We start from the raw sequence: 50140 nt of genomic DNA on the forward strand, positions 1-50140 counted from the left end.
AAGAGGACCGATAGAGTCACTAAACTGTTCGAATACGCCGAGGTCGGCATCGAGCACTACTGGTTGATCGACCTCGATGACCCGGTCAGCCTTACGGCATATCGATTGATCGACGGGGACTACGAACTGGTCGGTGAGAAGTCCGGGTGTGCCGTGCTCGACCTTGCCGGTGCATCGATCACGTTGGATCTTGCGGCACTGGTAAGTGGCAGGGCGTAGATCGCTGAGTCAATGGTGGATCGGGCCGTCCGTTCGCGCCAGCGGCTGCGCTGATGCACCGCCGCGTTCGGCGAGGATCTGGGCGGCGATGGATATCGCGGTCTCGTCGGGCGTATGGGCGTTGAGATCGAGGCCGAGGGGGCTTTTCAGGCGTGCCAGCTGATCGTCGCTAATTCCCGCGGCGCGCAGGCGTTCGGTGCGTTCGGTATGCGTGCGCCGGGACCCCAGTGCTCCGACGAAACCGATTTCGTCGATGCTCAATGCCGCCATCAGCATCGGCACATCGAATTTCGTTTCGTGGGTGAGGACGCAGACCACGGTGCGCGCATCGATGCGTCCGGCGGCGTGCTCGGCGGTCAGATAGCGGTGCGGCCAGTCGACGACTACCTCGTGGGCGGAAGGGAATCGCGCTGGGGTGGTGAAGGTTTCGCGGGCGTCCACGACAGTGACGCGGTAGCCGAGTTGGCGGCCGGTGCGGGCGAGGGCGCGCACGAAATCATTGGCGCCCGCCAGGATCATGCGGGCCGGTGCGGCGAAGGTCTGGACGAAGACGCGCGGGCGCGGGGCCTGCACCGTTTCGCATTCGTCCGAGCCGACCAGACCGCTGTGCCCGGCGTCGAGCAGCGCCCGCGCGTCGCGGTCCACGCCGCGCCATGGCTCGGAATCGCCGGGACGCAAGAGTTTCCAGTCCGGGGCGGCGTCCAGGGTGGTGGCCAGCGCCACCGGCTCACCCGCCGCGATCGCCGCGCGCAATGCGGACAGTACCGGCAGCCGGGTCTGATCGACACGTTCGACGAAGACCTCGATCTCACCCCCGCAGGTCAGCCCGACCGCGAAACCGTCGGCCTCGGCATATCCGAACCGATCCGATACCGCATGCCCGCTGCCCAGCACTTCCCGCGCCGACTCGACCACCGTGGCCTCGACGCATCCGCCCGATAACGAGCCGAGCACCGCACCGTCCGCGGTAACCACCATCGCCGCACCCAGTTCGCGCGGCCCGGGCCCGGTCGCATCCACAATGCGCGCCAACGCCACCGGCTCCCGACCGGCCAGCTGCACTAACTGTTCGAGCATCGCGCGCACGGCCACCGATCCTTCCCGAGGTGCCATCAAGCCTAGTGCCGCATCCAAAGGGTTCCGTCGAACGTAGTCCTGTGGTGGTCGCCCAACACCGCATCGACCGCAAAAATCACCATGCTCGGCGAGCCGCCGGAGCGGTAGCTATGCGCTACGGCCGAGTTCCCGGGGTTCGCCGCCGTTCGGATGCAATCGCTCGGCCTCCTCGGCCAGCCGCGCCTGCAGATCGGCGACGGTCAGGTGAGTGTGGTTGGGCCGTGGCCGCACCAGCACGGTGACCACTGCGGCGATCACGGCGACAACAAGTACGACACTCACAATCACGATGACATTCATGCTCGTCCCCTCCAGACATTGCGCATCAATCGAGAACCTCACGAAGTTGGAAGCCCCCCGGGATATCCCCGGTGTGGAAGTAGGTCGCGAATACCTCGGCCGCATGTTCGGCGTCGAAGATCTCGTCGGGGTACACGCGCAGCAGTTCGGTCCCATACGGCACTTCGACGCCCGGGTAGCCGACGCGCTCGCCGGGCAGGCCGAGCGCGTACCGGCGCGGCGTCCCGTCGGCATCGGTGCACAGCTCGATGACCAGCAGTTCGGCCGACCCGATGCACTCCACGTAGTTCCTGCCCGGCGCGGCGCTCAGCGTCGCGGTGATCTCGGACGCGGGCATCGGATGTGGCAGCCGCGTGAGATTCACCGAGTAGGAATCGAATCCATCCAGTCTGCGCAGCGGGCGTAGGAAGTTGATCACGGAATCGTCCGGACCGATGAAGACCTTCAGTCGATTGCTGTAGGTGAGCCGATGGGTGGTGGTCATCGGTTCCGCTGTCGGACGGCCGTGTTCGAGCTCGAACCCCGACCCGAGTGCGGTGTCCGCTCTCATCGGATGTGGAACATTCATCGGAAACCCACCTGCCACCATAGTTATCGACTAGCTAACTCAGCATTGCGCTTGTCGCGCCGAGATGGAAGGTATTGGTGATGTCTGACACATCACGGATTTATTGCGAGCTACTGTGAGCTACCTGGGTTCTGCTTGCGCGAGCGAATATCGCGCGACTCCGCTGAACCTCGCTGCCGCGCGACCGTCGCGGTCTCCACTTGATTGCCGAAAGGTTTCCACCAGTCGAACAATTCAGCGTCGAAGGCCGGAGATTGATCGGGGCTCGGCGTCGTGCCGATACACCGGTGTGAGCAGATCGGCATCGACCGGTTCGCCGGTGGAACGGTCATAGCGGACGGCGACCAGCACCGAAAACAGATGTGTCGCAGCGCGTTCGTGCAGCGTCGCCAATCTGGTTGCGAGCAAACGGATCGCACCGAGCGAGCCGGGTGGATGCAGACCGTCGATGATCAAGGCGGTGCCGCGTCCATCGGGACGCGGCAGCCGTGCGACATAGGCGATGTCGTGTGGCTCCGGACCGCCCGGCCGGTATATCCGCCTGGCCGCGCGATCCTCGATGCCACGGCGGGCATCCCCGGCCCGCGCCACCGCACGCCGCAGTCGCGGATCGGCCGCGATGAGCTGACGAATGCTCGGCGAGAGTTCGGGGCCGCCCAGCACGATCAACCCGTCGCGATTCAGGTCCACGGGGCGGCCCGGCAGGAAGTGTTCGACCGTTGCGGTGAAGCCGAGTTCGCGCAGTAGCTCCACCAGACGTTGCGCCGCACTCGGATCCGGTGCGCCCAGCACCCGGCCGCCGCGCACCTCCGGTGCGATCACGGTGAGCGATCCGTGCCCGAAAAACAGACCTTCCGGTGCGGGACCCTGGGTACTCACCTGATGGATCCGCGCGCGGGAAAGTCCCGCCGCCGCACCGATTCTGGCGAAGGTCCAGCCCTCGGCATGCAGTTCCCTGATCACCGCCCTGCGGATACGGGTTAGTTCGTTGATGGTCTGCTGGGCCGCCGCCACCCCATCGGTGGCCGCCTTGAGTCGCTCGACTTTATCTTCGATCGCGAAAACGCGCGCCACGTCATCGGCCGACATGTGCGAAGTCTAGACATCTCGACACCATGATGCGTCTAGTCTTCTTGACTTAGTTGAGCTTTCCGGGGCCGGTGACCGCGACGGAGCGAGTCTTGCGAGCGAACAGGCACGGCAAATCGGACACAGTTACGTCGCGTCCTCGTCGATCGGCGGACGTTCGTTGCGCTCCAACGGCTTTTCGAGCTTGGGCATCGGGTAGTCCGGCATGCCGCTGTTGGCGCCGAGCAGGTCCTGCTTATCGGGCATCGCCTTATCGAACTCCCGGAAAACCGAATCGTCGCCATTCAGAAGGTGTTTGGTGACCATCTGGCGCGGCGACATCTGGCGCAGCTCGTTCAGATCGGCCAGCGGTTTACGCAGGTCCTCGAATTCGGGCCCGAGCTCCTGCTGCAACTGCTGGGTCGCACCGCTGGCGTAGTCGCGAACCTTGCGCAGGCTCTGCGTGGTCCAGCGAATCGCCCCGGGCAGTCGCTCCGGGCCGAGGATCACGAGGGCGGCGACGAGGAGGATGACCATCTCGCCCCAGCTGATGTTGCTGAACACGAGTCCAGGCTACCTGGGCCGATGTTGCCGAGCCGCGCCGGATTCCATCCGCGGCTCAGTCCGATTCCAGCGTGACCGGCACGTCCACCTGCCTGCCATCACGGATCAACTGCACGTTCACCGTCTCGCCGATCTTGCGCTGTTGCACGGCGACCACCAGCTCGTCCGGGCCGGTCACCTCGCGATCGCCGATCTTCACGATGACGTCGTTCTCGACGATTCCGGCCTTGGCCGCGGGTCCGCCGGGTTCTACGTCGGCGACGGCGGCACCGCTCATCACATCGTTTGCGACCTGCTTGCTGCGCGCGCTGAGACCGATCTTCGGATGGTGCACCTGACCGTCGTGGATCAGCGCCTGCGCGATATTGGTCACCATATCCACCGGAATCGCGAAGCCGAGGCCGACCGAACCGCCGGTCTCACTGCGGATCGCGGAATTTATGCCGATGACCCGGCCCTCCATGTCGACCAGTGCGCCACCGGAGTTACCCGGGTTGATCGAAGCGTCGGTCTGCACCGCGTCGATGACGGCCTTGGTATCGCTGCCCTCACCGGAGAGCGCGACCGGGCGGTGCAGGGCACTGACGATGCCGGAGGTGACGGTCTTGCTCAAGCCGAGCGGCGAACCGATCGCCAGCACGTCGTCACCCACCTGGACGTCCTTGGACTTGCCCAAGTTGGCGACAGTGAGATTCTTCACATCGACCTTCAGCACCGCGAGATCGGTCTTCGGATCGCGTCCGACGATATTCGCGGGCACCCGGCTGCCGTCGGAGAAGGTCACCTGAATGGCGGCCCGGTTCGATTTGTCCTGTGCCGCCATCGAAATCACGTGATTGTTGGTCGCGATGTAGCCCCCACCGTCGATGACGACACCGGAACCGGTCGCGCCGTTGTCGCCGACCGTGACCCGGATCGATACCACCGAGGGCAGCACCGCGTTGGCCACCTTGGCGATCAGGCCGTGCGGGCGCTCGATCTCGCCGGACTGCTCCAGGGTGACCTTGCGCGAGGTCAACGGGGAGGTCGCCTCGGCGGTCAACCGGCCGACCAGTCCGCCGAGCACCCCGATGGCCAGCGCGACGGCCGCGAGCAGGGCCAGCGCCTTGGGCGCCACCCGGGAGCCGAAGAGCACCTCCCTGGCCGAGAGCTTGCGCGCCTGCGGCAGCGGCGCGGGTCGCGGGGTCGCGACGGCCGGTGCGCCGAGGCGTGCGGCGGCGTCGGGATCGCGCCACGGATCGGCCGGACCAGCCACCGGTGCGCCGGTGTCGGCGGCGTCGGGATCACGCTGCAGGAGTTCGGTGGAGCCCGCAGGACGTCCGAAGGCCTCGGCGAGTACCGCGTCGGGCGGGCTGTTGTGCAGTTCCGGGCCGACCTGCGGGACGCCCGAACCGGTCGACCTGGGCTGCTCGCCGAATGAACCGGCCTGGCCGGTGGGGCGGCGGAAAGTGCTCGCCGTGTGATTGTCCACGTGGGGGCGATAGACCGGGCGCGGTCCGAGTATCGGCGCGTCCGACGGCCTTAAATTCCCCCGGGCTGCCGAATCGGTGGTGTCGCCTGCGGAGGGCCGCGATTCCGACGGCCCGGAATTCGTCGATTCGGTGGTCACTCGGCAAACTCTACTTGCGCCACCAGGTTGTCCACCGGGTCGCGGTGAATGAATCGGTCAGAAATCCGAAAACCGCCTCGTTGCGGGGGCTTCCGGCGGTCGACCCGGCCGCCGCGCTCGTCGCGCCGCCGGGTAGTTCGGCGAGCGGAATGCGGGTGAGACTGTCGTGCAGATCGGTCGGAATCGACACCTGACCGGCCCGGCGCAGTGCGATCCGCGCCTGCTGCTGCGCATCGACCTCCGCCGCGCATTCGGGGCAGACGGAAAGATGTTGGGCGGCACGCAGATAGGCATTCATCCGCAGTTCGCCGTCCACATAGGCCGCGATCGCCTCGCTGGCCAGATGCTCGGTGGGACGGAAACGGGGACGACCTGACGTGCTGGCGTCGCCACTCATTCAGTGCTCACCCTTCCAACCGACTCATCCACTTCTGCGCTCGACCGAACGGATGTCCGGCCGCCGGGTGCGGTTCGGCTCGCGCCGGATCACCCCAGGTTCGCGTCAGCGGCGAACCGCTGCTCACTTCCATTATGCGCAAGGTAGTCGCGCAGCGCCTGACGGCCGCGGTGGATGCGGCTGCGCACGGTGCCGAGCTTGACACCGAGGGTCGCACCGATCTCTTCGTAGGACAGACCCTCGATATCACAGAGCACGACCGCCGCGCGGAACTCGGGAGCCAGCGAATCCAGGGCGGATTGCAGGTCGGGATCCAGGCGGGCGTCGTGATAGGCCTGCTCCGGGCTCGGGCCATCGGCGGGCACCCGGTCGTAATCCTCGGGCAGCGCCTCCATCCGGATCCGGTTGCGCCTGCGCACCATGTCCAGGAACAGGTTCGTGGTGATGCGGTGCAGCCAGCCCTCGAAGGTGCCCGGCTGGTAGTTCGACAGCGAACGGAATACCCGGATGAAGGTTTCCTGGGTCAGGTCATCGGCGTCCTGAGCGTCGCCGGAGAGACGGTAGGCCAGCCGGTACACCCGGTCGGCATGTTCGCGGACCAACTCGTCCCAGGACGGCATCGCGGAACGGTCGCCCGTCGCGTCGAAGGCCGCGGTACCCGTCAGCTCGACTTCGATGCTGTCCTCGTCGTGCATTTCGGCCTCCGTCGGGAGAACTTGCGCGGCTTCCGTCGGGAGAGCTTGCGCTGGCAGGGTGGCGAACTCGCGCGCCGCATCGACCATGTGGATGGTGATACCTCCTACTCGGGACCGTGGCTGCGGATCTACTGGCGATCCGGGTCTCGGATCGTCACGTACGGTTACAACAGACGATCGGTATGTCGTTGTTCCCGCGCCCCCGTGCCGTACGGTCGGCTGGTCTTGCTTGCCCATACTCTTTCTTGCCTCGATATGCCGCGGGTATGGAGATCCTGAGGGACACCTGAGAATCCGCCCCCGCCCCCGACAAACAATTAATCGCTCGGCCATGGGATAACGCTTCACCGCTGAGCCAAACTTGTGACTTCGTGCCCTAGATTCATAGGCGTGGCATCGAATCTGGAGCGAAATCTCTCCTACGTGGAGGAATCCGTCGTGGAAGACGAGGTCCTCGTCAGCGCGCGTGAGCGGGCCACTGAACTCGGTGCGTTACCCGTACCACCCTCGGTCGGCGCCCTGCTGAGCATGTATGCCCAGCTGCTCGGCGCGCGTGCGGTGGTCGAGGTGGGAACGGGCGCGGGGATCAGCGGGCTGTGGCTACTGGATGGCATGCGCGAGGACGGGACCCTGACCACCATCGATTCCGAACCCGAGCATCAGCGCGCGGCCAAGGAGGCATTCCGCACCGCCGAGATCCTGCCCGCCCGGACCCGATTGATCAACGGCCGAGCCCTCGATGTGCTGCCCCGACTCGCCGACGGTGCCTATGACCTGGTGTTCATCGATGCGGCCCCGCTCGAGCATCCGCAATACGTCACCCAGGCGGTGCGATTGCTGCGGGCGGGCGGCGCGATCCTGCTGCACAATGCGCTGCTCGGCGGCCGAGTTCCGGACCAGACCCAGCGCGATCCCGCGACCCAGGCGGTGCGCGCCGCGACCAGGGCGATCGCCGAGGATCCCGAACTCACCAGTGTGTTGATTCCGGTCGGCGACGGTCTGCTCTGCGCATCGCGCGGATAGCAATCATTCGGCTATCCATAACTGCTGGGAGAGCAGGCATTTCGTTCGACATATGCTGATTTCGCTACCGCCGGACGGGTATTCGAGCTGATGACAGGTTCGACGACGGCAAGGTATGCCCATGGTGTGGGAGCACGGATCCCGGATCCTAGAAATCGGCCACATCGGCCACTTGGCCAATGAAGGACGAACACGCGTCGGCGGTTGTCTACTGCCCGCACTCGGCTTTCTGATTTTCATCATGATGCTGGCCGTGGTGGTGCTGGTGTGGGTCAGCAATACCGATTTCGACACCGAGCGGACAAAAGTCCCGCTGACTCCCGGTCCCTGCGAACCGTTCTGCACCGGCGCGCCACCGCAACCCGGCTCGCGATAACCGGCGAAATATTTCGCGCGAAACCGCCACCGACCGGGTATCAAGAAGTAGAGGATGTCCCGGGGTGGTGATCGGGGAGAGGTTCGGCGTGTTTCGCGATGACGATGATCGAGACCCGATCAACTGGGGCCGGTCCGCAATCATTCTTGTGCTGGTGCTCGGTCTCGCCGTTGTGCTGATGCTATTGGTCGTCACCGCCGATTTCGGCGATAAGTCACCGACCACGACCGTGCCGAAAACACCGGGTGCCTGCGCGCCGTTCTGTCCGTCGAACTCGCAGTAGCGATTTCGGCTAAACCCAGACGCCCTTGCCGACGGTCACCACACCGCCGTTGCTGACCGCGAAGCGATCCCGATCCCGGTCCAGATCCACGCCGATGATCTCGCCCTCGCCGACGACCACGTTTTTGTCCAGAATCGCGCGCCGCACCACCGCGCCGCGCCCGATCCGGACACCCGGCATCAGCACACTGCCCTCGACGGTCGCGCCATCGTCGACCATGACATTGGAGCTGAGCACCGAATTGCGTACGGTCGCGGCCGAGAGAATGCAACCGGCGCCGATCACGCACTCCTGGGCGAGCCCGCCCTGCGCGAACTTGGCGGGCGGCAGATTCTCCGCCGCGCCGCGAATGGGCCAGTGCTTGTTGTAGAGGTTGAAGACCGGATGCACCGAGACGAGATCCATATGGGCCTCGTAGAAGGCATCGATGGTGCCGACATCGCGCCAGTAGCCGCGGTCGCGTTCGGTGGCGCCGGGCACCTCATTGTCGGCGAAGTCGTAGACCGAGGCCTCACCCGCGGCGACCAGCGCCGGGATGATGTCGCCACCCATATCGTGATCGGAATCGGAGTCCTCGGAGTCGGCGCGAATCGAATCGACCAGCACCTTGGTGGTGAAGACGTAATTGCCCATCGAGGCGAAGGTGACGTTCGGATCGTCCGGTGTGCCCGGCGGATGCGCGGGCTTCTCCAGGAATTGGGTGATCCGCCCGGACTCGTCGGAGTCGATGCAGCCGAACGCACTCGCCTCACTGCGCGGCACCCTGATCCCCGCGACCGTGACGCCCGCACCGGAATCGATGTGGTGCTGGACCATCTGTTCCGGATCCATCCGGTACACGTGATCCGCGCCGAAGACCACGATGTAGTCCGGATCCTCGTCATAGATCAGATTGAGCGACTGCATGATCGCATCGGCACTGCCGGTGTACCAGCGCGGACCCAGCCGCTGCTGCGCGGGCACCGGCGTGATGTATTCACCGGCGAAACCGGAAAGCCGCCAGGTCTGCGAGATGTGCCGGTCCAGTGAATGCGATTTGTACTGGGTGAGCACACACAGGCGCAGAAAGCCCGCGTTGACGAGATTGCTGAGTACGAAGTCGATCAATCGATAGGCACCACCGAAGGGGACAGCTGGTTTGGCCCGATCCGCGGTGAGGGGGAACAGGCGCTTACCCTCGCCACCGGCGAGCACGATCCCGAGTACGTGCGGCTGGCTCCTCACATCTGCCAAACTACCGCGCTCGGCGGGTACAGGTGGCCCATGCCAAAGTGAACGTCTAGTTTGAAGCCGTGAGTTTCGGCACGGGCGGCGGGGGTGCGGGGGCGGGAGCCGGTGATCACGACCGGCTTCGCGTTGCTATGTTGACGCGCGAATATCCCCCCGAGGTGTACGGCGGGGCAGGTGTCCATGTCACGCAGTTGGCTGCGCAGTTGCGGCAGTTGTGTGAGGTGACCGTGCATTGCATGGGTGTGGAACGCACGGATGCCGTGGTGCACCAACCGGATCCGATGCTCTACGCCGCCAATGCCGCGATGCAGATGATGTCGGCCCAGCTGCGGATGGCCGATGCCGCGGGCGAGGTGCACGTGGTGCATTCGCATACCTGGTACACCGGACTCGCCGGACACCTCGCCGCGACCCTCTACGGCATCCCACACGTGTTGACCGCGCATTCGCTGGAGCCGCGGCGGCCGTGGAAGGCCGAACAGCTCGGCGGTGGCTACCGGCTGTCGTCCTGGTCGGAGCGTAATGCCGTGGAATACGCCGACGCGATCATCGCGGTGAGCGAAGGTATGCGCCACGATGTGCTCGATGCCTATCCGACGATCGATCCGGACCGGGTTCACGTGGTGCACAACGGCATCGACGCGACCGTCTGGCATCCGGGACCGCCCGCCGGACCATCGCGCACGATCCTGGACGAATTGGGCGTGCGGACCGACCAGCCGATGGTGGCGTTCGTCGGTCGCATCACCCGGCAGAAGGGTGTCGGGCATCTGCTCGCCGCCGCCCGCGAATTCGATCCGCAGATCCAGTTGGTGCTGTGCGCGGGCGCGCCGGACACCCGCGAACTGGAAACCGAAGTGGCCGCGGCCGTCGCGGAGCTCAGCAAGGCGCGCGGCAATGTGTTCTGGGTGCGCGAGATGCTGCCCACCGAGCAGATCCGCCAGATTCTGGCCGCGGCCACGATGTTCGTCTGCCCATCGGTCTACGAACCGCTCGGGATCGTGAATCTCGAGGCCATGGCATGTGCGACCGCGGTGGTCGCCTCCGATGTCGGCGGCATCCCGGAGGTGGTCGTGGACGGACAGACGGGTCGCCTCGTGCATTACGACGCGAATGCGCCCGAGCAGTACGAACACGATCTGGCCGAGTCGGTCAACGAGGTCGCCGGTGATCCGGTGCTCGCCGCCGAATTCGGCGCCGCCGGACGGCACCGTGCCATCGCAGAATTCGACTGGCTGCAGATCGCCACCCAAACCGTCGCGATCTACGACCAGGTCCGCAAATTCTGACGTCGGTAGGTCGAGACCCGCACCGAGGCGGTCACTTCCAGCGTGTCCGGTAGGCCATCCAGGTGGTTGGTCGCATGATGCGCGGACGGTCCCATCGCCACCACGTTGCGGATATCGGTGCGGGTCAGCTTCATCGGATATTCCACGACGGTACGGTCCAGCTCGTCGAAGTGGCCGGACATCGTGTCGGTGAGACGGCGCTCCTTGTCCGGATCGACCGTCACCATGCCGAGTGGGCCGACGAGTTCGGCCAAGTGCCGTGGGGTAGGTGTGGCGACGACGAAGCGGCCGTCGTCGGTGAGGACCCTGGCGACCTCGCTCGGATTACGTGGTGCGAATACCGAGACCACTCGATGCAGCGCACCGTCTCGAACCGGCAGTCCGCGCCAGGCGTCGGCCAATACCGAGGCGGCACGCGGATGGGCGCGGGCGCAGCGTCGAGCCGCGGGTTTGGCCACATCCAAGGCGATCCCGACCGCCGCAACGGTATCGAGCACCGCGGCCAGGTAGTAGCCGGTTCCGGCACCGACCTCGAGCACGGCGGCCCCGTCGAGCACCGGATCGTCGGCCGCGACGGCGGTGGCCACCGCATCGGCGATCGGCGCGAAGTGTCCCCCGACCTGGAACGCGGCACGCGCGTCCAGCATCGCCGAGGTATCGCCGGTCATTTTCGTCGACGCACCGGTCAACAGACTGACATAACCCTGTTTGGCGATGTCGAAACTGTGCCCGTGTCCGCAGCGCAGCGCCCGATCTTGCGACCGCATTTCCGAGCCGCATTCCGGACAGGCCAGCAGACCGGCCACATCAGCGAGTGTGGGATTAGCTGGTGACACTCTTCAGTTCGTCACCGAGCGCTGCCGCTTCATCCGGCGTGAGCTCAACGACCAAACGCCCGCCACCCTCGAGTGGAACCCGCATCACGATTCCACGCCCTTCCTTGGTTGCCTCGAGGGGACCGTCCCCGGTGCGGGGCTTCATGGCCGCCATCCTCTGCTCCCTCCAGATCTGCGCGATATGCTGCGCACTTTCTTGGAACTACAGTTGTCACCAACTAGTGAGCTCGCCGGCATTTGGCGAGCTACACCCGTCCCATTCTTCCCTATCGCCGGAGTGGACGGATACCTGAGTTCGAAATGTGACCGCTCGGCCTGTGTTGGGCCGTCCTCGCTAGACCCAGCAATCGGCGAGGTGGTCGTCGACCATTCCGGTCGCCTGCATCAGCGCGTAGGCGGTCGTCGGGCCGACGAAGCGGAACCCGCGCCGCTTCAATTCCTTTGCCAGAGCTACGGATTCGGGAGTGGTCGCGGGCACCTCGGCAATCGCGCGCGGGCGCGGCCGAGCAGCCGGTGCGAAGGACCAGATCAACTCGTCCAGACCGACATCGAGGTCCGCGGCCACCCTGGCGTTGGCGATCGACGCTTCGATTTTGGCCCGGTTGCGGACGATGCTGGGATCGGCCAACAGCCGCGCCACATCGTCATCGCCGAACGCCGCCACCCGCTCGATCGCGAACCCGGCAAATGCGCTTCGGAAGGCCGGACGCTTACGCAGAATGGTGATCCAGGCCAGCCCCGACTGGAATGCCTCGAGACACATCCGCTCGAACATGGCGTCATCGCCATGCAGCGGTTTGCCCCATTCGTTGTCGTGATAATCCCGGTAAAGCTGCGACCCCTCCGACCACGGACACCGGATCTTGCCATCGGATCCGGTCGCCTCCAGCGCGGACACAGTGATTTCGGTGGTCATTTCTGGTCCAGCCCGAACGGCACGTGCTGCTGCGCGCTTGGGAGTTGTTGTACGGCCGGGACCTGATGCACGGTTGGGGCGTGTTGTGCGGTTGGTGTCTGCTGCGCGGTTGGGCCGTGCTGCGTGGCTGGGGTGTGCTGCGCGGTCGGGACTTGCTGGGTGGTCGGGGCATTCTGCATGCCCGGCAAATGCTGTGCGGTTGGACCTTGCGGGGCGACGACGGGGCGCTGCATGGATGGCGACTCGGCGATCGCGGCGTTCTGGGGGACGATCGTGGTCTGCGGTGCGGTCGGCAGCTGGGGCGGGGCGATTGATGGTTGTGCGGTCGGTGTTTGGGTTGGGGCGTTCGGCGGGGCGGCCGTTGGCTGCGGTGGGGTGAACGATGGTTGTGCTGTCGGTGGCTGGGGTGTGCCATCCGGCGACTTCGGCTGGACGAGCGATGGCTTTCCGAACGGTGCATGGGTCGCGGTGCCGTTCGGCGGCACAGTCGGCGCTTGGAGGTGGCCGGTCGGGGTTGGCTGATCAGTTGTGCCGTTCGACTGGCGGGGAGTGGCCTGTCGGGCACTTGGTGGCTGTGGCGGGGCGACCGATGGCTGTGTCATCGGTGTCGGGGTTGTGCCGTTCGGCGGATGCGGTGGGGCCGCCGGTGGCTGGACTGTCGGTGCATGCGCGGTAATCGATCCGTTCCGCGGGACAGTCTGGGGGTGGCCGGTCGGGGTTGGCTGATCGGTCGTGCCGTTCGGTTGGAGTGGTGAAACCTGCCGGGCAGTTGGTGGCTGCGTCGGGACCGATGGCTGTGTCATCGGTGCCTGGGTTGGGCCGGTCGGCGGGGCGGTCGGCGGCTGTGGCTCGGAGACCGACGGCTGGGCGATCGGTGCTCGCGGCGAGGTGAACGATGGCTGTGTCGTTGGCGGCTGGGATGTGCCGTTCGGTGGGGTAGTCGGTGGCTGGGGCTGGCCGGTCGGGGTCGGCGGCTGAGCGATCGTGCCGTTCGGTTGCGCTGGCGGGGTCTGGGACTGCTGGTGTGGCGTGTTCGACGAGGGCTGCTTCGGGAACTGGACACTCGGGGTCTGGGTGCCGCGCGCCTCGGCCAGTTGGACTTGCAGCTCGTCGATTCTGGCCGCGAGGCGGGTCAGTGCCCAGTCGACTTCACCGGCCTTATAGCCACGCACCACCTGCTGGAAGCGCAGGGCACGCACATCCGCGCCGCTGATGCCCTCGGCGGGCAGCACGGTCGCCGTTGTTCCCTCGGGTAGCGGTCCGAGTTCCTCGGCTCGGCCGAAGACCGCACTGGCGAGCAAGAACAGCACCGCGGCGACCAAACCGACGATCAGCACGTACAACAGCAGCGTGAGCATGCCCCGAGCTTATTGGCCCACACCGACACCTGACATCCGCCCGCCCGCGAAAATCGGACCTCGAATTCCGACCAGCCATCCCATCGACCGCCCGAGCCGCGCGATCACCCCACCGATCCGAGCCGCCACGCCGCTGCTGCGACCCGACACGCCCTACAACTGCGCAGCCCATACCGTACGCAACGGAGATCCACCCCAGCCCGCCAGTGCGGCTCGCGGTGGCAGGTGCGGCTCGCACTGACGATGTGGTCTGCGATAGCGGGCGGGCCCAACGATGGACTCCAGTGGCAGCAGGGCCTGCGATGACCAGTGCGGTCCGCGTTGACAATGGTGCCCGCGATGACGAATGCGGTCCGCCGTGGTGGTTTTGCCCGCGACAATCAGCGGCTTGGCCCCTCAGCCGCCCGACCTCGGCATACGAGGCCAGGAACCCGAACCCGGACGGTGGGCCGCTGAACGATGTGACGCTGCGGACCAATGCGGCAGCGCTGATGGCTGTGGTCCGTGATTACAGATGTGGCGTGCGGTGACGGTCCGGTCCGCGATGACGCGATTGCGATGTCATCGGCGGCAAGTGTGCGGTCCGCGGTGGCCGCGTGGTCGGAAATGGCAGGCGCGGCCGTGACTACAGGTGCCGCGTCGTATCGATTCCCAGCGACATGCCCGCGAGTCCGCGACGTCGCACCGCGAGTTTGTCGGCGACCTCGAGCAGTGCCTTGGCGGCTGGGTTCTCCGGGTCGCGCAATACGATGGGGGTGCCCTCGTCGCCTGCCTCGCGCAGCTCCTGTTCGATCGGAATCTGGCCCAGCAGTGGCACATTCGCTCCGACGGCGCGGGTGAGGCGCTCGGCGACGGACTGGCCGCCGCCGGAGCCGTAGAGGTCCATTCGGGTGCCGTCGGGCAGGTCGAGCCAGGACATATTCTCGATGACGCCCGCGATCCGCTGACGGGTCTGCAGTGCGATCGCACCGGCGCGTTCGGCGACCTCGGCGGCCGCGGGCTGCGGGGTGGTGACGACCAGGATCTCCGCATTCGGAATCAGCTGCGCGATGGAGATCGCGACATCGCCGGTGCCGGGCGGCAAGTCCAGCAGCAGCACATCGAGATCGCCCCAGAACACATCGGCGAGGAACTGCTGCAGCGCCCGGTGCAGCATCGGACCGCGCCACACCACCGGCGTATTGCCCTGGGTGAACTGGGCGATGGAAATCAGCTTCACATTGTGCGACTGCGGCGGCATGATCATCCGCTCGACCTGAGTCGGGCGCGCGTCGGTGCCGAGCATCCGTGGAATCGAGTGGCCGTAGATATCCGCGTCGAGCACACCGACGGACAGTCCGCGCGCGGCCATCGCGGCGGCGAGATTGACTGTGACACTGGATTTTCCGACGCCGCCCTTACCGGAGGCCACCGCGTACACGCGGGTGAGCGAACCGGGCTGGGCGAACGGGATGACCGGATCGGCGGAGTCGCCGCGCAACTGCTTGCGCAGATTGGTGCGCTGCTCATCGCTCATCACATCGAGGTCCACCGTGACCGCGCCGACGCCCGCCACGTCGGCCACCGCCTTGGTGACCCGCTGGGTGATCTCGGTGCGCAGCGGGCAGCCCGCCGTCGTCAGGTAGACCTCGATATGGACATTGCTGTCGGCACCGATCGCGATGCTCTTCACCATGCCCAGTTCGGTGATCGGTTTGCGGATCTCCGGGTCGTCGACCTTTGCGAGGGCACCCCGCACATCCGCTTCCGTTACCACTGGCATGGCACGAATTTTACGTTGTGTCAGATTCGGGGCAGGTCCCCGGGCTTAGGTGCGATGCCGGAGGCATAGGACCCGGCCCACGCCATCACATTGGCGACATAGGCCATCGAGTTGTTGTAGCGCAGGATCGCCCGGGTCTGCTGGGTGAGATCGCGCATATTCAACCCGCCGTCGCACAGGTACCTGCCCGCGGTCAGTGCCGCGTCGAACAGATTCTGCGGATCGGCGATGCCGTCGCCGTTACCGTCGGCGCCGTAGCGCTTCCAGGTCTCTGGCAGGAACTGCATCGGGCCGATGGCGCGGTCGTATCCGCCGAGTCCGTCCAGCGCGCCGCCGTCCGTATCGCGAATGACATGGTTGCCCGCGAGGCTGCCGTCGAGCACCGGGCCGTAGACTGGTGTCAGCGGATTGCCGTCCGCATCGGCCTTTCCGCCGAAGGCGTGGGTGGATTCGACCCGGCCGATACCGGCGAGCAGGTACCACGGAATTCCGCAGACCGGATTCTCGGCGGCGAGGATGTTTTCGGCGTTCTGATAGGCCGCGACGGCGACGCCGGGAATGCCGAGCGGGCCGGGTGGCAGTGCGGCCGGTTGCCGACCGTCCGGCAGCGCAACGGTTTTCACGATCGGCGGCGCACTCGGCGCCTGCTTTGCCATTGCGTTCGCGACGAATTCGGTCGCCGCCGGTTCCGCGGCGACCGAAAGTTCGGCCACCTGGTCGTCTTGATCGTCTCCCGGAATGTGTTGCAGGACAGACGATGCGGTCGGATCGCCGGTGCCCGCGGACGCGGCGACAGCCACCAGTCCAGCGGGTACCAATCCGGTCAATGCGATAACGGAGCTGCGCTTGATCGTCGCAGGCGACTGTTTTCGGTGACGCCCCACTGTGCGGTGACCCTCCCATTGACTCGATAACGAGCCCTTCGTGATGGACGAAGTAGAGGGTACCGCATCCGAGACCTTTTTGTTACTGCTTCGTTATCAGGTCTCGGTGTGGCGTGATCGCCTCGATATCGGTCCTGGTCTCAGCCCTGCGGGGCCGGTGCGGGCGCGGGCAGCGGGATCACGATGCCGAACGGCAGCGTGATGCCAGGGGCGGGCGGCGGGGTGGCCGCCTCGGTCTGCGTCGGCTCCGGCGCATCGGCCACGCCGGGCTCCGGTGTCTTCTCCGGCTGCGGCGCTTCGCCCGGCGACTGCGCCGGATTCTGTGCATTCGGTGCGGGCGCGGGCTGGGCCGGATCCGGTTGGGCCGGAATGCAATTGGCGGGTCGCTGCGGCGGCTGCTGATCCGGGTGCTGCTGGTCCTGCTGCTGAGGATCCTTCGGCTCCCCGTTTTCCGCGGCACCGTAGTTCTGTGCGGGTGCGATCGGCGACTGTGCCGGATCGCCGGGTGCGGGCAGCTGCGCGGGCGCCACCTGCTGCGGATCACACGGCGGCTTGGGTACCGGCCGCGGGCAGAAGATGCCGCACGGGATCGGCGGCAGACCGGGAATGTTGATCATCACCTCGGTCGGCGTAGGGATGGTCACCGTATTCGGTGGCAGCTGGGGCCTGGTGGTGGTCGTGGGTGCCGTCGACGACGCGGCCAGCATGTCGGGGCCCGCTGTGATCGGCGCGGTGCCCGGCGGGATGAGATCGGGGGAGATGTTCACCTGACTCGGGGTGCCGCCGGTGCGATAGGCCGCCGACCAGCTCAGCACATTGGCGGCGTAGGCGAGGGAGTTGTTGTAGCGCAGCACCGCACGCAGTTCCTGCTGCGGATCGCGCAGGTTCAGCCCGCCCGAGCACAGGTACTTGCCCGCGGCGAGCGAGGCGTCGAAGACATTGTGCGGATCGGCGACACCGTCACCGTTGCCGTCGGCGGCGTACAGGCCCCAGGTGCCGGGCAGGAACTGCATCGGCCCGATGGCGCGCACCGCACTGCCGTCGGCGGCCTTGATCACCTCGTTGCCCGGTAACGAGCCGTCCAGCGCGGGCCCGAAGATCGGGGTCACGGTGGTGCCCCCGGCATCGGTGCGTCCACCGCCCGCGTGCAGCGATTCGATCCGCCCGATCCCGGCCAGCAGGCTCCACGACAGACCGCAGCCGGGCATCGAGGATTCCAGCGCGAGTTCGGCATTGCGATATGCCGCGAGCACGATTTCCGGGATGCCGAGCGCCCCGCCGGTGACGGGCAGCGCGATGTCGTGCAACGGCACCGAGCCCGCGAACAGTGGCGTGCCATCGGCAAGCGGCGTCATTGCCCGAAGTTTGCGGGGAGCCTCCGGCGTTACCGGAAGGAGACCAACTGTCCGGGACAATCCGGCTTCACTGGTGTTGCCGGATGTTCCGTCGGCCGCGGCCGGACCGGTCGACGCCGCGAGCAATGCCTCCGGCGCGGTATCCGGAGTGCTGGATCGGGTGGCATTGGTGCCCGAGCCGGTGGCCACAAGACCAGCGACGACCAGGGCCGAGACCGTTATCGGAGCAGAGATTCGCATTCGGCCACACCAATCCTCTACGTCGTGAGAGCGCCTGTCCGGGACATCCCCCGCCCGTCCGCTCGGGACAACGTCGTCCAGGTTACCCGTGGGTCACAACCTTGTTGAGCATTTCCTGTCAATCGTCAGCAACTGGCGGTGAAACCTGAACTGTGCCCGGCTTTCTGCCGGAGCTTTTCTTGCGATTGGCCTTCGGCGGTTTATCGGCGCTCGACTCGGAATCCGGCGCCTGCGCGGCCTCGATCCGGTCCAGCACCTCGCGCATTTCCTCCAATTCCCTGCGCATGTAGTCGCGGGTAGCAACCTCGCCGACCGCGATCCGCAGCGCTGCGAGCTCGCGGGCGAGGAATTCGGTATCGGCCTTGGTCTGGGCGGCCCGAGTTCGGTCCTCCTCCAACGACACTCGGTCGCGGTTGTCTTGTCTGTTCTGCGCCAACAGGATCAGCGGCGCGGCATATGCGGCCTGGGTGGAGAACGCGAGGTTGAGCAGGATGAACGGATACGGGTCCCAGCGCAGCGCGATCACGAAGACGTTCAGCAGGATCCAGACGATCACCACAATCGTCTGGAGCGCCAAATAGCGTCCGGTGCCGAGGAATCGGGCGACCCGCTCGCTGGAACGGGCCAGCGCCTCGGCATCGTAGTCGAAGCGGAACCGCGATTCCAGCGGTGTTTCCAGCCGCTGGCGCGCCGGATTCTTCTCACTCGGCATCGGCTACCCCTTCGTGGCGCACGACCGCGTCGTGGCCGGTATCTTCCTGCTCGCGCCAATCCTCAGGTAGTAGATGGTCGAGCACGTCGTCCACGCTGACGGCACCGAGCAAATGGTTCTCCTCGTCCACCACCGCACCGCAGACCAGGTTGTAGGTCGCGAAGTAGCGGGTCACCGCACCGAGCGGGGCATCGGGGCGCAGCGGGGACAGATCGGTATCGAGAATGCCGCCGACCAGGTGTGCCGGAGGTTCGCGCAGCAGTCGCTGCAGGTGCACCGAGCCGAGGAAGCGGCCGGTCGGCGTCGCGGTCGGCGGCCGCACCACGAACACCATGGTGGCCAGCGCGGGTGTCAGATCAGGATTGCGCACCCGGGCAAGCGCTTCGGCGACGGTGGTGGCCGGGGTCAGGACCACCGGTTTCGGCGTCATCAGACCACCCGCGGTATCGGGTGAATGCTCGAGCAGCCTGCGGACCGGTTCGGACTCCTCCGGATCCATCAGTGCCAGCAGCGATTCGCGCTCGCCGGTCGGCAGCTCGCCGAGCAGGTCGGCGGCGTCGTCGGGATCCATCGCCTCGAGCACGTCGGCGGCGCGGCGCACCTCGAGGTGGCCGAGCAGATCGACCTGGTCGTCGTCGGGAAGTTCCTGCACGACATCGGCGAGTCGCTCGTCGTCGAGCGCGATCGCGACCTCGATGCGCCGCTTCTCCGGGAGTTCGCGCAGCATATGCGCGACATCGGCGGCGCGAAGGCCCTCGAACTGCTCCAGCAGTTGGGTGACGTCCTGTCCCGGCCTGCCGATCTCGTACGGCGTCAGCCCGCTGACCTGTATCCAGTCCACGACATGCACCGTCCGGCGGCGGCCGAGCCTGCGATGTCCGCGCACCGCGACCCTGGTCACCCGCCAGTCCCGGGTCCGGCTCTGTTCGATACCCAGATCGACGACGAGCACATCGACATCGGCGAGATCCGACAGATCCGGATCGTGAACGCGCACCGAAGAATCCACGATCTGCGCGAGTGCGAGCATCTCACCCGGACGCTGGGTGAAGCGTCGCAGACTCACCGTGCCGGTATTGAGCGCGACGACACCCGGTTCGATCGTGGTCACCCGCAGCATCGGCACGAAAATCCGCCGCCGGGACGGCAATTCGACGACCAGACCGTGCACCCTCGGTTGCTGGCGGTCGTAGCGGATGGCCACGACGACGTCGCGGATGCGGCCGATAGACTCGCCGTCCGGTCCGAGTACCACCAGTCCGGCCAGCCTGGCGACGTACACCCTGGTTGCTGCCATGGTTGTCAGGTTAGAGGGTGCGCGGACCGGTACTCGCACCATGCCACGATCGACGGGAGTGATCATGAAGCCGCGCCGCTCGGTGCTCGCCTGCCCCGGTAGCAGCAAGAAGATGATCGATAAGGCCAAGGGTTTGCCGGTCGACGAGGTATTTCTCGATCTCGAGGATGCGGTCGCGCCCGCCGCCAAGGCCGAGGCCCGCGCGAATATCGTGGCAGCGCTGAACGACACCGGTTGGGGTGACCAACTGCGGGTGGTGCGGGTCAACGATTGGACCACCCAGTGGACCTACGCCGATGTGATCACCGTGGTGGAGGGCGCGGGCGCGGCGCTGGACGCGATTCTGCTGCCGAAGGTGACCGATGCCGGTCAGGTCCGGGCACTTGATCTGCTGCTCACCCAGTTGGAGAAGGCCAGCGGGCTCGAGGTCGGTCGGATCGGTATCGAACCGCAGATCGAGAACGCCATGGGGTTGCGCAATATCGATGAGATCGCCACCGCGAGCCCGCGGGTGCAGACCCTGGTCTTCGGCCCGGCCGACTTCATGGCGAGTATCAATATGCGCACGCTGGTGGTCGGTGAACAGCCCGAGGGTTATGACACCGGCGATGCCTACCACCACATTCTGATGACCATCCTGCTCGCCGCCCGCGCGCACGGTCTGCAGGCAATCGACGGCCCCTACCTGCAAATTCGGGATATCGATGGATTCCGCAGGGCCGCCGGACGCACCGCGGCACTCGGTTTCGACGGTAAATGGGTGCTGCATCCCGGACAGATCGAGGCCGCGAACGAGATCTTCAGTCCGCGCCAGGCCGATTACGATCGCGCCGAGCTGATTCTGGACGCCTACGCCTTCCACACCTCGGAAAAAGGCGGCGCGCGGGGAGCGGTAATGCTCGGCGACGAAATGATCGATGAGGCCAGCGCGAAGATGGCTCAGGTGATCGCCGATAAGGGTCGAGCCGCGAGGATGACGCGTACCACGCGTTTCACACCCCCGAACTCCGCCCAGGAATAGCAGAATAGAGCTATGACGAATCCCTTGGGGAACTCGAATCGCGCGCGCCAGGGCCTGCCGACGCCGCCATCGGGCTGGCCGGTCGGCTCGTATCCGACCTATGCCGAGGCTCAGAAGGCCGTCGATTTCCTGGCCGACAACCAGTTCCCCGTGCAAGACGTGACCATCGTCGGCGTGGACCTGATGCAGGTCGAGCGCGTGTTGTACCGACTGACCTGGGGCAAGGTGATCGGCGGCGGAGTGGTTTCGGGCGCGTGGCTCGGCCTGTTCCTCGGCCTGCTGCTGAGCTTGTTCACCACCAGCGGCGGTTTCGCGCCGGTGCTTGTCGGCTTGGTCGGCGGCATCATCTTCGGCGTCATCTCCACCTCGATCCCGTACGCGGCGACCAGGGGGCAGCGCGACTTCGCCTCCACCATGCAGTTGGTGGCGGGCCGCTACGACGTGCTGTGCGACCCGAAGTCGGCCGAGCAGGCTCGGGACATGCTGGCGCGGTTGGCGATCTGAGCGCATGGAGGTTGTGGACAAGGTTCGCGCCGAGGTGCTGGATCATTTCGGTGCCGCATCGACGGGTGTCGACTCCGCGTCGGTCACCTTCCTGGGACTGGAGCCCATCGAGATTCTGCGTATCCCGGGCGAGGAGCTGGTGCACTACGTGACCCTCGGCGGATCACGTCATCCCATGGGCGATCCCGGTGACCTGCATGCCGATCCGGTGCGCGGACCGCGGGCCGAATTGGTGCTGACGCTGCGTGCCGGAGTCGGCCCGAGTTCCGGACTGGCCCGCACACTCGGCGTGCTGGCCGCGGCGCCCGCCGTGGAAGGTGTTGTGCTGCAAGCCGATGCGCTGCTCGATCTCGGTGAGCCGATGTGGCGCGACGCGCCGTTCACCGCGGTCTTGTTGGGAGACAGCGACATTCCCGAGATCGCGCTGCCCGAACCCGCCGAGCCGGTGCGGTATTTGGCGGTGGTTCCGGTGACCGCGACCGAGGCGGCCTGGGTGCGGGTGCGCGGTGCGCAGGCACTGCGTGAGGCGTGGGCCGAGGCCGGGATCGATGTACACGATCCGGCGCGAGGCGCTGCGTCGCTGTAGTGCTCAGAGCCAGTTGTTGCGGTGGAAGTTGACGTACAGCCCGGCGCAGATGACCAGGGTGAGCACTATGACCAGCCAAAAGCCCCAGGTGGCCTCCAACCCGGGCATATGCGTGAAATTCATACCGTAGATACCCGCGATCATCGTGGGCACTGCCGCGATGGCGACCCAGGCCGAGATCTTGCGCATATCGGTGTTCTGCTGCACACCGATCTTGGCCAGTGCGGCACTGACCAATTCGCTCAGGGATTCGTCGAAGTCGGTAATGCGCTCGGCGACGGTGATGTGGTGGTCGGCGACATCGCGCAGGTAACGCCGAATCTCCTTGGGCAGTGGTAAATCCGGTTTATGGCCGAGCAACTGCAGCGGGATCTGCAGTGGGTTCACCGCGCGGCGCAATTCGACGACCTCGCGTTTGAGCTGGTAGATGGATTCGATGGTCACCGTGGTGCGCGGGGTGAAGACCTCCTCCTCCATCTCTTCGATGTCGTTCTCGACGGCTTGGGCCACCTCGACATAGGAATCGACCACATGGTCGGCGACCGCGTGCAGCACCGCACCGGGGCCGTACATGAGTTGATCCGGATGGTTTTCCAATTCCCTTCGGACACCGGCCAATCCGGTGTGCTCGCCGTGTCGCACGGTCACCGCGAAATTGGGTCCGGTGAAGACCATGATGTCGCCGGTCTCGACAATCTCACTGACACTGTGTATTTCGTGCGGGACGTAGGTGACGGTGCGCAGCACGAGAAACAGGGTGTCGTCATAGCGCTCGAGTTTCGGCCGTTGATGGGCGTGCACCACGTCCTCGACGGCGAGCGGGTGCAGATCGAAGGTCTCGGCGATATCGGCCATTTGGTACGCGTCGGGCTCGTGCAGCCCGACCCAGACGAACCCGGTTCCGCGATTTTCGACCTCGGCCATCGCATCGGCATGGGTGAACCGGCCGGGCAGCCGCTTACCGTCGACGTAGATCGCGCAATCGACCACCGCGCGGGCGGTCGGCACGGGTATACGCGGCAATTGCCCGGCCCTTCGGGCCTGGCCGCGGAACGACGGTAACGGCGGAATCGATGGCACCGACCGATGCTACGTCGCGTGCGCGTGCGTGCGCGGTGCGAGCGCACGGTATGAAAGAAGGCGTGCGCATCGACCTGCATACCCATTCGACCGCGTCCGACGGCACCGATACCCCGGCCGAACTCGTCCGCAACGCGGCGGCGGCCGGACTGGACGTCGTCGCGATCACCGACCACGACACCACCGCCGGGTGGGTCGAGGCGGTCGACGCGCTACCGAGGGGATTGACGCTGGTGCGGGGCATGGAGATGTCGTGTATCGGGCTCGGTGAGGACGGTTGGCCGGTACCGGTGCATCTGCTCGCCTACCTCTTCGACCCGACCGATCGGTGTTTCGCCGAGGAGCGGGAACGCTTGCGCGCCGAACGTGTCGAGCGACTGCGTGCGATGGCCGAACGCATGCGCGATGACGGACTACCCATCGATCCGGACGCGGTGTTGGCTTCGGCCGGACCGTCGGCGGGGCGCCCGCATCTGGCACGCGCGCTGGTCGCGGCCGGTGTGGTGCCGACCGTGGACGCGGCCTTCATCGAATTGCTGGCACCGCACGGCCGCTACTACGCGGAGAAGGCGGATACGCCGCTGCGCCGGGCCGTCGAGATGATCGCGACCGCGGGCGGGGTCAGCGTGCTCGCGCATACCCGGGCGCGCAAGCGGGGGCGGCTGCTGGCGATCGACGATATTCGGGATCTGGCCGAGCTCGGACTCGGCGGTCTCGAGGTCGATCATCCGGACCATTCCGCGGCAGATCGCGCGCTACTGACGGAATTGTCCGCCGAACTCGGTCTCATTACAACCGGTTCGTCGGACTATCACGGTTCCAACAAAACCATCCGGCTGGGTGAATTCACCACCGATCCCGCACAATTCGAGGAAATCGCGGGCAAAGCGACGGGTGTGCCGGTGATCGCCTCGTGAGAGTGCTGCGCGGACTCAGCGGAATCGTCGCCGGTGGGATGTTCGTGCTGGCCCTAGTCGTTGTCGGTACCGCGGTAATCGCTGCTCGGCGTGGGTTTCCCGGGCCCGGCGGCGAATCGATAACGTGGCATGTCGCCACCTCGGCGGTCGGCCTCGGTGCACAGATTTTTTCGGATCGGCAGCGCGGTGCGGCAGCTTTTTCCGGATCGGTGGTCGTTTTTATCGTCGCCGGGATATTGCTGTGGACGCAGTGGTGGAGCTGACAAATCCTTAATGGTTGCGGCGTCAGGCATGGAATTCTCCAGCGCGGTTGTGCATCGCCGGGACGGACTGCGCGACCACGGTGGCCGGACTCTACGGTGCGGGCGATGTGATGACGCGCGAGCCGATCACCGGGGCGGTCAGCGGCCTCGGCGGTCAGGGCGGAGCATGGGCTATAGCCTCGGGCGTATGGGCCGGAAAGGGTGCCGCGCGATTCACACGCGGTGGTCGGATTGGTGCAGGAGCACACCGATCATCCCGGCGCCGCGGCGATTGGCGGCTGCGGCTGACCTCCGGCGGACTCGAAAACGTATGGGTGCGCTCGCAGACACGCCAGGCATTTGCCGATGTGGTGCCCGCGCCGGAGCTCACCGCGAGCGATCCACATTCGATGCGACAGCTCACCGGATACCGCTGCCGAACTGCGAGTTTCTGCTTACCCACTGGTAATTCCCGCGCCCTACCCTCGAAAGATGACGCTGGACCGGGATACGACACGCCGGTTTGGCAATGGGTCCGCCCGACTGGCAGAATGTTGCGGATTCCCGCCTACGCCACCGCCGGGTTCGGGAACACCGGCGATCACCGCCTCGCGACGCACCGTCGCGACCCGAGGATCCCCCCGCATGTTCTACACGGACACACCCGTCCGGCTCTCGCTCTGCGGATCAGTGCCGCGCCACGTTTCGGTATTTCCGACGCTTCGGATTCGACGCGAAACGTCCCGGTCAGCGCACTCGATGAGCGTGTGAAATACCTAATACCCATTACCCGGCGGTAACCCGTTCCCCGGCTTGTCCGACCCGATCAGGAGTGAAATCGTGTCACCTGTGACTGACGCAGCGAATGCCACCGCAAGCCTTTCAGAAATCACCCAGGAAGAAATTTTCGCGGGCCACCTAGGCGGCAAGCTCTCGGTCGAACTCACCGCACCGCTGGAGACTCAGCGCGACCTTTCCATCGCCTACACCCCCGGTGTGGCGAAGGTCAGTCTGGCCATCGCGGAGGATGAGGCGCTGTGCAAGCGCTACACCTGGACCGACCGGCTCGTCGTCGTGGTCAGTGACGGCACCGCGGTGCTCGGCCTCGGTGACATCGGCCCGCGCGGTTCGCTGCCCGTGATGGAGGGCAAGGCGGCGCTGTTCAAGAAGTTCGCCGGACTGAACTCGATCCCGATCGTCCTGGACACCAAGGACGTCGACGAGATCGTGGAGACCGTCGTCCGGCTGCGTCCGAGCTTCGGCGCGGTGAACCTGGAGGACATCTCGGCGCCGCGCTGCTTCGAGATCGAGCAGCGGCTCATCGAGGCCCTCGACTGCCCGGTCATGCACGACGACCAGCACGGCACCGCCATCGTGGTGCTCGCAGCCCTCAATGGCGCGGCCAAGGTGCAGGGGCGTGCCATCGATGACATGAAGGTCGTGGTGTCGGGCGCCGGTGCCGCCGGTGTGGCGTGCACGAACATCCTGCTTGCCGCTGGTGTCAAGGACGTGATCGTGCTCGATTCGAAGGGCATCGTCAACACCGAGCGCGGCGATCTCAATGCTGTGAAGGCCGAACTGGCGCAGCGCACCAATCCGCGCGGGCTCGCCGGTGGTGCGGCCGAGGCGCTGGACGGCGCCGATGTGTTCCTCGGACTCTCCGCGGGCACCATCGCCGAGGAACTGATCGCCTCGATGGCGCCGGAGTCGATCGTGTTCGCCATGTCGAACCCGAATCCGGAGATCCACCCCGATGTCGCGCACAAGTACGCCGCGATCGTGGCCACCGGGCGCAGCGACTTCCCGAACCAGATCAACAATGTCCTCGCGTTCCCCGGCGTGTTCAAGGGCGCGCTGGACGCGGGCGCGCGCCGCATCACCGAGGGCATGAAGATCGCCGCCGCCGATGCCATCCTCAGCGTGGTCGCCGATGAGATCGCCGCGGACAAGATCGTGCCGAGCCCGCTCGACCCGCGGGTCGCCCCGGCCGTCGCCGAGGCCGTGGCCGCCGCCGCCCGCGCGGAGGGCGTCGCGTAATTCGACCCGAAAATACGGGGCTGCTCATTTGGTGAGCAGCCCCGTATCGCATTCTGCGGGTTGATCAGTGCGGAACGAAGACCGCCGAAACGAATTCCGCGATTTCGGCATCGCTGAGGTTCTTGGCGATATCGGATTCGCAGATCATGCCGACGAGTCGCTTGTTGTCGTCGATCACCGGCAGTCGCTTGATCCGATCCCTTTCCATCATGTCCAGCACCTCACGGACATCGGCATCGGCGGATGCCCAGCGTGGGGTGCCCTCGGCCAGATCTCCGGCCCGTACCTTGCTCGGATCATGGCCCATGGCAATGCATTTCACGACGATGTCGCGATCGGTCAGCATGCCGATGAGCCGGTCGTCGCTACCGATCGGCAATGCGCCGATATCCAGCCTGCGCATCATCTGCGCGGCCCGATCCAGTGTTTCGTCGGCGGGGATCCATTCCGCGTCTTTGTGCATGATGTCGCGTGCCTTCATAGAGCGACTGTTCACGGTACGCCTCCTGGTCTCGGATGAGTGATCCCGCAGAATTCGGCTCCGCGATTGTGCGTCGAGCATCCGCGAAGCTAACTCCTGCGGCCACGTCACATCGTGACCCATGTCACATCATTGGTCAATGCCTCGGCGGTCAGTGCAACCGAGCCGTCATCGGTGCGACGCCGTCGCCCGTGAGCAGATCTATTGCCGCTGTGCGGCCGGTGATCAGTAGTAATAGCGCGGTGATCGGGCCGAGGATCTCGGGTCCGCTGCCGTGGCTCCATTCGACGTCGGAGGCGACCAAACGGATTCCGTCGAGGCGGTGTTTATCCCATACCGGCCATCCGATGGTTACCGCATGGGTCGCGGCGGCGGCCGCGGCGGCTGGCTCGATGTCGATCGTGCGGGCGAGCGGTATCGCGATGTCCTGGCCGTGCACCATGGTGTCGAACAGGATATTGCGATAATTGGTGAGTTTGGGCAGCGTCCGGGAACCGGCGTTCTCGCGGATCGCCGAAACGAGTTCTGCGGCTGGCTGTTTCGCGTAGCGCCTGGTGAGGTCATCGATGAACCGGTTGTAGTTGCCGCGCGCGCGGATCCCGGTGGCGAGCATGACGCCGATCGGCGGCGGCTGCGGGGTCAGTGCGATGTGTGCGGCGACCTCTCGGACTCGCCAGCCCGCGCACAATGACGGCGTTTCCCATTCGTCGGTGGAAAGGTCGGCCAGCAGGTCGGCAATCGACCGGCGCTGCTGTTCGATGGTCTGCCAACAGGTTTCGCGGTCCATTGTGTGCTCCCCGGGTTCGGACCTCGCATAGGATTGGTCAGCTAGACTTATCAATGTAGTAAGCTTATCTGACCAATGTCAAGGAGCGGGATGGCCGACGGCGAAATGAATGTGGGCCTGCTGATGTTCATTGCCTACCGATCGATGGAGGACCGGATCTTCGCCGAGCTCGCCGAGTCCGGATACGACGACATCACCGTCGCCCAGGGACGGCTCGCGGCGCGCATCGGCGCCGATGGCAGTCGCCTGACCGAGTTGGCCGAGCAGGCCCAGGTCACCAAGCAAACCGCCGGATTCCTCGTCGATCAGCTCGAACGCGCCGGATATGTGCGGCGAGTGCCGGATCCGAGTGACGGCAGGGCGCGCTTGGTCGTGCTTTCCGAACGCGGGGTGAAGATGGCGGCGTACGCGAACTCCGTCGCCGACCGGATCGAGGACGAATGGGCCGGGCACCTCGGTGCGCAACGCATGCGGCAGCTGCGCGACATAATGGCCCGGCTCCGCGAGATCACCGACCCCTATGCCTGAGCCCTAGTCTGCGGTCTGCAGGATTGCGGCGGGGGTCACGGGGAGTTGCGAGGTGCGGCGCAGCCGACCGGTACCGGGCGCGCTGGCCCAGACCACGAAGGCCAGCAGGCCGTCCATGACCATGGCGAGGACCGCGACCAGCAGAGCTCCGACCAGGACCCGGTCGTAGCGGTAGACGGCGATGCCGTCGAAGATATAGCGGCCGAGCCCGCCCAGATTGACGAAGGCGGCGATGGTGGCGGTGGCGATGACCTGCAGCGTGGCCCCGCGCAGGCCGGTGAGCAGGATCGGCAGCGCGTTGGGAACCTCGACGCGGAACAGGATCTGGCGCTCGGTCATGCCCATGGCGCGCGAGGCGTCCACCACATCGGGCGCGACATTGGCGATTCCCGCGTAAGCACCGGCGAGCAGCGGCGGAATTCCGACCGTGACGAGCGCGAGCAGCGGCGGAATCAGGCCGAGTCCGAGGCCGAGCACCAGGAAGGTGAGCAGGCCGAGGGTGGGCAGGGCGCGCATGGCATTGGCGAATCCGACCAGTAGCGCGGAACCGCGACGGGTGTGCCCGATCACCAGCCCGAGCGGCACCGCGACCGCCGCGGAGACGACGACGGTCAGAAAGCTGTACCAGAGGTGCTCGGCGATGCGGTGTTGGATGCCCGCCGGGCCGCTCCAGTTCGCGCCGTCGGTGAAGTAGTGCCAGGCGTCGATGAAAAGGTTCATGCCGCAGCGCCTTTCGCGGTCCTGGCATCCGCGCGCGTCCACGGGGTCGCCCAGCGTCCGATGGCGTACACCAGGCGGTCGAAGATCAGGGCCAATGCCAGCGTGACGATGATGCCCGCGATGATCTCGTCCGGATAATCGCGCTGATAGCCCTGGGTGAAGAGTTTGCCGAGTCCGCCGACACCGATCAGCGCGCCGACCGAAACCATGGCGATATTGGTGACCACCACCACGCGCAGACTGGAGACGAAAACCGGTATGGCCAAAGGCATATCGACGGTGACGGTGCGCCGCAGCGAACTGAAGCCCACCGCGTCGGCGGCGTCGATGACGGTGGGCGAGACCGAATCCAGCGCCGTCGGCACCGCGATCACCAGCAGCGCCGTCGAATACACGGTGAGCGCGATGATCACATTCAATGGATCGATGGTCGAAATTCCGGCCAGCGGCGGAATGATCACGAAAAGGGCCAGCGACGGAATGGTGTAGGACAGACTGGCCACCGTCACCGTGACGCGCCGCAGCCAGGAAATCCGGCGCACCAAAGCGCCCACCGGAATCGCGATGATCAGTCCGAGCAGCAGCGGGACCAACGCGAGATACAGGTGGGTTCTGGTGAAACCCATGATCTCGGAGAAGTTGTCGATCAGATACTTCATGCGTTTTCGGTTTCGAAGAAATGCCGATTGCGCTCGTCGTCCTCCAGGGTGCGCTGCCCGGCGAGCTGCTCTAGTACTTCGGGAGCGCGGATACCGCCGCGCGCGGCGCCGGAATCGTCAACGGCAACACCGATTCCCGACGGCGAGGAGATGGCCGCGTCCAGCGCCTGGCGAAGATCGCCGTCCGGTGGGAACAGGGATCCACCGGCGGCGATGCTGTCGTGCAATGCCCGCCCGGCCCGAATGCTCTCCACACCGGTCACATCGATCCATCCGCGCGGAACGCCGGAATCGGTGACCACCAGTACCCATTCGCCCCGGTCCAGCCGCAGTTCGGCGAGGTCGGGTTCGGTCGCGGTGCGAATCTCGTGCAGTGTCAGGGTATTCGCGCTGCGGAACGACAGTGCGCGATAACCGCGATCGCGTCCGACGAAGCCCGCCACGAAATCTGTTGCGGGCGCGGCCAGTACGCGCTGCGGTTCGTCGTACTGCTGCAGTACGCCGCCCGGGCCGAAGACCGCGATCCGGTCGCCGAGTTTCACCGCCTCATCGATGTCATGGGTGACGAAGACGATGGTTTTGCGCAATTCCGCTTGTAGCCGCAGCATTTCGGCCTGCAACTCCTCGCGCACCACCGGATCGACCGCGCTGAACGGTTCGTCCATCAAAAGCACCGGCGGATCGGCGGCCAGTGCCCTGGCCACCCCGACCCGCTGCTGCTGTCCGCCGGAGAGCTGGGCCGGATACCGGTCGGCCAGCGATCGGTCCAGTCCGACCCGGTCCAGCACCTCGAGTGCGGCGGCGCGGGCCGCGCGGCGCCGAACTCCTTGCAGCACAGGAACTGTCGCGACATTGTCGACGACCGTGCGGTGCGGCAGCAGTCCGGCGCTCTGGATCACGTATCCGATACCGAGCCGCAGCCTGACCGGATTCACCGTCGAAATGTCCGCGCCGCCAACGGTGATGGTGCCCGAACTGGGCGTGATCATCCGGTTGATCATGCGCATCGAGGTGGTCTTGCCGCAGCCCGATGGTCCGACGAAGACGGTGAACGAGCCGGATTCGATGCGTAGGTCGAGTTCGGAGACGGCGTGCGTGCCGTCCGGATAGGTCTTGCTGATGCGGCTGAATTCGATATCTGACACGCTGGCTCCTACCCGGTGGGCTTGTTCAGCCCCTGGGCGGTGACCCATTGCTGTGCTGCGGCCTTTGGTTCGGTCTTACTGCTACCGGAGACCGCCTCGTTGAGTTTCAGCAGTTCGTCGGTGGTGAGTTTCGCGGAGACCGCGTTGAGCGCGGCGAGTGCCTTATCGGTCTTCTTGGCGGCGTTGAACAGCGGCACCACATTCTGGGCGGGGAAGTTGTGCTTCGGATCTTCCAGAACCACCAGATTGTTCTGCGCGATCGCGGGGGAGGTGGTGAAGATATTGGCCGCGGTCACCGTGCCCTCGACCAGCGCGCGCACCGTCGCCGGACCGCCGCCGTCGGCGATCGGGACGAAATTGTTCGCGGCGATGTCCAGGTTGTAGTTCTTCTTCAGGCCGGGCAGACCGCCTGCGCGCTCCTGGAATTCGGCGGGCGCACCGAATTTCACCTCGGCCGAATGTGCGGCCAGATCGGCGATGCTGTGCAGATTCCAGCGATCCGCGGTGGCCTTGGTGACCACGACCGCGTCCGAGTCCTGACCCGGAGCCGGGGTGCCGACGGCGAGATCGGCGCCGAGCGCCTTGGTGAGTGCGGCGTCGATATCGGTGGAACTGGTCGCGGTGGCGCTCTTGTCCAGGTACTGCAACAGATTGCCGTTGTACTCCGGAATCACCGAGATCGCGCACTGGCGCAATGCCGGGATATAGGCCTCGCGGCTGCCGATATTCAATTTGGTGTCGACGTTGAATCCGTTGACGCGCAACACTTCCGCGTAGATATTCGCGACCGTCTCCGATTCCGGGAAGTTCGCCGAGCCGACAGTCAGCCCGTCACCCTCGCAATTGCCCTTGGCCGCAAGCGGATCGGAGTTACCACAGGCGGACAGGATCATGGCGGCGGCCAGTGCCGCGGCGGCGACGAGAATGCGGGCGGCACGCAGCGTCAGCCGCAGCGCGAACCTCCCGTGCCGCGCGGCATCGGGGTTGATCGTGGTTTTCACTGGAGTCCTTCCGGCATGACGAGCGATGCGAGCAGCCGTGCGCGCACGGCCACCCGGTACATTCTGGTTGTTCATATTGCCCGCTGCATGCAGTTCCTGTTCACTACCGAAGGTTGGTGTCGCCGGATGGGGTTGGCCGCGTCGAGGCGGATGTTGGCACGGGTCGTGCTCGTCACGGCCCTCGGGCTGGCTGTTTCCTGTGGAAGCGACGATCCGGGCCCGACAATATCGGTCGGCGCGGGGAATTCGATGGAATCGAATCTGCTTGCGCAAATTTATGCGGGTGCGTTGGCGCGGACCGGTGCGCGCACCTCGGTCACCGCCGATCTCGGTGGGCGGGCGGACTATCTGGCCGCGTTGGACGCGGGCACGGTGACGGTGGTCGGCGAGCACAGCGGCGAACTGCTCACCTTCCTGAATGCCGATGCGCAGGCGCGTAAGCCCGAGGTGACGACCGATGTGGCGGATAAGTCCGCACCGGTTCGGCTCTCGGTTACCGAGGAGCTGAACCGGTCGCTGCCGGAGGGGCTCGCGGTCTCCGATCCGGCCGACGGCACGGATATGCGCGCCCGGGTGCTCGTGCCCGAAGCCGTGGGCAAGGATGTGCGGTCGCTCGGCGCGCTCGCACCGCGGTGTGGCGAACTTCAGGCCGGGGTGGCACCGGTGCCGGGTGTGCTGCAAACTGCGGATCCGGTGCGGATTTCCGGTTGTGATTTCGCCGCTACCAGGCCGTATCCCGATGCGACGGCGCTGCGAAAGGCATTGCTGGGCGGGGAAGTCCAGGCCGGAATCCTGACCGGGCCGCCCGCGCTGGTCCCCGGTGCCACCGATGGGCTGACCGTCCTGGCCGATAACGACTACGCGGTGCGGGCCGAGAATGTGGTCGCGGTCTATCGCAAGGGTCTGCTGGATGATCGGCAGATCAAGAAGCTGAACTACGTCTCCGGTGAACTCACGACCGATGAATTGGCGGAGATGATGCGCAAGGTTCGCGAAGGCGCCGCGGCCGCAGAAGTGGCACGCACCTGGTTGGACAACCACGCACTCTAGAAAATCCCTGGTCACGACGGCCCGAGCGGTGCACGCTCGGGCCGTTTGCTATGTCGCCGATCACAATTCCGCTCGATGCCGCGGTCTTGTGAGCGGACTGTTCCGCGCCGTATATTCCATGTGGAGTATTTGAAGCGGAGTATGTCGGTGGCCGTGGCTATCGTGCTCCGGGAATTCGATCTCGCGTCCGCGAGTGTTGTGCAGGAGGTGACCGAGAATGGGGCAGCACGCGCGCCCGTCGGTGACGCCATTGGCGATCGCCGTGCTCGCGCTGCTCGACGAGCGGCCCATGCATCCCTACGAGGCGTATCAACTGCTGATCGCCCGTCGGGAGGACATCCTGGTGAAGGTGCGGCCGGGCTCGCTCTATCACACGGTGACGCGGTTGGCCGAGCAAGGAATGGTGCAGGCCGAGGGCGTCGATCGGGACGGCAATCGGCCGGAGCGCACCACCTACCGGATTACCGAAAGCGGCCGGGAGACATTGCGTTCCCGGGTCGCCGAGATCCTGCGCAACCCCGGGCGGGAGTACCCGATGTTCCCGGTCGCGCTCAACGAGGCGCACAACCTGCCAGCGCCGGAAGTGCTCGCGCTACTGCGAGAGCGGGTCGAGCGGTTGGCGCAGGACCTCGCCGATGTCGAGATGATGAGCCAGTGGGCGGGTATGCACGCAGTGCCGCGTCGCTACTGGATCGTGCTCCCGTACCTGCATGCCACCATCGCGGCCGAAATTGCATGGGTTCAAAACCTCATCACCGAACTCGACAGCGGCGAGATGGAGTGGGACGAATTCGACCCTGCCACCGGCCTGCGCATAACCGAACATCAGCACCCCTGGTCCGATCAGGGCCATTCCGAACCACCCCCGGTGCCGCGTCGCTGGAACGAAGCCAGCGCGTCACCGCCCCGATGAGTACCGATATGCGCACGACGCCGGTACAGACATCCGAGATAGGAACCAAATCCATGACCACTGGACGCAATCCGTGGCTCGCGCTGTTCGCGCTGGTCGTCGGCTTCTTCATGATCCTGCTGGATATGACGATCGTCGCGGTCGCCAATCCGGCGATCATGACGGATCTGCATGCCGACATCTCCCAGGTCATCTGGGTGACCAGCGCCTACCTGCTGACCTATGCGGTGCCACTGCTGGTCACCGGTCGGCTCGGTGATCGCTACGGGCCCAAGAACATCTACCTGATCGGTCTGGCCGTATTCACCGCCGCCTCGCTGTGGTGCGGTCTGTCCGGATCGATCACCATGCTGATCGCCGCGCGGGCCGTCCAGGGCCTGGGCGCCGCGCTGATGACGCCGCAGACCATGGCGGTGATCACCAGGACCTTCCCGCCGGATAAGCGCGGTGCGGCCATGGGTCTGTGGGGCGGTGTCGCCGGTCTGGCCACCCTGGTCGGCCCGATCCTCGGCGGTGTGCTGGTCGACGGGCTCGGCTGGGAGTGGATCTTCATCGTCAACGTTCCGGTCGGCATCGCCGCCTTCGCGCTCGCGGTCTGGTTGGTTCCGGCGCTGCCGACGCATGAGCACAAGTTCGATATCCCAGGTGTGGTGCTGAGCGGTATCGGCCTGTTCCTGCTGGTGTTCGGTATCCAGGAGGGCGATACCTATGACTGGTCGCTGCGCATCTGGCTGATGATCGGCGCGGGTTTGGTTGTGCTCGCGGTGTTCCTGGTGAATCAGTCGCGCAATACCGGTGAGCCGCTGCTGCCATTGGGGCTGTTCCGTGATCGCAACTTCGCGCTGTCGAATGTGGCCATCGCGGCCATGGGTGCGGCGGTCACCTCGTTCATGGTGCCGTCGTACTTCTACTTGCAGGCGGTGCGGGAGATGTCACCGACCAAGTCCGCCCTGGTATTCGCGCCGATGGCGATCGTCACCGGCGTTTTCGCGCCGATCGTCGGCAAGGTCTCCGACAAACTGCATCCGCGTCTGGTGCCGACCGTCGGATTCGTCGGATTCTCGGTGTCGATCTTCTGGTTCTCGGCACTGATGACGCCGCAATCCTCGCTGGCCTGGTTCATGGTCTCGGCCGCGCTGGCAGGTTTCGCCAACGCCTGCATCTGGGCGCCACTGGCGTCCACCGCTACGCACAACCTGCCGATCCAGCAGGCCGGTGCGGGCGCTGGCGTCTACAACACCACTCGCCAGGTGGGCTCGGTGCTCGGTAGTGCCGCGATCAGTGCCTTGGTCGCGGCCCGCATGAGCGCCAATGGCCTCGGCGGCGGCAAGCTCTCCGAAGGCGGTGCGGGCCATGGCGCCATCCCCGAATTCATCAAGGATGGCTTCAGTACCGCCCTCGGGCAAGCCATCCTGCTCCCCGCGGGCATCCTGGTGATCGGTGTAATCGCCTCGGCCCTTTTCATTCGCCACGGCCGATCGAGCGCATCCGGCCCGAAGACAGACCTCGCCAAGGCGGACACCGTCGGCGTCTGAGTTCTGGGTGCCCCGTGCGCAATTCGCGCACGGGGCACAGCCGTCAGCGGGCCAGGCCAGTCAGCTGGGTCCAGTCGATGGTTATCCGGATCGGTAGGTCGACGGTGGTCTGAGGCTCGTTCGGCGCCAACCTCACATGAGGTCGGTATTGGCCGAGGACATGGTCGTAACGGTCAGCCGACCTGGACCGTGGTGGAGGGGTAGCCGGTGGCGCCGTCGGGGACTACGGGGGCGCGGGCTTCGGTTTGGGTTTCGCCGGTGCCGTCGGTGGCGCGGGCGCGGATGGTGTGCGGGCCGGGGGTGGCGGTCCAGTCGTAGACCCATTGGCGCCAGGTGTCGATGGATTGTTCGGTGGACAGGCGGGCGGATTGCCATGGGCCGTTATCGATTTGGACTTCGACGGCTCGGATGCCGCGGTGTTGGGCCCAGGCCACGCCTGCGATGGCGATGCTGCCCGGTCGCAGTTCGGCGCGGTAGCGCGGGGTGTCGATGCGGGTGCCGGTTTTGATGGGGCCGTAGGCCGACCAGCCGCGGCGGGTCCAGTAGGCGGTTGCCCGGTCGAAGCGGGTGATCTCCAGTTCGGTCACCCATTTGGTGGCCGAGACATATCCGTAGAGACCAGGGACGACCAGGCGGGCCGGATAGCCGTGTGCGACGGGCAGGGGTTCGCCGTTCATACCGACGGCGAGCAGCGCATCGCGGCCGTCGGTGAGGACGGACAGCGGACTGCCAGCGGTGAACCCGTCGATGCTGTGCGACAGGACCATATCGGCATCTGGATGCGGTCCGGCCTCGGCGAGCAGTTCGTCCAGGCGGTAGCCGCGCCAGCTCGCATTGCCGATCAGATCGCCGCCGACCGGATTCGAAACGCAGGCCAGCGTCACCAGCGTCTCGACCGGTGTGCGTTTGGTGAGATCGTCCCAGCTGAGCTGGATTTCGTGATCGACCATTCCGTGGATCCGCAAGGACCAATCGGCAACAGAGACTTGCGGCAGCGTCAGCGCGGTGTCGATTCGATAGAAGCTGCTATTGGACGTCAGGTACGGCGTCAGCCCCGGCAATTTCAAATCCGCATCGGGTGCGAGCGAAACGGCCGGGCCACTCGGCTCCGGCAGCTGAATCGCCGCCCGCTCACCGGAAACATCCCGCCGCTGTGCCCCGATCAGCCGACCACCCACCCCACTGAGCAACGCGAGCCCACCCGTAATCGCAATGCCCCGCAACACCTGTCGCCGCTGCGCTCCCGAAGCCGCAGGTTCCTTCTCGGCAGCCGCTGCGGTCGAACGGGCCGTTGACGCGGCCGCTGTTCCGCCGCTGCTCGATGCTGGTTCTTTCGCTGTGACCGAACCAGCCTGGGTGATCCCCGCAGTGCCCTGGTCGGCCGAGTCACGGTGGGCTGTCGGTTCCGGTGTCGCCGATGACGATGCTGCCGCGCTCTCCCCAACTTGCTCGGCCTCCTTACTTGGCGCGGCCGACGCGTCTGTGCTGGATGAGTCGGCTTCGGTCGCAGTAGATTTCGGCCTTGCGGTCGCAGTCCGCGGCCCGCCTGCTTGGTCCTCGCCGGGGGTGACCAGTGGGACAGGAGAAGGCGCGGCGGGCCGGGCCATGTGTGCGGCGGCCGCATCGTCTATTCGTGCGGTAAGGACGCGCAGTGCGTAAATGCCTGCGGCAACACCGATTACGGTCGGCCAGACGGCGGACAATCCGGAGCGGCCGAAGGCGATGGCCGCGGTGAGCAATCCGAGGGCGGCCAGTAGCCAGGACCCGCGAGGATGGTCTGTTCGTTCGATGGCTCCGATGCATGCGGCGACCAGCACGGCCACCAGTGCCATGCAGACGAACAACAGGGTCTTGTCATTGGTGCCGAAGGTTTGGATCACCCATTCGCGTACACCGTCCGGCGTGTGGTCGATAACGGTCGAGCCGAGTGCGTTCGGTGGCGCGCTGTCGGGGCCGATGAAGGCGGCGACGAGTTCGGCCACGCCGAGTGCCAGACCGGCGGCGACAATGCCCGCCGCCACCCGAAAGCGCAGTTCAGCCATGGTCCGAGCCTACTGCCGGGTGCGGTCGGGGAGTATGACCATTCGGTGACGTGCAGGTCAGTCCGCGGACTTGTGGCGCTGGTAGTAGCGGGCGACGCGGACCCGGTTGCCGCAGCGTTCGGCGGAACACCAGCGACGGCGCGGGTGGGCGGGCAGAAACAGCAATACGCAGTCGTCGGCCTCGCATCGCTTCAGCTTTCCGATCGACGGATCGGCAAGCAGGTCGGCCGCGGCTTCCGCCAGGACCGTGGCAAGCTTCTCGGCCGCCGTGCCGTCGCGGCGCGCGGTCGCGATCACCGTGTCGCCGTCCCATTCCAGCTGCCGGATCGCGGGCGCGGCGGCCTGTGCGGCATTGAGTCCGCGCAATGCGTCGGCGGGCGGGCGGCGATCGTGGAGCAGCGCGTCGAGGACGGCGCCGATGTGGTCGCGCACCGCATGAACGGCAGCGAGGTCGGCGGCGGTGGGGCGCGGAACAGCCAGCTCCGGAAACCGCTCGGTCTGCAGCGCAAGCCAACTCCCGAGGTCACCGGGGGTCGCCAGCAGATCGACACCGGTCGGCCGGGTATTGACCAGGTCCAATGCCAGCGGCTCGCCGATCAACGGAGCTTCACTCATGTCCCTAATGCTACATCGATCAGTTGACACGTTAGAACTGGATCGGCTAGAACTAATCCAACATCAGAAAAAGAAAGCATGTGAAATCATGATCGAGCTGCCAGCCATCCACCACCGCAACATCGAGGTCGACGGCGTCGAGGTGTTCTACCGCGAATCGGTCCCGAACCGTTCGGACGCCCCGGTGTTATTGCTGCTGCACGGTTTTCCGTCCGCTTCGCACCAGTTCCGCAGGCTGTTCGATGTGCTCGGCGCGCGGTACCGGCTGATCGCCCCGGACTACCCGGGCTTCGGAAACACCACGGCACCAGCCGATTTCGACTACTCCTTCGACCGACTGGCCGATGTGATCGAGGGTTTCGTAGCGCGGCTCGAACTGCGCGAATTCGCCATGTACGTCTTCGATTTCGGCGCTCCGGTCGGCTTCCGTATCGCACTGCGCCACCCCGAATGGGTCACCGGCCTCGTCGTTCAGAACGGCAATGCCTACCAGGCGGGACTGTCGGATCTCGCTCGCGACTTCACCGCACTGCGTCCCGAGGACGAAGGCGCCGAAGACACCATTCGCGGCCTGCTCACACTGGAGGGCACCCGCGGTCAGTACGAGCACGGCGTCCCCGACCCAACCGTGCTCAGCCCCGAATCGTGGATTCTCGATCAGTACTTCCTCGACCTACCCGGCCGCAAGGAGGCCCAGGTAGCCCTCGCCTTCGACTACAAGTCGAATGTCGCCGCCTACCCCGAGTGGCAGCAGTGGCTGCGCAAGTACACCCCGCCCACCCTCATCGTCTGGGGCTCGAACGATCCCTTCTTCCCGGAGCCAGGCGCGCACGCCTACCTCGCCGATCTTCCCGACGCCGAGCTGCACGTCTTCGATACGGGCCACTTCGCCCTGGAGACGCATCTGGTCGATATCGCGCCGCTCGTCGCCGACTTCCTCGACCGTCTGCCCGGCTGAACGAAAAGCAAAGGCGCCGCCCGCGACTCGCGGACGGCGCCTCACAAAACCAGCGTCAGCTGTAGATCTTCTCCACCTCGGACGCGTACTGCTTCATCACCACGGCCCGCTTCAGCGACATCTTCGGCGTCAGCTCACCGGTCTCCTGGGTCCAGTCGACGGGCAGGATGCGGATCTTCTTGATCGCCTCGGCATGCGAGACCTTCTTATTGGTCTCCGCGACCGCCGCGTTGATCTCCGCGACCAGCGCGGGATTCTCGATCACCTGCTCGATCGGGGTCTCGACGGGCAGGTTGTTGCGTTCCTTCCAGCCCGGCAGCGCCTCCGGATCGAGGGTGATCAGCGCACCGACGAAGGGCTGTCCGTCACCGACCACCATGACCTGGCTGATCAGCGGATGCGCCCGTAGCGAATCCTCCATCAGACCGGGGGAGACGTTCTTACCGCCCGCGGTGACGATGATTTCCTTCTTGCGGCCGGTAATGGTGACGTATCCGTCGCCATCGATGGCGCCCAGGTCGCCGGTCTTGAACCAGCCGTCGGTGAACGCGTCCTCGGTGGCCTCGGCATTGCCCCAGTAGCCGTTGAAGACGACCGATCCGCGCAGCAGCAGTTCGCCGTCTTCGGCGATCTTGACCGCATGGCCCTCGATCGGCTTGCCGACGCTGCCGACGCGAATATTGCCGGGGGTGTTCACGGTGATGGCCGCGGTGGTCTCGGTGAGACCGTAACCCTCGTAGACGGTGACGCCGACGCCGCGGAAGAAGTGGCCGAGGCGAGCGCCGAGCGGTCCGCCGCCGGAAACCGCGGCCTCGCACTGACCGCCGAGTGCGACCCGCAGCTTGCTGTAGACGAGCTTGTCGAACACCGTGTGCTTGAGCTTGAGCACCAGGCCGGGCCCACCGTTGTCCAGTGCCTGGCTGTAGGCGATGGCGGTCTCGGCGGCCGCGTCGAAGATCTTGCCCTTGCCGCCGTCGTGCGCCTTCTGCTTGGCGCTGTTGAACACCTTCTCGAACACGCGCGGTACCGCGAGGATGAAGTGCGGGCGGTAGCTGCCGAACTGTTCGACCAGGGTGGACCAGTCGGCGGTGAATGCGACGGTCACCTTGGCGTCGAAGGCGGCCAGCGTGACCGCACGCGCGAAGACGTGCGCCAGCGGCAGGAACATCAGCGTCTTCTTGCCCTCGGCGACGTACTTGTTCAGCGCGATCCGGTCGGACTTCGACTCCGCGTACAGATTCGAATGCGAGAGCATGACGCCCTTGGGACGGCCGGTGGTGCCCGAGGTGTAGATCAGGGTGGCCGGGGACTTGGCATTGACCTCGGCGCGACGCGCGTGCACGGTCGCGTCGTCGAGGTCGGCGCCGCGCGCGATCAGCTGGTCGACGGCGCCCTTGTCGATCTGCAGGGTCTCCCGCAGATCCGGCAGCGCGCCCGCCTCGATCTCGTCGATGACCTTGCGGTGCTTATCGCTGTCGACCACCAGCAGCTTGGTGGCGGAGTCCTGCAGGATCCACTTGGCCTGTTCGGCGGCCGAGCTGTCGTAGATGGCAACGGTGCAACCACCGGCGGCCCAGATGGCGAAGTCGAGCAGCACCCACTCGTAGCGGGTCGGGGCCATGATGGCGACCCGATCGCCGAGCTCCAGACCGGAGGCGATGAGGCCCTTGGCCACATCGGTGACCGTCTTGGCGAATTCCGCGGCCTTGACTTCCCGCCAGCCGCCACCCTCTCCGGTGACGTTGAACAGCACCGCGCCGGGCGATTGCTCGGCGTGCCGGAAAACGTTGTCGGAATTGTTCGCGTCTTCCGGGATGGTGTATGAAGCCGGGACTTCGAACTCTCGCATCAGTGCCCTTCCACGTGGGTTTACTCGCCAGTAATCTACGACACCTGTGACCGGGACGTCAGCTCGGCCTGTTCACAGATCTATCCTAAGTCGCGGATCGAGACCGGCTGGACGGCTTTTCGCAGGAAATCCGCCAGTTCGGTGAGTGCGGCGGCCGCGGGACCCACGAGCGCGGCCTGTAGCTGCGCGACATGCCATAGCCCCTTGCTCTCAGTAAAGCTGGCATGTACGCCCGCCGCCCGCAGTGCCGTCACGAATTCGACACATTGCGGATGCAGTAGTTCGCTGACGTCGACCTGAACATACGTCGGCGGCAGACCACGCAGTTCACCGTGCAGCGGTGCGTAGCCGGTGTCCTTGTCGTCCCCATCGCCGAGATAGGCCGCGGCACACGCGCGCGACCACGCTCGGTTGATCACCAGATCGCGGAATTTGTCCGGGGCCCGATTCGGATCGACCCACGGCGCGATCAGCCCGAGCGCCGCGGGGGTGTGGCCGTGTTCGGCGATGAGCCGCTGTGCGGTGGCCAGCGACAGCCCGCCGCCCGCCGAATCACCCGACAGCGCAATCTGTTCGGGGCGATAGCCGATATTGCCGACCAGCTCCAGGAAGGCCGATTCGGCATCGTCGAGTCCGGCCGGGAACGGGTGCTCCGGCGCGAGTCGGTAGTCGAGAACATAGACGGCGCAACCGGTTTCGTGCGCCAGCCGAGCGGCGAGCGAGCGGTGCGTAGCTAGTGAACCGACCGCATAGCCGCCGCCGTGCAGGTAGAGCACCGCGCCCGCGTTCAGGTTCGGCCTGGCCGAGCCCGCGGTGATTCGTTCCGCGGGTCGGCCGCCGAGCCGCAGCCGGTGCACGGTCGTGCCCGATGGCAGAAATTGTGCGCGCGAACCGATATCGAGCAGCAGCCGCTGCATCCGCCAGGGCAGCCGGGCATTCAGTGAGACACGGAAGATCGGACCGAGCAGCGCCCGCGCGATCGGTAGCGGAAGGTTGATGTCACGCATGGGTTTTCCTCGCGCGGTTCAGGGTAGGAAGGGGCGGTTCACCGCGGCGGCGATGCGCTGGTAGCCGGATGCCGTGACCCGGACGAACAGGTCGAGCACCTTGGCCTCCCACCCGATCAGCACGCGGCCGTGTCCCTTGCGGACCCCCTCGGTTATGGTCTGCGCGGCCATCTCCGGTGTGTGAATGGCCAGCTTCTTGTCGAACAGCGATGCGGCGCTCTGGCCGTCGATGCCCTCGGCGTAGGTGGCATTGCGGGCGACCGCGGTCTTGATACCACCGGGATGCACACAGGTCACCTGCACCGGATGCTTGCCAACCAGCATCTCCTGACGCAGCGATTCGGTGAATCCGCGCACCGCGAATTTGGCTGCGTTATAAGCACTCTGGCCCGGGACGGCGATCAGGCCGAACAGGCTGGAGACATTGACGACATGGCCGTCGCCGGATTCGATCAGCAGCGGCAGGAAGGCCTTGGTGCCATTGACGACGCCCCAGAAGTCGACGTCCATGATGCGCTCGATGTCCTTGAACTCCGAGCGGATCACCTCGCCGTGGTAGGCGATGCCCGCGTTGTTGTAGATCTGGTGCACCGTGCCGAAGTGCGCCTTGACGGCGTCGGCGTACAGCAGCACCGCTTCGCGCTCGGTCACATTGAGCCGGTCGGATTTGATCTCGGCGCCGTACGCCTCGCAGCGGCGCACGGTCTCGGCGAGGCCGTCGGTATCGATATCGGAGAGCGCGAGCTTGGCGCCGCGCCTGGCCAGATTCTCCGCGAGGGCGCGGCCGATGCCGGAACCCGCCCCCGTGATCACACAGACTTTGCCTTCGAAGTAAGCGTCCTTGCGCCCGCCCGTCGCCCGACCGCCGCCCCCCACGGAATCGCTTCGCGATGCTGGATTCACTGTGCCACCACTTTCAATTCGTTCCGAGAGCTTTCGACGCTGGTCGTCTCATAGGCGGAGACGTCGAAGTTCTTTGTCATCCTGCGGAATTCGAAGGTGAAATCCGGCCAGAGCGTGGTGTTGTTACCGTGCTTGTCCAGGTACCAGCTGGCGCAGCCGCCGGTATTCCACACGCTCTTCACCAGTTTGCCCTGCAAATCCTTGTTGTAGGCGTCCTGCACCGCGCGCTTCACCTCGACGGTGCACAGGCCGAGGCGGTCGACGGTGGCCAGGGCGTCGGCGATGTAGTTGATCTGCGATTCGATCATGTACACCATCGAGGTGTGGCCGAGGCCGACATTCGGGCCGAGCAGGAAGAACATATTGGGGAAGTTGGCCACCGCCGAACCCTTGTAGCCCTGCTGGCCGATCTCGTCGAATACCTCCGCCAGCGTGCGGCCGTCCTTGCCCGTGATGGCGTTGTAGGTCGGTGAATCCGTGACGTGGAAGCCGGTCGCGACGATGAGTGCGTCGATCTCGCGCTCGGTGCCGTCCTTGGTGACGATGGAATTCGCGCGCACCTCGGCGATGCCATCGGTGACCACGTCCACATTCGGGCGGCCCAGCGCGGGGTAGTAGTCGTTGGAGATCAGCATGCGCTTGCAGCCGATCCGGAAGTTCGGGGTGACCTTCTCGCGCAGCTCCGGATCGCGGACCTCCAGCCGCAACTTGGCCTTGGCGATCAGTTCGAAGGCCTGCATCAGCGCCGGGACCTTGGCCAGGCCGACGACCTGGGTTTCGCGCGCGGCGTAAATGGCGGCCCGGGATAGTCGCTGGAAGCCCGGAATGTGTCGGAAGGCGAGACGCTCCGGCAGGGTGTACGGGCGGTCGATGCGCGGAAGCAGCCACGGCGCGGTGCGCTGGTAGACGTCCAGGTGCGCGACCCGCGGGGCGATGGACGGCACGATCTGGATGGCCGAGGCGCCGGTGCCGATGATGGCGACGCGCTTGCCGGTCAGATCGGCGTCGTGGTTCCAGCGGGCGGAGTGGAAGATCTCGCCCTCGAATTCGTTGATGCCCTTGATATCCGGGAGCGCGGGCTCGCACAGCGCGCCGACGGCGGACACCACGGTTTCGGCGGTGAAGCTGCCCCGGGTCGAATCGATATGCCACAGGTTGGTGGCGTTGTTCCAGCGGGCCGCGGTTACGTCGCAGTTGAACAGGTGCTTGTCGAGCACGTTGTATTCGCGCGCGACGCCCTGGATGTACTGCTGGATCTCGCCCTGCTTGGAGAACGAGCGCGACCAGTTCGGGTTCAGCGCGAAGGAGTACGAGTACAGGTGCGACGGCACATCGCAGGCCGCGCCAGGGTAGGTGTTGTCGCGCCAGGTGCCGCCGACATCGCTGCCGCGTTCCAGCACGAGGTAATCGTTGCGGCCCTGCTTGCTCAGCCGGATCGCCAGGCCCAGACCAGCGAAACCGCTGCCGATGATGATGGTCTTGACGTGGCGGTTGCCGACAGCTTTGTCTGTAACCTTGCGACTCATATAATCCAGACTACGATCCTATTGAGCATGAGTCAACAGTAATTGAGCAGTGTTCAGTAAGATGGCCCCGTGAGTAGTCGAGGCACCGGAGAAACGGTCAAGCGCACCCGGCTCAGCCCGGAAGAACGCCGTCTACAACTGATTACCCTGGGCGCGAAGATGCTCGGCGACCGCGCCATCGAAGACATCTCGATCACCGAAATCGCCGGGGCAGCCGGGATCTCCCGCGGACTGCTCTTCCACTACTTCCCCACCAAACAGGACTTCCAACTGGCGATAGTGCGCCACGCCAATGCCGAGCTACTCGAGCGCGTCGCCCCGGACCGCACCCTTGGGGTATTCGAGATGCTGCGCGATTCGATCGAGCGCTACATCGCCTACGTCGGTGAGAACCGCAATTCCTACGTCTCGCTGCTGCGCGGCCCGGCCAGCGTGAGCGCCGAGGTGCTCCCACTCGTCGACCAGACCCGCAACGCCATCATCGACCTCATCCTGACCGAAGTCCCCGTCGATATCCCGGACACCGACCGACCCCGCCTGACCCTCGCCATGCGCGGCTGGATCGCCTTCGTCGAGGAAACCACCCTCACCTGGCTCCGCCACGAAACCATCACCCGCGACCAACTGGTCGACCTCTTGGTCGAATCCCTACTCGCCCTGGCTCTTTCCCTGAACCCGGCACTGGCCGCCGCGCTACGCGGATGATCGAACGACAAGGCCATCGGCAAACGGACAACGGAACATCGGTGAGAGCGATCGAGCGGTGGATATCCTGATGTATGGGTCTGTCTCGTCGGCAGCTGTTGAGGGTGGGTACGGCTGGATCGGTTGCGGTGTTGGTGGGGGCGTCGGCGGCGAGTAGTGCGCGGTTTCGGGCGCCGCGATGGTTGGGGAATCCGTTCACGTTGGGGGTGGCTTCGGGGGATCCGCTGCCGGATGGAGTGGTGTTGTGGACGCGGCTGGCGCCGGATCCGTTGGCACCGGATGGGCTCGGGGGGATGGCGCAGCATCCGGTGACCGTCGATTACGAGGTTGCCCACGACGACCAGTTCCGGGATGTGGCGGCGCGGGGGAGCGCGCTCGCCACCCGCGAACTCGCACATACCGTGCATCCGGAGGTCGGGGGTCTCGAGCCGAATCGCTGGTACTTCTATCGCTTCCGCGCGGGTTCGGCGATTTCGCCGGTGGGTCGCACCCGAACGGCGCCACCATCCGGACAGCCAACCGCGCGAATGCGATTCGCGTTCGCGTCCTGTCAATCGTGGCCGTCCGGCTACTACACCGCCTATGAGCATATGAGTGCCGAAGACCTCGATCTCGTTGTGCACCTGGGGGATTACATCTACGAACGCGGCTGGAACCGCGGCCGTGCGGGGATGTCGGTGGAGCCCTATCTGGCCGCCGAAGCGGTCGACCTGCCCGGCTACCGACTGCGCTACGCCCAGGCCAAGGCCGAACAACCGCTGCGCGCCGCGCACGCGGCATTCCCCTGGCTGGTCACCATGGACGACCACGAGATCGACAACAACTGGTTCGCCGACCACCCCGGCCTCGGCCTCGACATCTACCGCATCCCCGCACTGTTCCGCCGCCGCAAAGCCGCCGCCTTCCAAGCGATGTACGAGCATCAGCCACTGCGCATCGCGGCCCTGCCGTCCGGCTCGACCATGCGCATCCATCGCCGCTACACCTTCGGCGACCTCGCCGACATCACCATGCTCGACACCCGGCAATACCGCACCGGCGGAGCCTGCGGCAACGGCAATATCGGCGACGACTGCCCCGGCCGACTCTCACCCGACCGCTCGATACTGGGTGCGCCGCAACGAGATTGGCTGCTCGACGGCCTGACCCGCTCCACCGCCCGCTGGCAGATCCTCGGCAACCAGGTGGCCATGGCCAAGTCCGACTACGACCCCGGCCCAGGCACCAATTTCGGCACCGACGCCTGGGACGCCTATGTGGCCGACCGCAACACCATCCTCGGCACCGCCGCCGACCGCGATATCCACAACCTCGTCGTCATCACCGGCGACCGCCACCACAACTACGCCGCCGACCTGCGCCCCGACTACGCCACTTCCGAATCTCCTGTCGTAGCAGCAGAATTCACCGGCACATCGATCACAACCGGTGGCGACGGCACCGATGTCAACCTCACCGGCCGCAACCTGCTGGTCGCCAACCCGGACATGAAATTCTTCAACTCGCAACGCGGATACGTCCGGGTCCAACTCGACCATTCCCTGTGGCGCACCGACTTCCGCGTCGTCCCCTACGTCCGCCGCCCCGGCGCCGCGATCCACACCCGCGCGAGTTTCGTTGTGCAGGACCGAATTCCAGGCGTCACCGCAGTCGACCACGCCGACCCCGGCAGCGCAGGGGGGCCACCGGCTCCGAGGTGAGAAAATGACGACGCCGGGCCGAATCCACAGCGTGGCTTCGGCCCGGCGTCGGGTCAGCGAGGAACTACGCGGTCGGCTCGAAGGCCTCGGCGACGATTTCGGCTTGTTCCACCGCGTGCACCTTCGACGAACCCGAGGAGGGGGCCGACATGGCGCGGCGGGAGATGCGGCGGAGCTTGGTGAAGCGCTCCGGGAGCAGCTCGGGCAGGTTCAGGCCGAAGAAGGGCCAGGCGCCCTGGTTGGCCGGTTCTTCCTGGACCCAGGCGATATCGGTCGCATTCGGGTAACCGGCCAGTGCCTCGTTGAGGCGGAACTTGGGCAGCGGGTAGAGCTGCTCGATGCGGACGATGGCGACATCCTCGCGCTTCTGCTTGGCCTTTTCGGCGACCAGCTCGTAGTAGAGCTTGCCGCTGGTCAGCAGGACGCGCTTGACCTTGTTGCGGTCGCCGATGCCCTGTTCGTAGGTGGGCTCGTCGAAGACCGAGCGGAACTTCGATTCGGTGAAGTCCTTCAGGTCCGAGACCACGGCCTTATTGCGCAGCATCGACTTCGGGGTGAAGACGATCAGCGGGCGGCGGATGCCGTCGAGCGCGTGGCGGCGCAGCAGGTGGAAATAGTTCGCCGGGGTGGACGGCACGGCGACCGTCATCGAACCCTCGGCGCACAGCTGCAGGAAGCGCTCGATGCGACCGGAGGTGTGGTCCGGGCCCTGACCCTCGTGACCGTGCGGCAGCAGCAGCACGACCTCCGAGAGCTGACCCCACTTGGCCTCACCGGAGGAGATGAATTCGTCGATGATGGACTGCGCGCCGTTGACGAAGTCACCGAACTGCGCCTCCCACAACACAAGTGCGTCCGGGTTGCCCAGCGAGTAGCCGTATTCGAAACCGACAGCGGCGTATTCGCTCAGCGCCGAGTCGTGCACCGCGAACCAACCCGGGTTGCTGCTGCCGATGTTGTGCAGCGGGGTGTATTCCTCGGCCGTCTTGCGGTCGATGATCACCGAGTGGCGCTGGGTGAAGGTGCCGCGACGCGAGTCCTGACCGGTCAGGCGCACCGCGCGACCCTCATCGATCAGCGTGCCGAAGGCGAGCAGTTCGGCGAAGGCCCAGTCGACCTTGCCCTCGTAGGCCATTTCGCGCCGCTTCTCCAGCACCGGCTTGACGCGCGGGTGCACATTGAAGCCGTCCGGCACGCCGAGGAAGGCGTCACCGATGCGCTGCAGCACGGCCTTGTCCACGGCCGTCACGACCGTCGCAGGCACCTGCTGGTCGTCCTCGACCGATTCACTCGGCTCCGGGGTGTACTTCTCCAGTTCCCTGACCTCGTTGAAGACCCGCTCCAGCTGACCCTGGTAGTCACGCAGCGCGTCCTCGGCCTCTTTCATGGAGATATCGCCACGACCGATCAGGCTCTCGGTGTATGCCTTGCGCACCGAGCGCTTGGTGTCGATGACGTCGTACATGTACGGCTGGGTCATCGACGGGTCGTCGCCCTCGTTGTGACCGCGACGCCGGTAGCAGATCATGTCGATCACGACGTCCTTGCGGAACTTCTGCCGGAAGTCCACCGCCAGGCGCGCCACCCAGTCGCAGGCCTCCGGGTCGTCACCGTTCACGTGGAAGATCGGCGCGCCGATGAACTTCGCGATGTCGGTGGAGTATTCGGTGGAGCGGCTGTTCTCCGGTGCGGTGGTGAAGCCGATCTGGTTGTTCACCACGATGTGGATGGTGCCGCCGACCCGGTAACCGCGCAGCCCCGACAGGTTCAACGTCTCCGCGACCACACCCTGACCCGCGAATGCGGCGTCACCGTGCAGCATCAGCGGCATGACCGAGAAGCCCTCGGGCCCGTCGCCCTTGTTCAGCAGGTCCTGCTTGGCGCGCACCAGACCCTCGAGCACCGGGTCGACCGCCTCCAGGTGCGAGGGGTTGGCGGTGAGCGAGACCTCGATCTCGTTGTCGCCGAACATCTGCAGGTAGGTGCCGCGCGCACCGAGGTGGTACTTCACGTCGCCGGAGCCGTGCGTGGCCGCCGGGTTCATATTGCCCTCGAACTCGGTGAAGATCTTCGAGTACGGCTTGCCGACGATATTGGCGAGCACATTGAGGCGACCGCGGTGCGGCATACCGATGACGACCTCGTCGAGCGAATGCTCGGCGGACTGGTCGATCACGGCGTCCATCATCGGGATGACGGCCTCGGCGCCCTCGAGCGAGAAGCGCTTCTGCCCGACGTATTTGGTCTGCAGGAAGGTCTCGAAGGCCTCCGCGGCGTTCAACCGGTTCAGGATGTACTTCTGCTGTGCGACAGTCGGCTTGACGTGCTTCTGCTCGACGCGCTCCTGAATCCACTGCAGCTGCTCGGTTTCCAGGATGTGGGTGTACTCCACACCGACGTGGCGGCAATAGGCATCGCGCAGTACCGAGAGCACATCGCGCAGCTTCATCCGCTCCTGGCCGTGGAAGCCCGCGACATCGAAGGTGCGGTCCAGGTCCCAGAGGGTGAGGCCGTGCTGGGTGACATCGAGGTCCGGGTGGCTGCGGAACTTGTCCTTGACCAGCCGCAGCGGATCGGTGTCGGCCATCAGGTGGCCGCGGTTGCGGTAGGCGGCGATCATCTCGAGCACGCGGGTGCTCTTGTCGACGCCGCGTTCCTTGACGTCCTTGCGCCAGCGCACCGGCTCGTAGGGCACGCCGAGGCCATGGAAGATCTCGTCGTAGAACTCGTCGCTGATCAGCAGGTTGTGGATGGTCCGAAGGAAGTCGCCGGATTCGGCTCCCTGGATGATGCGGTGGTCGTAGGTCGAGGTCAGGGTCATCAGCTTGCCGACGCCGAGCTCGTTGATGCGCTCGTCGCTCATGCCCTGGAATTCGGCCGGGTACTCCATCGCGCCCGCGCCGATGATCGCGCCCTGGCCCGGCATCAGCCGTGGCACCGAGTGCACGGTGCCGATGGTGCCCGGGTTGGTCAGCGAGATGGTGACGCCGGTGAAATCGTCGATGCCGAGTTTGCCGTCGCGGGCGCGGCGCACGATGTCCTCGTAGGCGGTGTGGAACTGCCCGAAGCTCATGGCCTCGCAGCCCTTGATGGCCGCGACGACCAGCGAGCGGTTGCCGTCTTTGCCCGCCAGGTCGATGGCGAGGCCGAGGTTGGTGTGCGCCGGGGTGATCGCGTTGGGCTTGCCGTCGATCTCGGCGAAGTGCCGGTTCAGATTCGGGAAGGACTTGACCGCCTGCACGATCGCGTAGCCGAGCAGGTGGGTGAAGGAGATCTTGCCGCCGCGGGTGCGGGCCAGATGGTTGTTGATGACCAGGCGGTTATCGATCATCAGCTTTGCCGGAATGGCGCGCACGCTGGTCGCGGTCGGGATCGCCAGCGACGCCGACATGTTCTTGACCACGGCGGCGGCCGGGCCGCGCAGCACCTTCGCTTCGTCGGTCGCGGTTTCCGCGGGCTTCGGCGCGCCCGAGGTGGGCGCGGCGTTCGAGGTCGGCGCGGGCGTCGTCTGCGGCGCGCGGGCGGTGGGCTT

49 protein-coding genes and 1 pseudogene are annotated in these 50140 nt (G+C 65.8%); 17 read left to right on the forward strand and 33 right to left on the reverse strand.

Annotated features, from left to right (window positions below; translation table 11 throughout):
- On the forward strand, positions 1-219 hold a 219-nt coding region (locus NA5_RS34595), incomplete at its 5' end, for a Uma2 family endonuclease (protein ID WP_174555308.1).
- 9 nt (positions 220-228) lie between these two features.
- Here NA5_RS34595 and NA5_RS34600 read toward each other — a convergent pair.
- The 8 genes from NA5_RS34600 to sigE form a co-directional block, all read right to left on the reverse strand.
- A complete protein-coding gene (locus tag NA5_RS34600) occupies positions 229-1305 on the reverse strand; it encodes an XdhC family protein (RefSeq protein ID WP_062993283.1) in 1077 nt (358 codons plus the stop codon).
- 138 nt (positions 1306-1443) lie between these two features.
- A complete protein-coding gene (locus tag NA5_RS34605) occupies positions 1444-1635 on the reverse strand; it encodes a hypothetical protein (protein ID WP_062993246.1) in 192 nt (63 codons plus the stop codon).
- Between the two features lie 25 nt (positions 1636-1660).
- On the reverse strand, positions 1661-2119 hold the full coding sequence (locus NA5_RS34610; RefSeq protein WP_157110808.1) for a hypothetical protein: 459 nt from the start codon (positions 2117-2119) through the stop codon (positions 1661-1663).
- Positions 2120-2437: 318 nt separating this feature from the next.
- Entirely contained in the window at positions 2438-3292 is an 855-nt protein-coding gene (locus NA5_RS34615) for a hypothetical protein (protein ID WP_062993248.1), read from the reverse strand.
- Positions 3293-3418: 126 nt separating this feature from the next.
- Entirely contained in the window at positions 3419-3835 is a 417-nt protein-coding gene (gene tatB, locus NA5_RS34620) for a Sec-independent protein translocase protein TatB (protein WP_062993249.1), read from the reverse strand.
- 55 nt (positions 3836-3890) lie between these two features.
- Positions 3891-5444, reverse strand: coding sequence for a S1C family serine protease (locus NA5_RS34625; protein WP_062993250.1), 1554 nt, complete (start codon positions 5442-5444; stop codon positions 3891-3893).
- A 10-nt stretch (positions 5445-5454) separates the two neighbouring features.
- The gene (locus NA5_RS34630; RefSeq protein ID WP_062993251.1) at positions 5455-5841 is read right to left on the reverse strand and encodes a zf-HC2 domain-containing protein; all 387 of its coding nucleotides are present in this window, start codon (positions 5839-5841) and stop codon (positions 5455-5457) included.
- An 89-nt stretch (positions 5842-5930) separates the two neighbouring features.
- A complete protein-coding gene (gene sigE / locus NA5_RS34635) occupies positions 5931-6536 on the reverse strand; it encodes an RNA polymerase sigma factor SigE (RefSeq protein ID WP_062993284.1) in 606 nt (201 codons plus the stop codon).
- A 390-nt stretch (positions 6537-6926) separates the two neighbouring features.
- On the opposite strand from sigE, the gene NA5_RS34640 reads away from it, so the two are divergent.
- From NA5_RS34640 to NA5_RS34650, 3 genes are all read left to right on the forward strand, one after another.
- Positions 6927-7559, forward strand: a complete 633-nt coding sequence (locus NA5_RS34640) for an O-methyltransferase (protein WP_371856482.1) — start codon at positions 6927-6929, stop codon at positions 7557-7559.
- A gap of 121 nt (positions 7560-7680) precedes the next feature.
- Positions 7681-7935, forward strand: a complete 255-nt coding sequence (locus tag NA5_RS34645) for a hypothetical protein (protein ID WP_062993252.1) — start codon at positions 7681-7683, stop codon at positions 7933-7935.
- A 67-nt stretch (positions 7936-8002) separates the two neighbouring features.
- Positions 8003-8218: a hypothetical protein gene (locus NA5_RS34650; protein ID WP_218020227.1), complete on the forward strand. Its 216-nt coding sequence runs from the start codon at positions 8003-8005 to the stop codon at positions 8216-8218.
- Between the two features lie 9 nt (positions 8219-8227).
- On the opposite strand, the gene glgC is transcribed toward NA5_RS34650, so the two are convergent.
- Entirely contained in the window at positions 8228-9442 is a 1215-nt protein-coding gene (gene glgC / locus NA5_RS34655; RefSeq protein ID WP_062993254.1) for a glucose-1-phosphate adenylyltransferase, read from the reverse strand.
- Positions 9443-9579: 137 nt separating this feature from the next.
- Here glgC and glgA point away from each other — a divergent pair, with 137 nt between their 5' ends.
- Entirely contained in the window at positions 9580-10737 is a 1158-nt protein-coding gene (glgA, locus tag NA5_RS34660) for a glycogen synthase (protein ID WP_062993255.1), read from the forward strand.
- Here glgA and NA5_RS34665 read toward each other — a convergent pair.
- The 9 genes and pseudogenes from NA5_RS34665 to NA5_RS34700 all read right to left on the reverse strand — a co-directional run bounded on the left by NA5_RS34665 (position 10713) and on the right by NA5_RS34700 (position 20097).
- On the reverse strand, positions 10713-11543 hold the full coding sequence (locus tag NA5_RS34665; RefSeq protein WP_174555309.1) for a putative RNA methyltransferase: 831 nt from the start codon (positions 11541-11543) through the stop codon (positions 10713-10715). The genes glgA and NA5_RS34665 overlap by 25 nt on opposite strands.
- A gap of 16 nt (positions 11544-11559) precedes the next feature.
- On the reverse strand, positions 11560-11727 hold the full coding sequence (locus NA5_RS39865; protein WP_011211259.1) for a DUF3117 domain-containing protein: 168 nt from the start codon (positions 11725-11727) through the stop codon (positions 11560-11562).
- A 183-nt stretch (positions 11728-11910) separates the two neighbouring features.
- Positions 11911-12489 (reverse strand): annotated as a pseudogene (locus tag NA5_RS34670) (DNA-3-methyladenine glycosylase I); the annotation flags it as partial.
- The gene (locus NA5_RS43540; RefSeq protein WP_443093754.1) at positions 12486-13847 is read right to left on the reverse strand and encodes a DivIVA domain-containing protein; all 1362 of its coding nucleotides are present in this window, start codon (positions 13845-13847) and stop codon (positions 12486-12488) included. The pseudogene NA5_RS34670 and the gene NA5_RS43540, both read right to left, overlap by 4 nt.
- Before the next feature lie 625 nt (positions 13848-14472).
- Positions 14473-15609 (reverse strand): Mrp/NBP35 family ATP-binding protein, encoded by a 1137-nt coding sequence (locus NA5_RS34680; protein WP_062993257.1) that lies wholly within the window; start codon positions 15607-15609, stop codon positions 14473-14475.
- Positions 15610-15629: 20 nt separating this feature from the next.
- Entirely contained in the window at positions 15630-16493 is an 864-nt protein-coding gene (locus tag NA5_RS34685; protein ID WP_062993258.1) for a lytic transglycosylase domain-containing protein, read from the reverse strand.
- Between the two features lie 140 nt (positions 16494-16633).
- Entirely contained in the window at positions 16634-18088 is a 1455-nt protein-coding gene (locus tag NA5_RS34690; protein ID WP_062993259.1) for a lytic murein transglycosylase, read from the reverse strand.
- Between the two features lie 118 nt (positions 18089-18206).
- Entirely contained in the window at positions 18207-18800 is a 594-nt protein-coding gene (locus NA5_RS34695) for a DUF1003 domain-containing protein (protein WP_062993260.1), read from the reverse strand.
- Positions 18790-20097, reverse strand: a complete 1308-nt coding sequence (locus tag NA5_RS34700) for a magnesium transporter MgtE N-terminal domain-containing protein (protein WP_062993261.1) — start codon at positions 20095-20097, stop codon at positions 18790-18792. The genes NA5_RS34695 and NA5_RS34700 overlap by 11 nt, the downstream gene beginning before the upstream one ends.
- 64 nt (positions 20098-20161) lie before the next feature.
- Here NA5_RS34700 and NA5_RS34705 point away from each other — a divergent pair, with 64 nt between their 5' ends.
- The 3 genes from NA5_RS34705 to NA5_RS34715 are packed head-to-tail and all read left to right on the forward strand — an operon-like array spanning position 20162 to position 22208.
- Positions 20162-21118 (forward strand): HpcH/HpaI aldolase/citrate lyase family protein, encoded by a 957-nt coding sequence (locus NA5_RS34705; protein WP_084484652.1) that lies wholly within the window; start codon positions 20162-20164, stop codon positions 21116-21118.
- A 12-nt stretch (positions 21119-21130) separates the two neighbouring features.
- Entirely contained in the window at positions 21131-21622 is a 492-nt protein-coding gene (locus NA5_RS34710) for a YflT domain-containing protein (RefSeq protein ID WP_062993263.1), read from the forward strand.
- Between the two features lie 4 nt (positions 21623-21626).
- Positions 21627-22208 carry a suppressor of fused domain protein gene (locus tag NA5_RS34715; protein ID WP_084484648.1) on the forward strand — a complete coding sequence of 194 codons (582 nt, stop codon included), beginning with the start codon at positions 21627-21629 and terminating at the stop codon, positions 22206-22208.
- A gap of 3 nt (positions 22209-22211) precedes the next feature.
- Here the strand turns inward: NA5_RS34715 and NA5_RS34720 are convergent, their stop codons facing one another.
- Complete coding sequence (locus tag NA5_RS34720; protein ID WP_062993264.1) at positions 22212-23288, reverse strand: magnesium and cobalt transport protein CorA; 1077 nt, start codon at positions 23286-23288, stop codon at positions 22212-22214.
- A gap of 62 nt (positions 23289-23350) precedes the next feature.
- Between NA5_RS34720 and NA5_RS34725 the strand changes: the two genes are divergently transcribed.
- Entirely contained in the window at positions 23351-24205 is an 855-nt protein-coding gene (locus NA5_RS34725) for a PHP domain-containing protein (RefSeq protein WP_062993287.1), read from the forward strand.
- Between the two features lie 53 nt (positions 24206-24258).
- Here NA5_RS34725 and NA5_RS40940 read toward each other — a convergent pair whose 3' ends face one another.
- Positions 24259-24498 carry a hypothetical protein gene (locus NA5_RS40940; RefSeq protein WP_157110809.1) on the reverse strand — a complete coding sequence of 80 codons (240 nt, stop codon included), beginning with the start codon at positions 24496-24498 and terminating at the stop codon, positions 24259-24261.
- A gap of 789 nt (positions 24499-25287) precedes the next feature.
- Here NA5_RS40940 and NA5_RS34740 point away from each other — a divergent pair.
- Positions 25288-26484, forward strand: a complete 1197-nt coding sequence (locus NA5_RS34740) for an NAD(P)-dependent malic enzyme (RefSeq protein WP_062993267.1) — start codon at positions 25288-25290, stop codon at positions 26482-26484.
- A 64-nt stretch (positions 26485-26548) separates the two neighbouring features.
- On the opposite strand, the gene NA5_RS34745 is transcribed toward NA5_RS34740, so the two are convergent.
- Together NA5_RS34745 and NA5_RS34750 are read right to left on the reverse strand one after the other, a co-directional pair.
- Positions 26549-26965, reverse strand: a complete 417-nt coding sequence (locus NA5_RS34745) for a CBS domain-containing protein (RefSeq protein WP_062993268.1) — start codon at positions 26963-26965, stop codon at positions 26549-26551.
- Between the two features lie 151 nt (positions 26966-27116).
- Positions 27117-27752: a maleylpyruvate isomerase family mycothiol-dependent enzyme gene (locus NA5_RS34750; RefSeq protein ID WP_062993269.1), complete on the reverse strand. Its 636-nt coding sequence runs from the start codon at positions 27750-27752 to the stop codon at positions 27117-27119.
- A 90-nt stretch (positions 27753-27842) separates the two neighbouring features.
- Between NA5_RS34750 and NA5_RS34755 the strand changes: the two genes are divergently transcribed.
- The gene (locus NA5_RS34755; RefSeq protein WP_062993270.1) at positions 27843-28280 is read left to right on the forward strand and encodes a MarR family winged helix-turn-helix transcriptional regulator; all 438 of its coding nucleotides are present in this window, start codon (positions 27843-27845) and stop codon (positions 28278-28280) included.
- A 3-nt stretch (positions 28281-28283) separates the two neighbouring features.
- Here the strand turns inward: NA5_RS34755 and NA5_RS34760 are convergent, their stop codons facing one another.
- The 4 genes from NA5_RS34760 to NA5_RS34775 are packed head-to-tail and all read right to left on the reverse strand — an operon-like array spanning position 28284 to position 31745.
- Positions 28284-29000, reverse strand: a complete 717-nt coding sequence (locus tag NA5_RS34760) for an ABC transporter permease (RefSeq protein ID WP_062993271.1) — start codon at positions 28998-29000, stop codon at positions 28284-28286.
- On the reverse strand, positions 28997-29659 hold the full coding sequence (locus NA5_RS34765; RefSeq protein ID WP_062993272.1) for an ABC transporter permease: 663 nt from the start codon (positions 29657-29659) through the stop codon (positions 28997-28999). The genes NA5_RS34760 and NA5_RS34765 overlap by 4 nt, the downstream gene beginning before the upstream one ends.
- Entirely contained in the window at positions 29656-30852 is a 1197-nt protein-coding gene (locus tag NA5_RS34770; protein ID WP_084484649.1) for an ABC transporter ATP-binding protein, read from the reverse strand. Before NA5_RS34770 ends, NA5_RS34765 begins: the two co-directional genes overlap by 4 nt.
- Positions 30813-31745 (reverse strand): ABC transporter substrate-binding protein, encoded by a 933-nt coding sequence (locus NA5_RS34775; protein WP_371856483.1) that lies wholly within the window; start codon positions 31743-31745, stop codon positions 30813-30815. Before NA5_RS34775 ends, NA5_RS34770 begins: the two co-directional genes overlap by 40 nt.
- Positions 31746-31955: 210 nt before the next feature.
- Between NA5_RS34775 and NA5_RS34780 the strand changes: the two genes are divergently transcribed.
- The 3 genes from NA5_RS34780 (at position 31956) to NA5_RS34790 (ending at position 35303) form a co-directional block, all read left to right on the forward strand.
- Positions 31956-32855: a glycine betaine ABC transporter substrate-binding protein gene (locus NA5_RS34780; protein ID WP_281201775.1), complete on the forward strand. Its 900-nt coding sequence runs from the start codon at positions 31956-31958 to the stop codon at positions 32853-32855.
- A 217-nt stretch (positions 32856-33072) separates the two neighbouring features.
- Positions 33073-33768, forward strand: a complete 696-nt coding sequence (locus NA5_RS34785) for a PadR family transcriptional regulator (RefSeq protein WP_062993274.1) — start codon at positions 33073-33075, stop codon at positions 33766-33768.
- A gap of 53 nt (positions 33769-33821) precedes the next feature.
- Positions 33822-35303, forward strand: a complete 1482-nt coding sequence (locus tag NA5_RS34790; RefSeq protein ID WP_062993290.1) for a DHA2 family efflux MFS transporter permease subunit — start codon at positions 33822-33824, stop codon at positions 35301-35303.
- 173 nt (positions 35304-35476) lie between these two features.
- Here the strand turns inward: NA5_RS34790 and NA5_RS34795 are convergent, their stop codons facing one another.
- Both NA5_RS34795 and NA5_RS34800 read right to left on the reverse strand, forming a co-directional pair.
- A complete protein-coding gene (locus NA5_RS34795) occupies positions 35477-37345 on the reverse strand; it encodes a molybdopterin-dependent oxidoreductase (protein WP_062993275.1) in 1869 nt (622 codons plus the stop codon).
- 57 nt (positions 37346-37402) lie between these two features.
- Positions 37403-37960 carry a CGNR zinc finger domain-containing protein gene (locus tag NA5_RS34800; protein WP_062993276.1) on the reverse strand — a complete coding sequence of 186 codons (558 nt, stop codon included), beginning with the start codon at positions 37958-37960 and terminating at the stop codon, positions 37403-37405.
- An 88-nt stretch (positions 37961-38048) separates the two neighbouring features.
- Here NA5_RS34800 and NA5_RS34805 point away from each other — a divergent pair, with 88 nt between their 5' ends.
- Complete coding sequence (locus NA5_RS34805) at positions 38049-38918, forward strand: alpha/beta fold hydrolase (protein ID WP_062993277.1); 870 nt, start codon at positions 38049-38051, stop codon at positions 38916-38918.
- A 55-nt stretch (positions 38919-38973) separates the two neighbouring features.
- Here NA5_RS34805 and NA5_RS34810 read toward each other — a convergent pair whose 3' ends face one another.
- The 4 genes from NA5_RS34810 to NA5_RS34825 form a co-directional block, all read right to left on the reverse strand.
- Positions 38974-40767, reverse strand: a complete 1794-nt coding sequence (locus NA5_RS34810; RefSeq protein ID WP_062993278.1) for an AMP-dependent synthetase/ligase — start codon at positions 40765-40767, stop codon at positions 38974-38976.
- Between the two features lie 80 nt (positions 40768-40847).
- Positions 40848-41774 (reverse strand): alpha/beta hydrolase, encoded by a 927-nt coding sequence (locus NA5_RS34815; RefSeq protein WP_062993279.1) that lies wholly within the window; start codon positions 41772-41774, stop codon positions 40848-40850.
- 18 nt (positions 41775-41792) lie between these two features.
- Complete coding sequence (locus NA5_RS34820; RefSeq protein ID WP_062993291.1) at positions 41793-42650, reverse strand: SDR family NAD(P)-dependent oxidoreductase; 858 nt, start codon at positions 42648-42650, stop codon at positions 41793-41795.
- 23 nt (positions 42651-42673) lie between these two features.
- On the reverse strand, positions 42674-44203 hold the full coding sequence (locus NA5_RS34825) for a flavin-containing monooxygenase (RefSeq protein WP_062993280.1): 1530 nt from the start codon (positions 44201-44203) through the stop codon (positions 42674-42676).
- 69 nt (positions 44204-44272) lie between these two features.
- Here NA5_RS34825 and NA5_RS34830 point away from each other — a divergent pair, with 69 nt between their 5' ends.
- Positions 44273-44908, forward strand: a complete 636-nt coding sequence (locus NA5_RS34830; RefSeq protein WP_062993281.1) for a TetR/AcrR family transcriptional regulator — start codon at positions 44273-44275, stop codon at positions 44906-44908.
- 74 nt (positions 44909-44982) lie between these two features.
- Positions 44983-46608, forward strand: coding sequence for an alkaline phosphatase D family protein (locus NA5_RS34835; RefSeq protein ID WP_062993282.1), 1626 nt, complete (start codon positions 44983-44985; stop codon positions 46606-46608).
- A 64-nt stretch (positions 46609-46672) separates the two neighbouring features.
- On the opposite strand, the gene NA5_RS34840 is transcribed toward NA5_RS34835, so the two are convergent.
- The coding region (locus tag NA5_RS34840; RefSeq protein ID WP_062993292.1) for a multifunctional oxoglutarate decarboxylase/oxoglutarate dehydrogenase thiamine pyrophosphate-binding subunit/dihydrolipoyllysine-residue succinyltransferase subunit at positions 46673-50140 on the reverse strand (3468 nt) is incomplete at its 5' end.

It is taken from the genome of Nocardia anaemiae NBRC 100462 (assembly GCF_001612725.1).
Classification (GTDB): domain Bacteria; phylum Actinomycetota; class Actinomycetes; order Mycobacteriales; family Mycobacteriaceae; genus Nocardia; species Nocardia anaemiae.

Coding starts and splice junctions, on each gene's coding strand:
- NA5_RS34610 (WP_157110808.1), bottom strand. CDS start 2,119: ATGACCACCACCCATCGGCTCACCTACAGCAATCGACTGAAGGTCTTC.
- NA5_RS43540 (WP_443093754.1), bottom strand. CDS start 13,847: ATGCTCACGCTGCTGTTGTACGTGCTGATCGTCGGTTTGGTCGCCGCG.
- NA5_RS34770 (WP_084484649.1), bottom strand. CDS start 30,852: ATGGGTCACCGCCCAGGGGCTGAACAAGCCCACCGGGTAGGAGCCAGC.
- NA5_RS34760 (WP_062993271.1), bottom strand. CDS start 29,000: ATGAACCTTTTCATCGACGCCTGGCACTACTTCACCGACGGCGCGAAC.
- NA5_RS34765 (WP_062993272.1), bottom strand. CDS start 29,659: ATGAAGTATCTGATCGACAACTTCTCCGAGATCATGGGTTTCACCAGA.
- NA5_RS34815 (WP_062993279.1), bottom strand. CDS start 41,774: ATGCGTGACATCAACCTTCCGCTACCGATCGCGCGGGCGCTGCTCGGT.
- NA5_RS34700 (WP_062993261.1), bottom strand. CDS start 20,097: ATGGCAGCAACCAGGGTGTACGTCGCCAGGCTGGCCGGACTGGTGGTA.
- NA5_RS34780 (WP_281201775.1), top strand. CDS start 31,956: ATGTTGGCACGGGTCGTGCTCGTCACGGCCCTCGGGCTGGCTGTTTCC.
- NA5_RS34715 (WP_084484648.1), top strand. CDS start 21,627: ATGGAGGTTGTGGACAAGGTTCGCGCCGAGGTGCTGGATCATTTCGGT.
- NA5_RS34680 (WP_062993257.1), bottom strand. CDS start 15,609: ATGCCAGTGGTAACGGAAGCGGATGTGCGGGGTGCCCTCGCAAAGGTC.
- NA5_RS34645 (WP_062993252.1), top strand. CDS start 7,681: ATGGTGTGGGAGCACGGATCCCGGATCCTAGAAATCGGCCACATCGGC.
- NA5_RS34690 (WP_062993259.1), bottom strand. CDS start 18,088: ATGCGAATCTCTGCTCCGATAACGGTCTCGGCCCTGGTCGTCGCTGGT.
- NA5_RS34750 (WP_062993269.1), bottom strand. CDS start 27,752: ATGGACCGCGAAACCTGTTGGCAGACCATCGAACAGCAGCGCCGGTCG.
- NA5_RS34615 (WP_062993248.1), bottom strand. CDS start 3,292: ATGTCGGCCGATGACGTGGCGCGCGTTTTCGCGATCGAAGATAAAGTC.
- NA5_RS34825 (WP_062993280.1), bottom strand. CDS start 44,203: ATGAGTCGCAAGGTTACAGACAAAGCTGTCGGCAACCGCCACGTCAAG.
- NA5_RS34695 (WP_062993260.1), bottom strand. CDS start 18,800: ATGCCGAGTGAGAAGAATCCGGCGCGCCAGCGGCTGGAAACACCGCTG.
- NA5_RS34805 (WP_062993277.1), top strand. CDS start 38,049: ATGATCGAGCTGCCAGCCATCCACCACCGCAACATCGAGGTCGACGGC.
- NA5_RS34630 (WP_062993251.1), bottom strand. CDS start 5,841: ATGAGTGGCGACGCCAGCACGTCAGGTCGTCCCCGTTTCCGTCCCACC.
- NA5_RS39865 (WP_011211259.1), bottom strand. CDS start 11,727: ATGGCGGCCATGAAGCCCCGCACCGGGGACGGTCCCCTCGAGGCAACC.
- NA5_RS34605 (WP_062993246.1), bottom strand. CDS start 1,635: ATGAATGTCATCGTGATTGTGAGTGTCGTACTTGTTGTCGCCGTGATC.
- NA5_RS34710 (WP_062993263.1), top strand. CDS start 21,131: ATGACGAATCCCTTGGGGAACTCGAATCGCGCGCGCCAGGGCCTGCCG.
- NA5_RS34835 (WP_062993282.1), top strand. CDS start 44,983: ATGGGTCTGTCTCGTCGGCAGCTGTTGAGGGTGGGTACGGCTGGATCG.
- NA5_RS34785 (WP_062993274.1), top strand. CDS start 33,073: ATGGGGCAGCACGCGCGCCCGTCGGTGACGCCATTGGCGATCGCCGTG.
- NA5_RS34755 (WP_062993270.1), top strand. CDS start 27,843: ATGGCCGACGGCGAAATGAATGTGGGCCTGCTGATGTTCATTGCCTAC.
- NA5_RS34810 (WP_062993278.1), bottom strand. CDS start 40,767: ATGCGAGAGTTCGAAGTCCCGGCTTCATACACCATCCCGGAAGACGCG.
- glgA (WP_062993255.1), top strand. CDS start 9,580: ATGTTGACGCGCGAATATCCCCCCGAGGTGTACGGCGGGGCAGGTGTC.
- NA5_RS34705 (WP_084484652.1), top strand. CDS start 20,162: ATGAAGCCGCGCCGCTCGGTGCTCGCCTGCCCCGGTAGCAGCAAGAAG.
- NA5_RS40940 (WP_157110809.1), bottom strand. CDS start 24,498: ATGCCTGACGCCGCAACCATTAAGGATTTGTCAGCTCCACCACTGCGT.
- NA5_RS34800 (WP_062993276.1), bottom strand. CDS start 37,960: ATGAGTGAAGCTCCGTTGATCGGCGAGCCGCTGGCATTGGACCTGGTC.
- NA5_RS34745 (WP_062993268.1), bottom strand. CDS start 26,965: ATGAAGGCACGCGACATCATGCACAAAGACGCGGAATGGATCCCCGCC.
- NA5_RS34795 (WP_062993275.1), bottom strand. CDS start 37,345: ATGGCTGAACTGCGCTTTCGGGTGGCGGCGGGCATTGTCGCCGCCGGT.
- sigE (WP_062993284.1), bottom strand. CDS start 6,536: ATGCACGACGAGGACAGCATCGAAGTCGAGCTGACGGGTACCGCGGCC.
- NA5_RS34790 (WP_062993290.1), top strand. CDS start 33,822: ATGACCACTGGACGCAATCCGTGGCTCGCGCTGTTCGCGCTGGTCGTC.